Origin of the sequence: Mesorhizobium sp. M1406 (genome assembly GCF_040317555.1) — a bacterium.
Lineage (GTDB): Bacteria > Pseudomonadota > Alphaproteobacteria > Rhizobiales > Rhizobiaceae > Mesorhizobium.
The window spans coordinates 57,672-115,342 of record NZ_JAMYKW010000012.1 but is presented as its reverse complement, the minus strand read 5'-3'; the positions used below and the strand labels follow the sequence as shown (position 1 = coordinate 115,342).

The window sequence follows — 57,671 nt, the reverse complement described above, 5'->3', positions numbered from 1 at the left end:
TTGGGCCGGTGAACATCCGCGTCAATTCGATCTCGCCGGGCACCATCAACACGCCGATGAACGACAGGCTGATCAAGGAGATCGGCGGCAACTTGGCCAAGGCCTGGGTCAAGATGCATCCGCTCGGCCGCATCGGCGAACCTTCCGAAGTGGCCGAGGCCGCCATCTATCTCGCCTCCGATGCCGCGGGCTTCACCACGGGCACCGATCTGCGTGTGGATGGCGGGCTGACCGCCGCACCGCGCTACGTTCCCGAACTGCTTTGAAAACACGAAACGAGACATGAAATGAACAAGGCCCTCGAAGGCGTCCGCATCCTCGATTTCAGCCATTTGCTGCAGGGGCCGTTCGCCACGCAGCTGCTCGGCGACATGGGCGCCGATGTCATCAAGGTCGAGCGCGCCGGCGCCGGCGACATGTTCCGCGGCATGACCTTCTTCGCAAAATGGGTGGGCGGCTCCGAGAGCCCGAATTTCCTCGCCTGGAACCGCAACAAACGCTCGATTGCCCTCAACCTGAAGAGCCGCAAGGTGCACGCCATCATCATGGAGATGGCCAAGAGCGCCGATGTGGTGGTGCAGAATTTCCGCCCCGGCGTGCTGGCCAAGCTCGACTATGGCTATGAGGACTTCAAGGCCGTCAATCCGCGCATCATCTATTGTTCGGGTTCCGGCTATGGTGAGGAAGGCCCCTATGTCGAGCGCCCCGGCCAGGACATGCTGATCCAGGGGCTTGCCGGGTTGATTGCCAACACCGGCCGCGGCGATCAGGCGCCGGTTCCGGCCGGCGCCGGACTCGCCGACCAGATCGGCGCCATGAACATGGTCTACGGCATCCTGTCGGCGCTTTATTATCGCGAGAAGACCGGCAAAGGCCAAAAGATCGAGGTCAATCTGCTGGCCGGCCTGCTGGCGCATCTCAATCAGGAATATGTCGCCGTGCTCAACCTCGGTGAGGATTTCGTGCGGCCCAATTCCGGAATCGGCCATCCCGGCATGCAGGCGCCGTTCGGCATCTACGAAGCGAAGGACGGCGGCTACATCTCGATCGCGATGAGCCCGTTCAAGACGCTTTACGAGGTGCTGGAGGCGCCGCAGCTTGCCGTCTATGACGATTTGAAAACCCTGTTCGACAAGCGCGACGAGGTGTTCGAGAAGGTCAACGCGGAGACGAAGAAATTCGCTACGCAGGATCTGCTGGCACGGCTGCTGGCGGCCGACATCTGGTGCGCCGAGGTGAAGGATATCCGCAGTGCGGCAGAGGACCCGCAGGTCAAGCATATGGGCATGATCACCAGTTATGATCATCCGCGCGGCGGCAAGGTGCGGGTGGTGGCACCCGCGGTCAAGATGAGCGAGACCCCCGCGACCATCGATCGGCCGGCGCCGCTGGTCGGCCAGCATGGCCGCGAGATCCTGGCCGAGTTCGGCGTCTCCAAGGAGGAAATCGCAGCATTGGAGGCGTCCGGCGACATGACCGTGGACGCGGCCTGACAATGCGCGTCTACCAGACACTCACGGTCGAAATCCTGGGCCGCGTCGCGGTCGTCACCTTCCGCCGCGCCGACCAGCTCAACGCCATGAACCGGATGATGCAAGGCGAGATCACCGACGCCTTCGAGGCCCTGTCAGGCGATGCGGGTGTAGGGGCGATCGTGGTGACCGGCGAAGGTCGCGGCTTCATGGCCGGCGCCGATATCAAGGAATACGCCGCGCAGACCGCCGCCGAGTTCGACACGTTCCAGGCTGCGGGCATGCGCATGTACGCGGCGATCGAGAACAACAGCAAGCCGGTGATCGCGGCGGTCAACGGCTTTGCCTTGGGCGGCGGCATGGAACTGGTGCTGTGTTGCGACATCGTGATCGCCAACCAGTTCGCGAAACTCGGTCTGCCGGAGATCAAGCTGGGGCTGGTTCCCGGCGGTGGCGGCACGCAACGCAGCGTCGCCAAGCTCGGCCGCAACCGTGCCAACCTTCTGCTGATGACCGGTGCCATCGTGCCGGCTTCCGAATTCATCGCTGCCGGCCTGGTCAACGAGGTCGTCGATGTCGACAGGCTGATGCCGCGCGCGCTTGAGCTGGCGCAGATGATCGCCGCCGAACCGGCCGAGGCGATCGAAGGGTTGAAGGCCCTGACGGCGCACGCCGTGTCTGGCAATCTGGCCGATGGCCTCGCCATGGAGCGCGACATGCTGGGTGACCTCTACCGAGGCGAGATCGGCCAGCAGCGCGTCAAGGCGTTTGCCGACAAGAGCGGAGCGCAGGTGAAAAAGGCCGGGCCGTGAGCGTCGATGATGACTATCGTGGGCTGGGTTGGGCGCATGGCGCGCTGACCGTGCAGCGGCTCGGCGCGATGCTGGCGTCCATCACGTTCCTCCTGGCGGACGGCCGGCAAATCTCGCCGATGCACATCGCACCCTGGTCGCACGAGCCGGGGGCGGAAGCCTTGCCGGGCATCCTGCGCCGGTTGCGCGGCGAGTGGCCCTGCGTGCCCTTCGGCTATTCAGTGCCCGCCGGTGGATGGCCCGAGGGCTGGACGCGCGTGATGGGGCCGCCGGAGCTTGACGAAGAAGTCCATGGCCACAGCTCCAACCATGACTGGGCTTGGCGCGACAGCGAGAGCGGGTCGCTGTCGCTGGTACTGGACTATCCCAAAGGGAGTCCTGTCGAGCGTGTCGAACGGACGATTACGCCCGATCAATCGGCGCCGGCCATCGACATTGAATTCAAGATCGCGGTCCGCCGGGCCTGCCGCTTGCCGATCGGCCTGCACCCGGTATTCCGGCTGCCGTTCGAGACAGGCGCCGCCGCGCTCGAGCTCGGCGGTTTCGATGAAGGCCGCACCTATCCACACGACGTGGAACCGGGCGCAGCGCTGTTTGCAAGAACCAAAACCTTCTTCGAACTGAGCGCCGTGCCATCGCGCAGCGGGGGTGCGATCGATGCCTCGCTGCTTCCTCTGGCCGCCGACACGGAGGAGTTGCTGCAGATCGAGGGCGTCGACGGTGTGGCGGCGCTTGCCAACCACGAGGACGGCTACCGGGTAGAGCTCTCCTGGCAGAAGGAGCATTTCCCCAGCCTTCTGCTCTGGTACTCCAATCGCGGCCGCAAGGCGGCTCCCTGGAATGGGCGTCATGTCGCCATCGGCATCGAGCCGATCTGCTCAGCCTTCGGGCTCGGCCCGGCGACCGCGCTGGCTGACAACCCCATCGCCCAATCCGGCATTGCGACGGCACTGGAATTCTCAGCCGAAAAGCCGTTCGTGACCCGCTACCGCATCGAGGCGTCCGCGCTGTGAATGATCGTGCCGCAATGTCCCTGGTCAAGTCGAACCGGCCGCGCTTCACTGAGATCGAAGGGCTGGCCGCGATGGTCCGACAAGGCGACTCGCTTGGCGTCGGCGGTCACCATTTCGCTCGGTTGCCGATTGCATTGCTGCGCGCGATCGCCCATTCGGGCGTCAAGGATTTGCGTTACGTCTGCTGGGCCGGCGGCTTGCCGCTCGAACTGCTGCTCGAAGTGGGGGCGGTGGCGGAGATCGATGTCTGCTTTTCCAGCCTCGACATTTTCGGCCTGCCGCCGCGTTTCCGCGCTGCCGCCGAAACTGGTGCGATACCGGTTCGCGATTGGACAGCGCTGGCCATGATCCAGGCGTTACGGGCAGCGCAGCAGAACCTGCCGTCAATGCCGTTTCAGCTGCCCCTGGGTTCCGACATGCTGGCGCGCGTGCCGGGGGCGAGCGCCGGGCCTGATCCGATCGCCGGGACCGACACCGGTTTCATCCCGCCGCTGCGCCTCGATACGTTCGTCGTCCACGCCCAGCGCGCGGATGAAAGCGGCAATGTGCAGATCGTTGGGCCGCGCGCATTGGACTTCGCCATGGCGGGTGCCGCGCGCAAGGTGCTGGTCACGGTGGAGGAAATCGTCCCGGTTGGGGCGCTGCGGCGGGACGGGCGCCAAAGCATCCTCACTCGCAACCAGGTTTCGGCCATAGCGCTAGCGCCGGGTGGCGCCTGGCCGGCGTCCTGCCTGCCATTCTATGTCACCGATTATCAGGCGCTTGCGCAGGGATTGGCGGCCAGCGAAACGCTCTTGGCGGATAGTTTGCGGCTGCCCTCCGATGGCGTGCCGAAGCCGCTGCAAAAGGCCGCGAAGGTTCGCGCCAAAACGGCCCTCGCAATGCCGGCGCTCGCACATGGTGAGGAGAAAGCATCCATCGACGAGATCATTGCAGGCCGCATCGCCGCCGAACTCGACAATGAGAGTTTTGCCAGCGCCGGCGCTGTCTCGCCGCTGGCCAACGTCGCCTACCGCTTGGCCAAGGCAACGCACGCGCCCGACATGACCATCGCGACGATGAGCTGCGGCCATCTCGACATCGCGCCGAGCCCGATGATCCTGTCGCTGATCGAAAGCCTGGATTGCGAGACTGCGGTAGCGCATGCCGGCGGCGACGACACCTACTCGACCCACTATCAGGCAGGTGCCGTGACGCATGAGATCGTCGGCGCGGCACAAGTCGACCGGCGTGGTCGCGTCAACACCATCGCGCTGCGCAAACCGAGCGGCGGCCTGATCCGGTTGCCAGGGCAAGGCGGCATGGCCGATGTCGCCAACATGCACCGCGACTATTTGCTCTACATTCCACGTCATTCGGTCCAGTCGCTGGTGGACGAGGTGGAGATCGCGAGTTCCGCCCGCGGGCTGCTGACGCCGGCCGAGCGCGAGCCGATGGGCTATCGCACCGGCAAGGCGCTGGTGTTCACCGATCTCTGCGTCTTCCGGCTCGACCGGATATCCCGGGAATTGATCGTCATCGAGACCATGCCAGGCGTCATGCAGCAGCAAATCCGCGACGCCACCGGGTTTGCGGTGACCTTCGACGCCGATTGCCGAGAGGTCCCGTTGCCTTCCAGCGATGCGCTCGCTGTTCTGCGTAATCGCATCGACCCGCTCGGCCTGCGTCGTCTCGAATTTGTCAGCGCCAAGGAGCGCGGTGCGCTGATCGCCGAGATTCTCGCCGCCGACCGCGCGATGGTCGAGCGCTGCATCGTCGCACAGAGATCGTACATCGCAAGCTGAGGACCCCATGGTAAAGCCGTTGCTCGACATGTCCGCGGCGCGCGTTTTCTTCGACGGCATCTTCACCAGCCCTCGCGTCGCGCACCCGGAGGGCGTGGCTGTCCACCGTGACGGGTCGATCTGGTGCGGCACCGAAACCGGTGACCTCCTGCGGCTTGCCGCCGACGGCGGCTCGGTCGAACGCATGGGCGGCACGGATGGCTTCCTGCTTGGCATAGCCTTCGACAGCGCCGGCAACTGTTTTGCCTGCGACCTGAAGCATGCCGCGATCTTTCGCTGGGATGCCGCAACCGCGCGCATGGAACGCTTCGCGTCGTCCGGCATCCGCGTGCCGAATTATCCCATCGTCGACGAGGCGAGGGGCTGGCTCTACGTGTCGGACAGCGTCGGCGAGGACAATCGCTCCGGCATCTTCCGCTACGATCTCAAGACGGGCGAGGGCCGTCTGTGGTGCCAGGAGGCGATGTCCTTCGCCAACGGGATGGCCATGGCGCCGGAGGGGAGCGGGCTTTATGTGGTGGAAAGCAATGCGTCGTGTGTCAGCCACGTGCCGATCCTTGCCGACGGTGCGGCTGGGCCGCGACGGGTCGTTGTCGAAGGCGTGCATAACGTCCCGGATGGCCTAGCCTTCGCTCCGGACGGCTCGTTGTTCATTTCATGTTATGAGCCCAGCCGGATCTATTGCTGGCGCAAGGACCGGGGACTCGAGACACTGATCGAGGATTCGGCCGCGACGACGCTCGCGCATCCCACCAACATCGCATTCAAAGGCAACAAACTTTACGCCGCCAATCTCGGCCGCTGGCACATTACCGAGATCGATTTGACCTTGGTCGGTCGACCGACGCACGGCTTCAAATGCTCGTGGTGACATGTGCAAATTCGATCAGACCTTGTGGGTGGATTGTCGCCAGTACCGCGCGGTCTCCGCGTGCGGCTCGGCATGTTGGTCAGCCCTGCTCCGCGGTTTGAGCAGAAACAGGCCCAGCCAGCGCATTGATTAAATCAGTTATCCCGATATACAAGGTAATTTCGGATATAGATTTCGCACAGGGTTGGCAAATTCATGAGTCGCAATTTTCTTGTGATCGAACCCGAGAAGGACATTGCCGTCCTCAAGGGGCTGGCCTCTTTGGCACGCATCTCCATGCTGAAATTGCTGCATGAGAAGGGGCCGATGAATGTCAATGACATCGCCGCCGTGCTGTCGCTGCCGCAATCGACGGTCTCGACCAATATCCAGGTGCTCGAGGATGCTGGCCTGATCCGCACCGAGAACCAGAAGGCGAAGAAAGGCAGCCAGAAGATCTGTTATCCGACCGCCGAGGAAGTGCTCGTGGTCTTCAAGAGCGAATATCGCGCGGTCAGGAACAACGCGATCGAAGTGTCGATGCCGATCGGGCTTTACACCGGTTTCGAGGTGACGGCGCCCTGCGGCCTGTGTTCTCCGGATGGCATCATCGGTCTGCTCGATGTGCCGAACACGTTCCTCGATCCGGACCGTATGAAAGCCGGGCTGCTGTGGTTCACGCGCGGCTTTGTCGAATATCAGTTCCCCAACAACGCCAAGCTCGCCAACGCCGAGATCACCGAACTCGAAGTGGCAATGGAACTGTCCTCGGAGGTGCCGGGCACCAGCGCCGACTGGCCCTCCGACATCACGTTGACCATCAATGGCGTCGATGTCGGCACCTGGACGTCACCCGGCGATTTCGGCGACAAGCGTGGCGTTTTCACGCCCTCCTGGTGGAAGCTCAAGGGCTCGCAATATGGCAAGCTGAAGAACTGGCGAATTTCCACTGACGGCACCTATGTCGACGGCCTCAGGATTTCCGAAACCAGCCTCTCCGCGCTCGACCTCAAGAGCCATCATTCAATCCGCATCCGTATTGGCGTCAAGGACGACGCCAAGCGTCCCGGTGGGATCAATATTTTCGGCAAGGGGTTTGGAAATTACGACCAGGACATTCTGCTTAGGATCAAAACCGGTTGATATCATCAAACCGGGTTTTGAAATAACTAAGCAATTTCAATGGCATGAAATCACTTATTGCCGAAATCATAGTTCAATTGTCAGACTTTTGCCTATTTTGACTTGACGAAGGCTGCCAAGTCGCCTTTGATATCGGGTAAGGTGATTTAAATCATCATTTGTGATATTGTGGGAGGAATGTATGCAGGCAGCCGTTACGGCGCATCCGCGCTATGTCGTCTCGGAAATCGATCCGAGGCTGTATGGATCCTTTATCGAGCATCTGGGGCGGGCAGTTTACACCGGCATCTATGAGCCGGGCCACCCGACGGCGGATGCCAATGGCATGCGTCAAGACGTTATCGATCTGGTCAGGGAACTCAACGTTCCGATCGTCCGCTATCCCGGCGGCAATTTTGTGTCCGCTTACAATTGGGAGGACGGTGTCGGCCCCAAGGGAGAACGCCCGGTGCGCCTCGACCTCGCCTGGCATACGTCGGAAAGCAACGAAGTCGGCCTGCATGAATTTGCCAACTGGTGCGCATCCGCCAACACCGAGATGATGCTTGCCGTCAATCTCGGCTCGCGTGGCCTCGATGAAGCCCGCAACTTTCTCGAATACACCAATCATCCAGGCGGAAGTGAGTGGAGCGACAAGCGTATCGCCAACGGCCGCAAGGAGCCCTTCGACGTCAAGCTGTGGTGCCTTGGCAACGAAATGGACGGCCCCTGGCAGATCGGCCACAAGACCGCCGACGAGTACGGCCGCCTGGCCCATGAGACAGCCAAGGCCATGCGCGCCTTTTCCAAGTCGCTCGAACTGGTGGTCTGCGGTTCTTCGAATGCCAAGATGCCGACCTATCCCGAATGGGAAGCGACCGTACTCGACCACACCTACAACGAGGTCGACTACATCTCGCTGCACATGTATTTCGACAACGAAGCCAATGACGCGCCGAACTACCTCGCCATGAGCGAGAAACTCGACGACTACATCGCTTCGGTCGCCGGCGTCATCGACTACATCAAGGCCAAGAAGCGCTCCAGCAAGCAGGTCTACATCTCGTTCGACGAATGGAACGTCTGGTACCATTCCAAGGAACAGGACAAGAAGATCCTGGGCGGCAATGACGGCTGGCCCTTCGCCCCGCCGCTGCTCGAGGACATCTACAATTTCGAGGACGTGCTGCAGGTCGGCTTGATCCTCAACACCTTCATACGTCGTTCCGATGTGGTCAAGATCGCCTGCCTGGCGCAACTGGTCAACGTCATCGCACCGATCATGACCGTTCCCAACGGCCCGGCATGGCGTCAGACGATCTACTATCCCTATCTCTATGCCTCGATCTACGGCCGCGGCAATGCGCTGGATCTCAAGGTGGAATGCCCGACCTACAAGTCCACCGTCGCTGGCGACGTTTCCTATGTCGATGTGGCCGGCGTGCACGACACCAAAACAGGCCATGTCACCTTCTTCGCCGTCAACCGCCATTCGAGCGAGGCGATCGAAACCGTGATCGACATCACCGGTTTCGGCGCGGCTGATATCGTCGATCATCAAATGATGACGCACGCCGATCTGAAAGCCGTCAATTCAGCCGGGAATCCCGGCAATGTCGGCCCCCGGAAGGGAGTTGGCGCCTCGGTGACTGACGGCAGATTGAGCCTGTCGCTGCCGGCCTATTCCTACCAGATGATACGCCTGAAGCTCTGACCTCGGGCGTGTTGTCGGAAAGTGCATGCGCTGAGGAGGAGCGTCGAAGTGACGGCCGATATCGAAATCAGGAATGTGAGCAAGCACTTCGGTGCCATGTCGGTGCTGGAGGATCTGTCGCTCTCCATCAAGGCACGCGAATTCATCGTATTTCTCGGTCCATCCGGATGCGGGAAATCGACGCTTTTGCGAATGATCGCAGGTCTCGAAACTGTTGATAGCGGCGAAATCGCCATCAACAAGGAGCGCATCGATCATCTGCCGCCGGGCAAGCGCGGCATTGCCATGGTGTTCCAGTCGTATGCGCTCTATCCGCATATGACGGTGCGCGACAACATGGCCTTCGGGCTTGAGAATATCGGCATGTCGCGCGAGGTCATTGACGCGCGGATCAACGAAGCCGCCCGCATCCTCGAAATGCCGCATTTGCTCGAACGCAAACCGGGCCAGCTCTCGGGCGGCCAGCGCCAGCGTGTCGCCATCGGCCGTGCGATCGTGAAAGAACCGAAGGCCTTCCTGTTCGACGAGCCGCTCTCCAATCTCGATGCGGCCCTGCGCACCCGCACCCGCCTCGAACTTGCCCAGCTTCACCAGCGCCTGCAATCGACGATGATCTTCGTCACCCACGATCAGGTCGAGGCCATGACGCTCGCCGACCGCATCGTCGTCATGAACAATCGCAGGATCGAGCAGATCGGCTCTCCTATGGAAATCTACGAGCGCCCCGCGACCAAATTCGTCGCCGGCTTCGTCGGCGCACCGGCGATGAATTTTGTCGACGCGGCACTCGACAGATCGGGTGGCAACGCCACGGCCACGTTTTCGGACGGCATATCGGTTCGGACCGCGATTTCTTCCGACCTGTTGACCGACGATAGGTATAGCTTCGGCATCCGCTCGGAAGATGTCCGCATCGTTCCTGCCGGACAGGGCAATGCCGATGGCGTGGTCGATGTGCTCGAGCGGCTTGGCGAGCGCACCTTGATCTACATTAGTCTCGGCGATGGCCAGCAGATCGTCGGCTCGGATGTCGGCAACAGCCGCGTCGCTGTCGGCCACAAGGTAGGGCTCGCCTTCGACGGCCAGAAGTCGCATCTGTTCAACGCGGCCGGCCGCGCCTGGCACGCGAGGGAGGCTTGATATGGCCGACCGGATGACGATGCCGCGGACCGCGGCGCCGGCAGCGAGCGTCAGGGCTCCCAGCATCGATATCTATGCGCCGCAATGGCGAAACTTCGTTTTCGTCGCGCCGTTCCTGTTCTTCTTCACGACGCTGCTCATCTTTCCGCTCCTCTGGGGGATGTGGCTGAGCTTCCATAAGGCCGACACGTTCTCGTCCGGAAATTTTGTCGGTCTCGGCAATTATGTCAGGCTGTTTCACGACAAGGTCTTCCTGCAATCGGTCTGGAACACCTTCTACTTCGTGCTTCTGACAGTGCCGACGCTGGCGCTGATCGGCCTTTTTCTCGCGCTTTGCCTCAACCGCCGCACGCGTACCGCCGCTGTGCTGCGGACCCTCTTCTTTTCGTCCTCGGTGCTGTCGGTCACAATCGTCACACTGATCTGGCGCATCGTGTTCATTCCGAATGTCGGCCTTCTGTCGACGATCTACGGATGGTTCGGCGCAACCGCCCCGGCTTTCATTTCCGACCCCAGCCTCGCGATGATCGGTATCGCCATTGCCACTGTCTGGTGGTGCATCGGCTTGCCGATGATGCTGTTTCTCTCGGCCCTGCAGCAGATTCCGCAGGATATTTACGAAGCCGCAGCCCTGGACAATGCCAATCGCTGGCAGACGCTGCGCTCGATTACGCTGCCGTCGATCAAACGCACTTTCATCCTGGTGATCATTATCCAGATCGTGCTGCAATTTCAGCTGTTCGGCCAGGCTTGGCTGATGACGCGCGGCGGCCCGAACAATCTCACCAAGCCGATCGTGCTCTACATCTATGACACCGCATTCCGTCGTTGGGATCTGGGCATGGGCGCCGCGGCATCGGAAATCCTGTTCATTCTGATCCTGATCGCGGCCATGGCGCAGTACCTCGTCGCACGCAACAAGGCGGATCAGGCATGAGCGCGCCAGCCAATTCCATCAAGGGACGCGCATTTGGCGACCGCGTGTTGCTGGCCCTCGTCATCCTGCTTTCGATCGCCATGATCGCGCCGGTTCTGTGGGTCATCGGCCTGTCGCTCAAGGAAAATGCCGAGCTGATGGCCGATCCGAATTCGGTTTTTCGCGCACCCTACACGCTCAGGAACTACATCAACACCATCGGCACCTCTTCGGTATTTCTCTGGGTGCTCAACAGCATAATCGTCTCGGGCGGGCTGACACTCGGTACGCTGATCCTGTCGTCGCTCGCCGGCTACGGGTTTGCACGTCTGAACTTCCCCGGGAAAAACGTCCTGTTCGTGATCGTGCTCTTCGGTCTGGCGGTGCCGGAACAGGCCGTGCTCGTCGCCCGCCACCAGATCTTCAGCATGTTGAAGTTCCACAACACCTATCACGGGCTCATTCTCCCCGGCCTGTCGGCTTCGTTCGGCGTCTTCCTGATGACCCAATATTTCAAGGCCATCCCGAAGGAGCTGGACGAAGCCGCCATGCTGGACAATGCCAGCCGGTTCCGGACCTTCTGGAAGGTGCTGCTGCCGCTCACGGTGCCTGCGCAGGCAACCCTCGGCATCTTCACCTTCCTCGGCGCCTGGAACGATTACTTGTGGCCGCTGATCTCGGCAACCAGGAAGGACATGTACACGCTGACCGTCGGCATGGCTTCGACACAGACCAATTTCGCCCAGTCCGAAGGCATCGGCTTCCTGATGGCGCAGGCGGTGTTCGCCGGCGCGCCGATCCTGATCGTCTACCTCTTTTTCCAGAAATACATCGTCACCGCCGTCTCTGGCGCCGCGGTCCGATAGCGAAAATTGCAGGGCGGGGGAGTGCGCCGCAGCGATGGAAAGCATGACGCCAATCCAGTGTGGAGTGGCGGAAACTCAGTAGGAGGAACTGACATGAGAATGAAGAAAATACTGTTTGCCGCGGTCTCCGCGGGGGTAATGATGCTCGCAAGCCCAGGCTTTGCAGCGACGGAGCTGACGGTACAGCGCTTTTTCGGTGCCTGCGACGCCGATTTCGGCACCAACACCGATGTCGCCAAGGCTGTTGGCGAATGCGGCATCATCACCTCGCTGATCAACAAGTTCAACGCCGACAATCCCGACGTGCATGTCAGCGTCAGCACCGTGGAATGGCCGGGCTATGACCAGCTGACCGCGCAATTCGCTTCGGGCGATGCCCCGGACATCGTCACGATCCATGAATCCGCGCTGTCGGACTACCAGTCCAAGGGGCTGTTGATGCCGCTCGACGATCTCTTGAAGTCCGTCGGCGTCACACCTGAAGCTTTCACGGACGCAGCGCGCAACGGCGCCACTAAAGATGGCAAGATCTACGGCCTGCCGATCGACAGCTGGACGATGCTCTATCACATCAACATGGATCTCTTCAAACAGGCCGGCCTCGTCAATGCCGACGGCACGCCGATGCTTCCGAAGTCGCCCGAGGAATTGCTCGCCCAGGCCGAACAGTTCAAGCAGAAGACCGGCAAGCCCTACTTCGTTCAGAACCTGGCCAATGAGACGGCACTCTACACGCGCAACCTCTACACCTATCTCTTTCAACAGGATTCCGACTTCTTTGCCGATCCGAAGCATGTGAAGCTGAATACGCCGGAAGCCAAGAAGGTCGTCGAGATGTACAAGGCGATCTTCGACAAGGGCTACACCACCAAGGATCTCGATTACGGCGGCGCGATCAACGCTTTTCTTGCCGGTGACGGTGGCGTTCAGCTCAACGGCACATGGGTCGTCGGCGACAACAACGCCCAGTCCGAAACCAAGGGTACGGCGCTCAACAAGGGCGGCTACGCGGTTTACCCTTATCCGCAGCTTTTTGGCGGCGCCCATGCGCAATATGCCGATGGCCACACCTGGGCAGTCTCGCAGAAAGACCGCACGCCTGAACAGACCGCGGCCATCGGCAAGTTCCTGAAGTTCTTCGCCGACAACGATTTCGAATGGTCGCGCACCGGCCATCTGCCGGCATACAAGGCCATCATCACCTCGGACGCCTTCAAGGCACTGCCGCATCGCAACACGATCGCCGCTGTCGCCGATCTCGGCAGGCCGCTGCCGTCAGCCGTGCAGCGTCAGTTTGCGATCCAGGACATTGTCGGCGAAGAGATGAGCGCTGCGATCACTGGCCAGAAGGACGTCGATGCCGCGCTTGCCGACATGGAAAGCCGCGTCAACGAGTTGCTCGCCAACATTTAATTTAACCACAGGGTTCCCAGAGAACTCTCCCAACGCCCCGCGACTGGAGACAGTCGCGGGGCTTTTTGCCAAATGCAAGCAGCACTGCTTTTTGTCCAAGATGGTCAAACGTTGACTGCTCTATCCAGCACTTCCCTGCTGGTCGCCAAATAATTCCCCGTTTGGCAAGAGCAGGAATTCGTCCGCCCCGCGCGAAATGAGAGAATTGCCGCGAATGCTGGCTAGCGTCCCCAGACGACGGCATTCTCGTGCCGCTTGATGAGGCGGCTGCTACACGGGATTTCCGATCTTGGACGTTTGAGTAAATGCCCGAGGTCATGCCGCTGTGCTCGTGAATTCCAAGGGGGCGCTGTCGAGTGGTTGCCGGATTGACGGGACTTTTACGGTATGTTCGGCGGTATCTGTGCCGAACGAAAATAGATCGCCTTTCGAAATCAATTGGTTATCATGGATTGAAACGTCGAGTGTGAGTGAGAGGCCTGCGAGCAATAACGAATACTCGGCGGTATCCCCTCGGGCCGTGGCGTGGAATGACGTGCAATTCGGCGGGTCTGGGCGCCATCGATAGCTTGGGAACGAGGTGGAGAACTTGATGCGGAACATGATGCTGGGTTTCCTGGCTCTTGCCCTGGCCGCTTGCCAGTCGGCTCCCGCAGTGCCCCAATCCGCCACTATCGAGCCTGCGTCAGATGCTGTTGCCGTTCCTCCTCTACCCGCCTTGGATCCCGGCGCGGTTCCTCCTGACTCGGCAATCGTGGATCAATCCGTGACGATCACTCCCCCTGCGAAGGGCGTTCCGACAAAGTACGCTGCATTTTCGGGCATGTGGGCTGGACGATGGAGGGGACATCTGAAGCCAAAGTCGCTGTGCAGACGATTTCTCCGAATGACCAAGTGACAGTCACCTTTGCGTGGGGAAATCTGGGCGACAACAATCCGGGGGAGGCGGCCGGCGCTGGAAAAATATTGGGCAGGACATTGAAACTTGGGCGCCTACCGAATGGCGCGGACGTCAGTCTTGTGATGCTGCCGGAGGGAACCGTGGCCGGAACCGTTACGCTTGCCGACCAGACGTACACCGGCACGTTCACTAAGCAATGATCAAAGAAGCATCTAAATCTAACTGGTCGCTTGTGGCAAGCCGGCAAGCCGAATCCAGTCGAAGAAATCCAGAACCTGCGCGTTGGGTGTCGCCACAACCAGCCTCCCGCCACCCCGACTGATTCTCGGCCGAGGCTTTCTACAAATGCCGAGGTGATGCGGATATTCGCGAAGGCGCGGCAGGCCGATTAGTCACAGCTTTTGTTGTCTTGAGGGCCTGCAGCCGTTCGCCAAGTTCGGTCACCACTGCCAGGCAGGTTGGAGTTGCCCTGCAGCCTTCGGCATGAACATCCGGCACACCACTGCCCTTGGGGTCGCCAATGGCCGTGCCGACGGCAGGCGGCATAATACTTGGATCGGTTGGGAGTTGTCTGGTTTGATCGTGCCGAAATGAGTCTTGTCCATACATGTACAATACATAAAAGTGTAAATAAGATTCTTCTTATGAATAGAATGAAGATTTCCTTAACCCGTTTCTTAGCGGGCTCTTAACAGGCCATCACGGATGTGCTAGCGATTTTGCTTGCGGGGGTAGCGCGGCGATCGCCTCAACCCAGAAATGCGGCGGGGAATTTCATGGTGTCGGGCGCGCCACGCTTGGCAGTGTTGATCTTATGTGTGTCAGGTTTGAGCGGGCCGGAACTGGCGTGCCGTTTGCTCGAACCCTGAAGAACGTCGCTTTTGGCGAACCTGCATCAGGACGATTTCCAGTCCATCGCAGCTTGATGTCCGAATTGGAGTTCAGCTTGATGCCTGAATTGAAATGCACTTGAACGCGATGCCGCAGTCCCCCCCATCAGAGCCGCCGCGAACGACCCTCGCGGCGGTTCTGGCTTCGTTTCGCCGCGCCTTTTCCGGCATCGCGGTGATGAGCGGCGTGGTCAACATCCTGGCGCTGACCGGCTCGTTCTTCATGCTGCAGGTCTATGATCGCGTCATTCCCGGCCGCAGCGTGCCGACGCTCGTCGGGCTTGTGGTATTTGCCGGCACGCTGTTCGTCTTCCAGGGCGTGCTCGAACTCATCCGGTCGCGCCTGCTGGTGCGCATCGGCATGGCGCTCGACGCGCGCATGAGCGGCCAGGTCTATGCCGCCCTCATGCGCCTGCCTTTGCGCACCAAGCTGGCGGGCGATGGCTTGCAGTCGCTGCGCGATCTCGACCAGGTGCGGTCGTTTCTGTCGAGCGTCGGACCGACGGCTCTTTTCGACCTGCCGTGGATGCCGCTCTACCTCGGCATATGTTTCCTCTTCCATTTCTGGATCGGCATGACGGCACTGGCCGGCGCCGTCATTCTGTTCGGCCTGACCTTGTTTGCCGAGGCCCGCACGCGCGAGCCCGCCAAAAGAGCCAACAGCCAGGCGGCCGCGCGCAACACGCTGGCGGAGGCGACGCGCCGCAATGTCGAGGTTCTGCAGGCGATGGGTTTTGGCTCGCGCATCGCCGAGCGCTGGTCCGGCATCAACGCCGACTATCTCAGCACCAACGCGAAAGCCAGCGATCTGGCCGGCACGCTGGGAACGGTCTCGAAGATACTGCGCATGATGCTGCAATCGGGCATACTGGCGATCGGCGCCTGGCTCGTCATCCATCAGGAGGCGACGGGCGGCATCATGATCGCCAGCTCGATCATGCTGGGCCGGGCGCTGGCGCCGATCGAATTGGCGATCGCGCACTGGAAAGGCTTCGTCAATGCCCGCCAGGCCTGGGCCCGGCTGACCCAGTTGTTGGCACTGCTTCCCGAAACCGCAACCAGCGTAGACCTGCCGGCGCCGACCTCCGCTCTTAAGGTCGAAGCCATCAGCGTCACGCCGCCGGGGGAACGCCGCGTTGTCGTCCAGGACGCCAGCTTTGCGCTGGAGAAGGGCGCCGGGCTCGGCATCGTCGGCCCGAGCGCTTCGGGCAAGTCGTCGCTGGTGCGCGCGATTGCCGGGATATGGCTGCCCATGCGTGGGACCGTGAGGCTGGATGGAGCAACGCTCGACCAGTGGTCGCCGGAAGAGCTCGGCAGTCATATCGGCTATCTGCCGCAGGATGTGCAGCTGTTCGACGGCACCATCGCCGAAAACATCGCACGCTTCGAGCCTCGGGCCGCTTCGGACAAGATACTGGCGGCGGCCCGGGCGGCCGGTGTTCACGATCTCGTCGTGCATTTGCCGGAGGGCTACGAGACACGGATCGGCGAGGCCGGGTCGGCGCTGTCGGCTGGTCAGAGGCAGAGGGTGGCGCTCGCCCGGGCTCTCTATGGCGATCCCTTCCTCGTCATCCTCGACGAGCCGAATTCCAATCTCGATGCCGAGGGCGAAGCGGCGTTGACGGAAGCCATCCAGGGGGTTCGCGCGCGCGGCGGTATCGCCGTGGTCGTGGCGCACCGGCCGAGCGCGCTCGCAAGCCTCGATCAGGTTCTGGTGATGGCAAACGGCCGCGTCCAGGCCTTTGGACCGAAGAGCGAAGTCCTGAACAAGGTAACCCGTTCGAGCGGAGTTCCCTTGAAGGTCGTGTCCGGGCCTGAGGAGACTGCATCCTGATGGCGCAGGGCACGGCATCCACGATTGACCGCACCATTCGACGCTACCTGCTTGGCGGCGTTGCGGCCTGCATTCTTCTTGTCGGAGGCGCAGGAAGCCTGGCCGCCGTCACCGAGCTTTCGGGAGCCGTCATTGCTTCGGGAAAGCTGGTTGTCGATTCCAGTGTCAAGAAGGTCCAGCATCCAACCGGTGGCGTCGTCGGCGAAATCCTGGTGCGGGAAGGAGACGTCGTGCGAGCCGGCCAGGTTCTGGTTCGTCTGGACGAGACCGTGACCCGGGCCAATCTGGCGATCGTCACCAAGGGGCTTGACGAATTCGACGCGCGCCTGGCCCGGCTCGAAGCCGAGCGCGACGGCCACGACAGCATCGTCTTTCCGTCCTCGCTGATCTCACGGCAGGATGACGCCGTCGTCGCGCGCGCCATGGCCGGCGAGGAGTCGCTGTTCGAATTTCGCCGGCAGGCACGCGCCGGCCAGAAGGCCCAGCTGGAAGAGCGCATCGCGCAGCTTTCCGAAGAGTCGTCCGGTCTGACGGAGCAGCGGGCGGCCAAGAGCCAGGAAATCAAGCTGATCGGCACCGAACTCGAAAGCATCCGTAAATTGTGGCTCAAGAAGCTCATCTCGATCGACCGCATGACGGCGCTGGAGCGCGACGCGGTCCGCCTTGAAGGCGAACATGGACAACTGACTGCATCCATCGCCCAGGCCAAGGGCCGCGTTGCGGAAACCCGGCTGCAGATCATCCAGGTCGATCAGGATTTGCGCAGCGAGGTTGCCGGCGAGCTGCGTGACATCCAGGGAAAAATATCCGAATTCGTCGAGCGCAAGGTCTCGGCCGAAGACCAGCTCAAACGCATCGATATCCGCAGCCCGCAGGATGGCGTGGTCCACCAGCTCGGTGTGCACACGGTTGGCGGCGTTATCTCCCCGGGCGAGTTGGTCACGCTGATCGTCCCGGTGGCGGACGCGTTGACGGTCGAAGCGCGCGTGGCGCCCCAGGACATCGATCAACTGACGCCCGGACAGAGCGCGACCCTGCGGCTGTCGGCATTCAATCAGCGCGTAACGCCGGAACTGAATGGCACGGTCAGCAAGATCGCCGCGGACCTCAGCATCGACGAGCGAAGCGGCGTGGGTTTCTACACCGTGCATGTCATCCTGCCGCGCACGGAGCTCACCAGGCTGAAAGGGCTGACCCTGGCGCCTGGAATGCCGGTCGAAGTGTTCTTTTCGACCGGCAGCCGCACCATGCTTTCCTACCTCGTAAAGCCGCTGGCCGATCAGATCCAGCGGGCTTTCAGGGAAGAGTGACGGTGGGTAGGGGTGGCTCAGGGCGAGGGCATCGGAGAAGTGGCATCGACGCCTGTTGCTATGCCGCAGGTCAGTCTGGACCGATGTCCATGCCGACGAATTGTTCTCCCCGACGTTCTCGTTCCCGGCGGTTCGGCATAGAATCGCCGTGCGTCCTGTCTTTTGCCATCCCACGACGAAGCCTTCCGACTTCACTGGATGAAGATACGCGAGTGCGTCGGACCCGGATGCAGTTTGACACTCATTGCGGATGGTTCGGCTCTGAGGTAATTTAGACCCAATCGGATGGAAAGGTGCCTGCTGTGGCGACCGCTTTTCACTCTGTTGTCGTCTCGGCGGATTGTGAGTTCTTCAACGGACCTTGATACCGCAACCTGGGGGCTTGTGGTCGTCGGGTAGCGACGGTTGAGGCAGTTGCCATGCTCCGGCTTTGCGGGTTTATCGCGGTCTTCCTCGTAGCGGCCTTTACGACCTTCGACGCGTCGGCCGATCGACGGGTCGCCCTGGTGATCGGCAATTCTCAGTACCGCGAAATCCCCGCTCTCAAGAATCCCGACAAGGATGCCGACGACGTATCCAAGACGTTCCGGCTGGCCGGCTTCGAAGTGTTCGTCGCCAAGGATCTCACAAAGCTGCGGTTCGAGGAGCAGTTCCGCAACTACCTCGCGGCGGCGGACGGCGCTGATCTGTCCGTCGTCTACTATTCGGGTCATGGCTTTCAGATCGGTGGCGAGAATTTCCTGATCCCCGTCGATGCCTCGCTGAAGAATGCGGCCGACATAGAGGTCCAGGCGGTCAAGCTGGACGATGTGCTGCAGCAGTTGCGCTCGAAATCGAAGATCCAGGTGATCATCCTCGATGCCTGTCGCAACAATCCGTTTCCGCGCAAGGATTATTGGCTGAGGGACCAGCTGATCACGGCGGGCAACACCGGCCTTGCGCAGGTCAAAAGCTCCTTGAACACGCTGATTGCTTTTGCCACCGAGCCCGGGGCGGTCGCCTATGATGGAGCGGGAGACCTCAGCCCGTTTTCATCCGCATTCTCTAGGCGCGCATTGGCTCCGAACCAGGAGATACGCACGGTCATGGCCGCGGTGCGCCGCGATGTGGTCGAGGCCACCGACGGCAAGCAGGTTCCGTGGGAAAACTCCTCCCTTATCGACGAGGTTGTCCTGATGCGCCGCGCCAGCCGGCCTTCGCTGCCGCCGGTTCTGGAGAAGGTCGTGCCGTCGGGTGTCGGGCCTGTTGCCCTGGACCTGCCGGAACCGGTCGATGTCGATGGCGGATCAATCACCGTCAGCATCGAAAGGCCGCCCGCGCTTGGACGCCTGCTGCTGGACGGCAAGGCTGTCGCGGTGGGCGAACAGATCCAGGGCAAGGACCTGCCACGCTTGACGATGGATGTGCCCAAGGGAGCCGGTGCGCCCGAAGAAGTGGACATGCTGGCCTACGCCACGCATGACAACTGGGGTGGCGTAGCCCAGGGCATCCTGGTGTTTCGCGTCAAGAGTGGCGAAGGCGCCCAGGGCGAACAGATTGTGGCCTCGCTCGAGACCGAGCAGAAAGAGCAGGTGCTGGAGCGAGGCATCCATATCACCGGTGCCGCCGAGGCGATCGAAAATCGTGAGATCAGCGTCCCGGTCGGTGTCGGCCCGGTTCCGCTGAAACTGGATTTCCCGACCAAGGACCCCGCGGTCAGCCTGAAACTCGCGAGTTATCCGGCAACGGGAACGCTGTCCCTGCCGGATCGTGCCCTGTCGCCGGAATCGAGCCTGATGGCGGACGAGGTCGACCAACTGCGTTATGAACCCCAGATTGGTGCCGCCGAGCCGGTCGAGGTCGGCTTTGAGATACGGGCCGACAGCAGTTCCTCGAAGCCCGCCACCATGAAGCTGTCGCCAAGCGTCGATCCTTGCGACCAGGCTGCCGGCGAGCCTCTCGATCTGCAAGGCGTGGTCCCCGGCCTGCTGCCGAACGAAATCGGCACCAGCGCTGTGGAGGCCTGCGAGGTTGCGGTGAAGGCTTATCCGGATGTGCCGCGCTTCCGCTACGAACTCGGTCGTGCGCTGCTTGCGTCCGGCAAGGTCAAGGAAGCGAGGACAGCCATCGAGGATGCCGCCAAAAAGGGGCATGTGCGCGCCGTCTTCGAACTCGGATACATGTTTGCGACCGGAACCGGTATGGACATCGACCGCACGCAGGCCAACGCGCTTTACGCGGCGGCGTCCGACAAGGGCGATCCCTACGGCATGACGTCGTGGGGCCGTGCCTTGTTCAATGGCTATGGCGTCAAGCCCGATACCGCCAAGGGCCTGGATTTGCTGCTCAAAGCGGCGGCGATGGGGCACACCTATGCCATGAACGATCTCGCCGCGATCTTCACGGAAGGCCGCAACGGTGTGCCCGCGAATCCGGCCCGCGCCGTTGCCTTTTTGAAGGCAGGCGTGGAGCGGCAGGACATGTATTCGATGAACCTGCTTGGCCGCAATTACCTGGCCGGGGTGGGCGTCGACAAGGATCCCGGGCAGGCGCAAGGGCTTTTCCAGAAGGCTATGGATCTAGGCCAGCCCTACGCTCCGGCCAGCCTTGCGCGCATGTACCGGGACGGTGTTGGTGTCGAGCAAAACCTCGACGAAGCGCAAAGACTGTTCGAGCTGGCCACGGCACGCGGCGATCAGTCCGGCGCATATGATCGCGCAGCGCTCGAAATGCAGAAGGGCGACAAGGCCGACCAGACGATAGCGGTGCGCTATCTGGCCTTCGCGGTCGCGCTTGATCTTCGCAAGGAATTGCCGGGCGCCCAGACGACGCTGACGAAATTCGCGATGAAGACGAAAACGGCGGCGCTCAAGCAATTGCGCGGCGAGCTCAAGTCGAAGATCCCGGCGAACGGCTCGCTTGACGACCAACTGGTCCACGCGGCCAGAGCGGTCTGGGAGCAAGCCAATCCGCGTCGGGACTTGTTTTGATCAGGAGGAGGCAATCGTGGGCTGGGCAGTGAAGCGGGCATTGATCGCGACGGTTCTTTCCGGTGCCATCGCGGCGCTAACGGGCTGCACGTCCGTCACGCTCAAGGCCGAACCGACGCTGACGACGACGAAGCACAGGCCGAAGCTCATTCGCACGACGACCACGCCAAAGATCATCAAGCAGAAGAAGGTCGTCGCCAAGAAACTCGTCAAACCGACCGAGGAAGCCACTGTCCCTCCGCCTGTCGTTCCCGCCATGGGTGGAGGCGGCAGCGGCGGCAGCGGCGGCAGCAGCGGCGGCGGTTGGGGAGGTTGACCAAGCATCGAGTGCTGGCGGTAGCTACGACCATGTTCTGGTCATAGCAGTGCTGACTTCCACACTGTTTCACAATGCCCAGGTCCTGCGGTTGAGAGCAGCATGCCACGATGTGGCAGACACCAGTCCTTGCCGGTTCTCCAGCATTCCCAGGACTCCGGGAGCGCTCGCCAAGCAATCGCAAGTGCTCTATGCTCCTGCTTGGTGTCGGTATCGACACGGTTGTCCTGGGCAGGGGCGTTCCATGTACGAAGTCGTCGCATTCTGGTGGAAGACAACATCGAAAGGCCCCGCGTCACGAGGTCTTGGCCTGATCCTCGCGCTTTCCGGCTTGCTGCTGCTCGGATCGCAAGCCGCCAGCGCCGCGCCGAACTGGACGCTCGATCCCACAGCTTCAGTCATCACCTACCAGTCGGTCAAGAAGAACACGATCGTCGAGACAAACAAGATCAGGAACATCACCGGCACGCTCAGCTCGGCGGGTGATGCCAAGGTCACGTTCGACCTCAATTCGGTCGACACCGGTGTCGACCTGCGCAATGTCCGCATGCGCTTCCTGTTCTTCGAGACATTCAAGTACCCGACGGCCGAGCTGACGGCGAAGGTGGATCCCGCCGCATTCGCCGATCTCGCGACAAAGCGCAGGGTGAAGTCGACGCTGCCTTTCCGTCTCAATCTGCACGGCGTCGACAAGGATCTCGAGGCCAGCATCGTCGTCACCATGATCAGCGATAACATGGTGTCGGTCGCTTCGGAGGCTCCGGTCGCTGTCCATGTGGAGGATTTCGGCTTGTTGCCCAACGTCGACAAGCTCCAGCAGGCGGCCAATGTGACCAACATCGTGCCAACCGCGTCGGTGTCGTTCGATTTCGTCTTCACCGCCGACGGCAGCAAGCCGGCCGCCACGGCGACTTCGGCCGAAGTGGGGCCCGTTACCACCGACGCCGCCAAGGCGAACTTCAGCGACGAGGAATGCCTGAACAGGTTCGCCGTGCTTTCGCGCACCGGCGCCATCTACTTCCGGCCGGCCAGCGCGCGGCTCGATGCGAAGAGCCGGCCGCTGCTTGAAGAGGTTGAAGGTGTCGTCGGCAAATGCCCGAGCCTCAAGGTCGAGGTTTCCGGTTATACCGATTCCGATGGATCGCCGGAGGCGAACAAGCAACTGTCGGAGCGGAGGGCCCAGGCGGTTGCCGACGCCATTGTTGCCGCGGGCATTCCTCGCAGCCAGATCACAGCGACCGGCTATGGCGAGGAGCGGCCGGTTGCCGCCAACGATACGTCCAAGAACAAGGCGCTCAATCGGCGGATCGAGTTTTCCGCTACCAAGCTCTGAGGTTCCGGTGAGCTGCGATCGGATCGCCCGTTGCGGCGGCCTCTTTCGCGCCGCCGGCCTTGCGGCGCTCGCCTTGCTTTTGACTTTGACGGCCGCCAGTGCCCAGCGCCGCGTCGCACTTGTCCTCGGCAACTCCCAGTACGAGCACGCGCCGCCGCTCGCCAACCCGGTGCGCGACGCCCAGGCCATGGCCGAGCGGTTGAAGAAGCTCGACTTCGAGGTGGTTTCGGGCTTCGACCTGACCAAGCCGCGGACGCAGGCGACGATCGCCCAATTCGCAAAACAGGTGCGTGGTGCCGATATAGCGCTGTTCTTCTACGCCGGTCACGGCTTGCAGGTTTCGGGCAAGAACTATCTGCTTCCGGTCGACGCCGCGTTGGAGGACGAGACCTCCCTCGACTTCGAGGCCGTGCCGGTTGATTTCATTCTGCTCCAGATGTCGCGCGAGACCAGCATAAGGCTAGTGTTTCTCGACGCATGCCGCGACAATCCCCTCGCCGAGGTGTTGGCCAGGACCGCGGGCGTCAACGGTGCAAGCAGCGGCCTTGCGGAGATTCCTATCGAGAATGATGGCGCCGGCACCCTCGTCGCTTTCGCCGCCAGGCCCAATCAACTGGCGTTTGACGGGTCGGGCGAACATTCGCCTTTCACCTCGGCGCTGCTCCGGCATATCGGCGCATCCAATGTCACCATTACCGAGGCGATGAACAGAGTTGCCAGCGACGTCTTCAATGCAACCGCCGGCAAGCAGAGTCCCTGGATCAACCTTTCGCTGACCAGGGAAGTGGTCCTGCACAAGGTTGATCTCGATGCACCGTTGATCGTGGGCGAGGCGACTGCGCCTCAGACCGAAGGCGGATCCGACGCGCGCAACACCGGCGCGGCAGGTGCGTCAGGTCAGAGCGACGATCAGCTTGCGCTGGACGTGTTGCGTCGGAAAATCCCCAAGCTGGCATCGGATGCACCGATCCTTTTCGACCATCCGATCGATTTCGGCGATCCGGCAATCGACGGCAAGAGCATTGCCCAGCTGATCAAGGGCAAGCCCCTGTTCAGCCCGGTCGAGGGATTGGACAAGTCGGTTTGGGAGGGCAAGCACTGCGACGGCTGCCATGAATGGAACGAGGCCCGGCTGTGCGATCAGGCGAAAAATTTCGCCGCCAACGATGTCTCTGTTTTGCGCCTGCAACATCCGCTGGGAACACGCTTCAAGGTGGCGCTCGCCAAATGGGCCCAGGGTGGCTGCAAGTAGGCCAGTAAGGGTGATGGCATCGCCCATCCGGTTCTATCGGGTGATCTATTATGCATTCGCTGATTGGCGCAGCGCCTCGATCTCGGCCATCTGGATGCCCATTTCGACAAACGCGGAAAGAACGGCAAAGCGGTCCGCCAGTGCGACACGCGCCAGCCCGGCAAGAACACCGGCATTGACCGCATGGGCGGCAGGAAATGGCTGCAAGGCCGATACCATCGTCGGCGCCATGGCCGAGCCATTGTCACGCCATCCCGCGGCCAAAGCGATCCAGCCGACCGGGGTCGTTGGCGGTGTCGCCGCGGCTGTGCTGATTGTCGCCCGATGATGTGGACTGTCCGGTTCACCCACCCAGTCACGAACATGCGCAAGCAATTCGTGATCGGCCTCATGGAGCAGGTCCGTCAGGTGGCTCAGGCATTCATGCGCCCACCAGACTGCGGCCCGCTCGGGAAGCAGGTAGGCACAGAAGGTAATCGCTTCCTCGGGAACGCGCCCGGCGAGGAGGTCGCGGCAAAACGCGACCGAGTGCTGTTCGGTTGGAAGGGTTCCCATGTCCCGGGCAACAGCGGGACAAGCCATGAAGAGATCCCGTGCCGTCTTGAATCGGAGCCCGTTGGCCATGACCGCTACGCTTCCATCGAGGAGCTTTGGCCACTCAAGCCCCAGGCGCGGTGCGGGTCAAGTCTCAACCGGTGACGCTGCAACAACTGCCGGCGCCGCCGTATCCCCTGGCGTTTATCGACAGACAATTGCCCCGGAGTTTGGTATGATCACGACCATCGAAATCGGATGCTCAAACAGGAGTAACCGCTATGCAGTGGGGCAGTTCAGCCTTTGTGTTGGCGGTCGTGTTTTTCTCGACCCACGCTTACGCCGACCCGGTTCAGAAATCAGAAGACATCGTGAAGTTTTTTGCTGGTGCCGCCGACCTCGGCAAGTCGCGTGGAATTTGTGTAGGCACCGAGGAGGAGTGCAAAAGCAAGAGCAAGGCGAAAGACGCGCCGGCAGAAAAATCCAGCCTCGATATGCTGATCAATTTCGGGCTGGATTCGGCTGAACTCGACGCGACAGCGCGTAGTGAACTCGACCAGTTCGCCACGGCCCTGAAGGATCAGCGGCTAAGCACCTTCAGTTTCGTCGTCGAGGGTTACACCGACGCCACCGGCACGGTGCATTACAACGAAGGCCTGTCGCAACGACGAGCGCAATCGGTGGCAGCCTACCTGACGGCCAGCGGTATCGAAGCCACCCGCATCAACCCGATCGGCATGGGCGAAAAAAATCCGCGCAGCCCTAACCCGTACGATCCGGCCAACCGCCGCGTGGAAATGCGGATAAAGACGCAATAGCGCGCCAGCTGCTGAGTACCGCCAGAAACCGTGCCCAATAGGCCTTGGTACGCCGGTGGTCAGTTCTTGAGCACGCCGCCCACAGCCACACCGGTGCCGAAGATCAGCGCCTTGGTCAGGAAGTCGTTATTGTCCTGCGGCGGCGGCGGATCATCCTGCCGCACCACGGTGTCGCGGTTGCGCTGCCTCTGAACGACCTGCTGTTGCTTGCGGGGTTTCTGTGCCACCGGTCTCTGCGTGCGGACCTTCTTTACCACCTGCTGCTTCGGCTGCGTCGCGCGGGCCTGATCGGCAGCATATCTGGCGCGCACCGCTTCCATCATCGGATCTGTCTGGATCACGAGGAACGACAGTTGCTCGCGCGTCAGATAGGTGGTCTGCGGCAAACCGTTCTTTGCTTGCCAGATGCCGATCGCCTGACGGGTCTGCGGGCCTATGTTTCCGTCGATGCGGCCAAGCTCGTTGCCCAACGCTTCGATGCGCAATTGCAGATCGATACGTCCTTGGCGATCAAGGCCGATCGCACCTTCCGTCAACTCGGTACCCGGAGTTTGTTTTATCTCGTCCGAAACGCCCACCGAGGTGCGCACGGCAGAGCCGGAACTGGCGTTCGCCTGGTCCGTATCGAGCGCAGCGACCTGCCGGTTTTGAGCTTTCGGGTCGTTCAATTCGTCGATGTTCAGCCGTGCCACGGTGGCGAAGCGGCCGTTGGGAAACTGGTCGAGATAGGCCTCGTAGAACGGAATTGAATTGCGCTTAGAAGCCTCATCCCAAAGGCGCTGCTCGACTTCCCAGGAGGGAGGATCACTGGCAACAGGGGCGGGTGTCGATGCCGCCGCGGCGTTCGACGCGTCGGCCACTGGATTTGTAGCAGGCGCCGCTGCCGAGGCGGGCTTTCCCAGGAAAACCTCGCGTCCCAGCGATGCGTTGTGCCACGGCCTCTGGCGACCTTGCGTGGTTTCGGTCACCTCGCCGCGCACGCGCGTCAGCGCGCTCTGGATTTCCACGCCGGGTTCGGTCAGATGCCTGGCAAGCGCCGTTGAGTAAGGACTGTCGACCCCGTTGCCGTCGAATGCGATGGCGCCCGGATCCGTTGCATAGGCAATCAGCAGGCCGCCGGTTCCAATGCCGTCCGATTTTGCTTCGACTGGCGCCAGGCCGGTGCCCAACGAGGTGGAGCGGCTTTTCGGCAGCGAGGCCGCCAGTGTCCTTGCCAGCGGATTGTCGCGGCAGGCATCGAGTATGATGACGCCAATTGCCGGGTCCGGCGGCAACGCGGCCATGAAATCGTCGATCTGGATCGTACGGGTCTTGAGATAGGCTGGCGTGGTCAATTCGGCGTCGACCGGTATCAAGTAGTTCTTGCCGTCGACCTGCATGCCGTGACCGGCATAGAAAATGACCGCGAGGTCCGCCTCGTAGGATTGTTCGGTGAACCGGCTGATGAGGCTATGCATGCCTGCATTGTCCTGATCGACCCCCTCGATCACCTCGAACCCGGCATTGCGCAGCGTCGATGCGATCAGGTGGGCATCGTTGGCGGGGTTGGGCAAGGTAACAGCATGAACGTATTTGCTGTTGCCGATCACCAGCGCGACGCGTTTGGCGCCAGGCGTGGCAGCCTGGGCGCCGAACGCGGCAAGGAAAAACAGGATAATCCCGCTTAGAAAGACAGCGAACGCTTTCATGGACCAACCCTCCGCCCATCAGGGCGCACCATTGATGTCTGCGCATGCTAAATTTCGTCAGCGACAAGGTCGCTTATGCCAAAAATGACTCTTGGGCATATGTGCCCTGGCCACCGTTTTGGTTCACAAAGCCCAAAAAAGTTGCCTATATTAACACTTGGCAACGGGAGCACCAATAGTCTGAGAGGCCCATGCCGCGACGGCGCGGCTCAGATCGTATTCTGAATTGAACTTATGAGGGCTGTGACGGCCTGCTTGTATTTTTCGAACTCAGGCGATGTCTGGCGGATTTCCGTTGTCGTTGTCCGAGGACTGGCGTCAGTCGTGACCCGAGCAATTTTTTGGCCCATTTTCCTTTCGGCCCAATCGACGACATAGCCGGCGGTCTTGCCCGTGAGAAAGGGGTTGGCTTGAATGACGGCGGACCCGAGCACGGCGCTCAGTTGCGCCGCACCCGACGCCGACAGCACCTGATGCGCGCCTTCCATACCCAGGAAATGGCAGAGATAGAGCCGGCCGGCTGTGATCTGATGGCCGCGTGCCCGAAGATAGGCTTCGCCTTCCCGCGCCAGATTTCGCACCATCTCGCGCGAGATCGTGGCGTCGTAGCGTAGAGCGAGCAGGTCGGCCGTCGACAGCGTTCGTGCAAGTTCAGGGCGGTAGGTGTTCATCATCCGGATCCAGGTCTTTGTTATGAATTGGCCGGCGCCGGTTGCTGAAGAATTTGGGTTCTTGGCGCGGGCGCTGCCACCGCTTTCGACATGAACGATACGGTCGGTCAGCGTTTCGACGGCGGTATCGTTCGTTGCGACCGCGACGGCCGTCACCGTGCCCAGCGGATCGATCGCCTCGCCGTTCAGATAGAGTTCGAAATGCAGATGCGGCCCGGTCGACAGGCCGGTGGTGCCTATATAGCCAATGATGTCACCGGCCTTCACCTTCGTGCCGACACCGCTTGCGATTGCGAATTTCTGCATATGCGCGTAGCGCGTCTCGCGCCCGTTGGCATGCGCAATCTTCACCAAATTGCCGTAACCGCCGCCGTCGCCCTGGAAGGTGATCTCGCCTTCGAAGGCGGCTGCGATCGGCGTACCGACGGGGGCCGCCCAATCGACGCCCTTGTGGATGCGAACCACGCCCAGAATTGGGTGCTTGCGTGGGCCGAAGGTGGATGTCATGACCCCGTTGACCGGCGTGACCATGCCATTGGTGACCGTCAGCGAGCGAACCTGATCATCGCCCGTAACGCATGCAAACTGACCGTCACTCTGCTGGAAGACAAAGCATTCGAGGCTCCTTTCAGTACCCTGCACACCGACATACAGCACGCGTCCGTCGGTCTCGCTTTTGCCGCGCGGCATTTGTGAATAGATCAGGACGAGGCGCTGGTCCTCGCTGGCGAAGGCGTCCAGATCCTGTCCTCTCGACAGGTACATGATCGCTTCGCCGATTACGCCGGTCGGAACCTTGTTGCGTGCCGCCGTCGAATAGATTGCGTCGAGGAGGCGATACTGCCGCTTGTGCGTGCCTTCCTGCGGCGCGCCCGAATAGTTGAACAGATCTTCCCGGACCCAAGGATCGACACCCGATACGAAAACGCCCGCTGCATTGCGCGTCAGCGTGCCGACAAAGACGTTCTTGGCGTATATCGACACCTGCATGAGCGACATCGATGTCGTCTCGCGCGTCGGCCTGAAACCGCGCATGGCGACGACATAACCCGGTTCCAGGCCTTCCCGGTTGAAAAGCGCCTTCATCGCTTCCCCCGCCAGCTTGGCGTCGTCGGCCGAAAAATGGGCATCGAGCGCGACACTATCCAAACTGCGGTCGTTGAGGATTTTCACGAACGTGTCTTCTGTTGCCTCGAACCGCTGGTATTCATTCGCGACGGTTGCGACACTCGTGTTGTTTTCGATCTGTGTTTTCTGGAATGCGGGAAGGGCTGCCTCGCCTGCATCGATTGTTTCACCCCAGCCTGCTTCGGGATCGTCGGTGCCCATCTGCTGTCCCGGGACAGACGGGGTCTCGTTGGGAGCAGGCGAGGGCTGAAGATCGTTCTGCAGGTCCCCCGCCGGTGGCTGAAGATCGTCCTGCGGATCGTCGGACGGGGATGGGGCGGTCTGCCGTTGTGCCTGGAAGAATGCGAAGTCCTCCTGCGTCGACGGTATCGTCGTCATGAATTTTTCGCTGGCGCTGAGCATCACATCCGACAGGATTTCGATCCGCGGAGAAACCCCGGCCTGATCGAGATCCGCCGGCCTCGCGATCGAATGGCCTTTCGACGTGGTGTCGGCATCGGGGGCAAGGGTGATCCACATCGGGTCCCCGGCAAGGTCTATGATGGCAGGCACATAGACCGAGGCATCGGCCGGCACGTCGTCCACCCCTTCGACTGCGTGCAGTTCTTCGTCTTCGTCGCCGAACGACCAATAGTCCGCTGTGAGGTAGAAGCCGACGGCGATCGACAGCAGGACAATCGCGGCAAGACCGGCAAGCAGCCGGCGCCAGAGCTTGCGTCTGCGAAGCGCAAGGCGCGCCTGCTTTTTCTGCCTGAAGCTCGTGTCGATACTGTGCGTCACGGGCTGCTTCCGGTCAGGAAGAACGTCCACCGCACCTGTTCGAGCGTGTCGACTTCGAGGAATTGCGCGGCGATATGGCCGCGCTGCCAGCATTCGTCGATGCCGCGGATGGAGAAACGTCGCCGTTCGATGCACATGTCGGTCGACCCTGTCAGGATCGCGTGGCCGAAGACGTCAGTTGCGTAGATGTAGATGTAGCGGTTCGTCAGTTCCTCCCGGATGACGTTCACGCATTGATTTGCGCCGATGGTCCACCAGCCGTCGGTCTGGTCCGCATTGTCGATCTTCTGGCCGACCGCGAGATTGACGACGTCGAGAGTCTGATTGCAGACCGTGAATTCGGCGCGCGCTTCGCCGGATGACAGCACGGCCAGCAGCGCGGCGCCCGAGATGACCGCAAGCTTCATGCGGCCCCCGAGCGCAAGCACGGCTCGGACCGGGTCACGCCACCTTACAGGCAAGTCGGCGGACGAGTGGGGCAAACACGAGCGGAGTTCCATCGGGCGCCCATGCTATCCGCCGAGTCGGAAATACTTGGCAGTGGCTGAAAACTGAGATCCGTTGGTCTCGATTTCCTCGAGAATTTTGGGCAGCAGCACCGAGGCTGGCGTCGGCGTGGAGAACGCAGCCGCCTGAATATCCTGCGGCCCCGTGATCACCATTATGATCTGCGGCACGGCCTTTCCGGCGGCCTTGTCGGCGGCGCCGAGACCAATCGGGATGCTGAAGGTAGCCTTGTCCGATTGTGCGACGATGCGGTCGTCTAGACTGAACGCCATGCCTTTGTGATCGATCAGCAGCACACTGGAAATGAGGCCGCCACGCGTTACCAGCGTACCGCTGATCGGCGTACCGTTCGGCACCGATGTCCGGTCGAGAACAAGCCGCGGCTTGTCGGCCGCGGTCTGCCCCAGAAAGCGCAGAAAATTGGTGACCTCGCATTGGCTCGGCTCAATGAGGCGGACGCTGATGTCCGGCTCGACATGGAATTTTGCCTGGAAATCGCCCAGCATCTGTTCGAACGGCTGGACCGCCGTTCCAAATCCTTCGATCGCCGCGGCGTTGTCGGTTGCCGACGTCATGGTCGCGTAGAAACAGTCGCCACCGCTGAAGTCGCGAACCCAGGAGACTCGTTGCGCGATGTCGTCGACGACCGGGGGGATCGCTGGTTTGGGCACATTCAATGCGACGACAGGGTTCGGCTGTTTGGTTTCCGGCGACATTGCCTTTTGGTTCTCGGCGTTCGCGGTATCCGTCTGGTTTGCAGTGGGTTTGGGCGTCGGCGCGGTCACCTTGGGCACCGCCGGCTGGCTGATCCGTGGTTCGGGCTTTGGGCTCTCCACAACCGCTGGCTGGGCCGGCGGTGTCTTTTCGGACGGCTGCTGGGCGTCCGTTGCCGATGACTTCGGAGGTTCCTCGGTTTGCGCCGGGACAGTGGACTTCGCCGGCTCCGGCGTTTGCACAGCCTTGGCATCTGCCTGGCTTCCAGCCGGCGGCGGATTCGCCTCTGTTTGCGGTTGCGCTTCCATTGCCGGCGGCTTCGCGGGCTCCTCGGTCTTCGAAGGGACTTCGGCGGGCTTGGCCGGTTGCGGCTTTTGAGCCGCCGCGGCGTCTGGCTGATCTTCAGCCGGCGGTACGCTGGCCTCCGGCTGCGCGGGCGGAACTGCCTTTGCAGGTTCAGGGGCGTTCGCGACTTTGTGCGTGGGGTCTGGCTTCGACGTTTCCGGTACAGGCTTTGTCGGTTCGGGCGCGGAAAGCGACGTCTTGCCGACAGTTGGCGTAGCAGGCGTCATGAAGCCGCTCAGATACAGGCTCGCGCTTGAAGCGACAGCCAGCGTCGCCAAGGCAGCGATCGCGATGGTTCGGGTCTTCGTGGATTTTCCGGACACATCCGCCGTGACCGCGCGTGGAGGATCGGCGACCGGCGAGGGCCGCGGGTCGGACAAATGCGCGGGCCGGACATGCGGGACGAAGCGCTGCTCGCCCGGGCCTGTTGCCGTCGGCGCCTTGTGTCCCGCGACATTGGACGGCTGCGGCTGGCCCTGGGGATCAGGAGCAAGGGTTTGCCCGGCTGGCGGCAAAGCCGGCCGGTCCCGGGGTGTCCTGGACGTCGGCGGCATCGTTCCTTCGTCTTCGCCACGTGTCATTCTGGCGATGTCCGCCATGCTGACTGGCCGGTCTCGCGGATCCGGTTGCAGCATGGATTCAACAATGCCACGAAAATCGTCGTCGATGTCGGAGAGATCAGGCACGACCCGGCGCTTTTCGATGATCTCGAACTGCGATCCGCTCATGTCGATCGGTTTGCCGCGCAGAGCGGCGGCCAGCACCAGCCCAAGGCTGTAGATGTCGGACTGTTCACTGACGTCGCCGCTGTACAGGCCGAGCTGTTCGGGCGAAACGTAGTTGTACTTTCCTGCGAACTTTCCGCCGATCAGCGTCTCCCCGCCTACGGTCGCTGATCGCGCAATGCCGAAATCGATGATCTTTGCGCGGTCGACCCGGCCCCCTGGCAGGATGATATTGTCCGGCGAGAGATCGCGATGGATTGCTCCCGCCTGATGTACGGCGCTCAGGCCGGATGCGAGGCGATGGCAGAGCTTGCACACCTCTTCCGTCGGCATCGGCCCACGCCGCATGATGTCGAACAGCGACTCGCCGTCGACGAATTCCATGGCAAGGTAGGGACGGCCGATCCCCGGATCGATCGTGAAGACGTGGTATCGCACGACCGCATCATGCGACAGGTGGTTGAGGATCGAGGCCTCCTTGCGGAACAAGGACAGGATCGTCTGGTCGCGGGCAAACTCGGGCAGAACGATCTTGATCGCGACGTGGTCTCCGGTCTGGATGTTGTGGCCACGGTAGACCTCGCCCATGCCGCCGAATGCGATCCGCTCGTCAAGTTCATAGATGCCGCTGAGCTGCGTGCCTACGGCGGTGTCGGCCACCTGCGGCGATATTCGCGTCTTGTCGTCGGCGCTCATTAGCCTTGGCCCTCCGCACTGGACAAATCAGGGTGGAGCGATTGTCCGTTGCGCTCGTTGCCGATCTTCACCAGCACAATGGTGACATTGTCCGTTCCGCCCCGCGTCAGCACCGTTTCCAGCAGATTTTCGCACGCCGCCTGAGGTGTCGCCGATACTACAGCGGCCTCGATCTCCGCGTCGGTGACATGCGCTGTCAGCCCATCAGTGCTCAACACAAAAATGTCCCCCGGCATCAGTTCGCCTTGCTGGAAATCGATGACGAATTCGTCGCTGACGCCGACCGCATGCGTGATGACATTGCGGCGTGGCCAGGTGAGCGCCTCGGCTGCGGTGATCATGCCTCGATCGAGGAGTTCCTGGACTTCGGTGTGGTCTTTCGAAATCTGCGAGATCGAGGCGTTGCGGATCAGATAAACCCGGCTATCACCCGCCCACAGGCAGGCAAACCGTCCGTCCATCGCCAACAGGGCGGCTACGGTGGAACCGATGGTTATGCCGCGAGATTCCGATATGCCGCGGATCTCGGCATTGGCCCGGCTCAGCCTGTCCTCGAAACGCGCCCGCAAATCCGGCGCGGAGCTTGCGATGCCGATCGTCGCCAGGTGGTCGACAATGCAGGCCGAGGCGACCTCTCCGGCCTCATGCCCGCCCATTCCGTCGGCCACCACCCAGAGGCCGGTTCGTGGCTCGAGCAGATAGCTGTCCTCATTGTGCTCGCGGACACAGCCTTTGTGGCTCACGCCGAAGCTTTCAACGGGAAGGGCGACATCGTTCAATTTGCCACCAAGCGCTTCTCAAGCGCCCTCTACGGCACACCACCAGGCGCCCGCTCAAGCCACTTTGCCACAGGCTCGAACATTAGAGTACCGAAATTAAGGTCTGGCGCTCGAGGCACATGCAGGGTCTCATCGCCCTGAAAGGCTCGAAGTCCATCTCAAAACGCCTTCGGACAGCTGAATCCGGAAAGTGCGGGAAGGAAGAAGGGGTTGGGGCCGGAACCAGTCTGGATCGTATAGGTGACGTCGCGCCCGCCGATCACGAACCGCGCTTCAACATTGTTGTCGTTGCCAGTGATGGTCGCCTTGTCCAGCAGCCGCTTCAGCGCCCACGGCCCTTCGAACTTGATGGTGGATTCGCGGCCTGGCATTTCCGGCGTCAGATTGAGGCTGGCGGACCCGGAGGCCGTGCCTCTCGGCCAGGTCACCGTGCTTGGCGCGTTGCCCGCCTGGTTGCTCTGGACGGTCTGGCCGTCGACATCGAGCACCGCCGCATCGGCATCGCCATGCAGTGAGAACGGCGTGAAGGTCACGCTCACCGAGGGCACCGAACCGCCCTGGGGAAAAAAGGCTCCGCGGATTTCGGCGGCCAACTGGAAGTTTTTCAACGTCGATTTCGACAGGTCGCGCCCGAAGCGCGCATCCTGTTTCCAGTTCCAGTCCTGACCGGTCATGTCGATCAGCGATGCGAGATTTTGCGCGAAGAACCGATCCATCAGCCCGCCAGGGGCGAACAATTTCGCGAAATCCGCAATCGCGATGTCCTCGCTACCATTGCCCGCGAAAGGATAACGGCCGTTGACCGCCGCCTCGCAGGGCTGTGTGACCGTCTGGTCGAGCATCCGGTTCAAATTCGCCACCGAGGTCTCGGCGACGTTGCCTTCAAACTCGTCCGCCGTGGCGTTGACCATCCGGCCGAATTGTTTGGGCAAACGCGAGACATTGGCGCGAAGGGTGGCGATCTGGAGCTGCAGATTTGCGTTGACGCGTTCGGTCTGGGAGGGAACGTCGGTCGCCAGTTGCAGGCTCTGGTAGATATCGCGGAAATTCTGGGTCAAGGCATCGATCGGGCGGTGCCCGGCAGGTCCGCCCACCAAGACCTGGAACGATCTGAACTGCGCTTCGATGTTGGCTCCCGGGTTCTGGTTTTGCGCTGCTGCGGATCCTGTGCCGGCACGGCTTTGCGATTTTCCGGTGGCGATTTGAATGCCGATGCGAGCCAGGCCTCTGGCCATGTTCGCGGCGTCCTGCGACTGGCTTTGAACCGCGCCGTCTTCAAGCCCGGTGCCTGAATCCTTGCTGGAAGCAGCGTCCCGCGTCAGCGCCGTTTCGTCGGCGATCGCGGTAAACAGCTGTTCGATCGGCGAGGTTGGCGAGGCGACGGCGGAAAGCGCGATGTAGTGCGGCTTGTCCTTCAGCATCGCTTTGAACTTCAACCCGTCGAGAACACCGTTCCACGCCGTTGCGAACTCCTTCCCGTAGCGATCGAGAAGTTCGGGGCCGAGCTTGGGCAACTCCTGATCGATGCCGCCTTGCTCGCCCCCACCACCGAGGACCCACTGGTCGTCGACGAGCGTCTGGGCAATGCGGGAGAGTTGCACGAGATAGAAATTATTGAAGCCGGCGTAGGTATAGATGCCGGGAACACGAAGGCCCGACAGATCGCCGCCATCGACACGCTCGAACAGCAGCCGCGCTTCCGGGCCGCTTTTCAGGGAAACAGAAAAATCATCCAATGCTGCCGCGTATACTGCGGATTTGACCAAAGCGGAGGCACGGTCGGCCAGGCTCATGCGCCCGAGCGACCGTTGAGCGGCTTCGACGAGCGGCCGGTTGAGTTCGAAAACCGGATCGTAGGCATCGTCCAACGCAAGCATGGCGCGCAGGTGCTTTTCGAGCTGCTCGCGTCCTTCGCGGTTGTTTTCACCTGGATACCGGTTCTGCTCCCAATCCTGCTTCATCCAGGAAATGACCAATGCGTCGTCGACCTTCGGCGCCTTGCCGCCAAGCATCAGATAGATTTTCAACGGCTCGTAGAGCGCGGCGGGATCAGCCATCTTGGCCTGGATAGTCCGCTCGGCCTGGATCAGCAGGCGCGATCGGAGCATTCGTTCCAGCGCTTGTCGGTAAGCCGTCTTGGATGCCGAAAGAAGTCTGTCCCGCTGGCTGAGGCCGAACGTCTCCTCGATCGGTGTCGGCAGGTCACCAGTTTCGAATCCAGCCGGCAGATTGCGCAACTGGTCGAGCGGGCCAATGACGTTTTCGAGGTCGACATCGGTCACCTCGGTACTTTTGAGCAGCGCGTCCGCCGTCGTGCGGTACTGGCTCATGGCCTGCATGGTGGAGGCGATCAACGACCTGTTGGCTGTGAAGCTCAGGGCCAGGGTGCCGAGGGCCGCCGCCGCGATCAACGCGATGGCGCAAAGCGCCCCGAATCTGGCGATCGCCGCACGTCTTACTGCCGATTTATCATACGAAACCCATCCGGATTCGGCAAAAATGACGCCCGTCAGCAGATCATGCAAAAAGAAGCTTTTGCCGGTTCCGGAAAGGTGGGCGCGGGCATTGCCGCCGAAGCTGCGGCCGATCGCGCCCAACACCTGATCGATTGGCGTTCCCTCTTGCGTGCCTGAAGAGAAATAGAGTCCACGCAGGCTGACATTCACCTGGCTGCGGGTCGGATCGAACAGGCTGGCGATGAAATTCGAAATTCGGCCTTTCAGCGCACCAAATTGTGCCGGAAAGCCAAAGACGGATATGCGCGCGACCGGATCAGCCTCTTCCTGAAGACGGTCAGGCATCTCCTCTACCAGGCGTCTTGCCAGTGCCTCGAATTCGGCCGGCGCCTCGGCGGCCATGTTCTTGTTGCGATCCGTGGTCTGGAACGTGGCGCCCCATACCTTGCGCCGGCGGGGCTCGTCGAAGCCGCCGAAGTAATCCATGAACCCGGAAACCAGGTCGGCCTTGGTGAACAGCAGATACACCGGAAACTGGATTTTCAGCGTCTCGTGGATTTCCCGCAGGCGACTGCGTATCTCGACGACGTGAGCGTCAAGCTGCTGATCGTCGGAGCTGATGAGATCGGCAAGGCTGATGGCCAGGATGACGCCGTTTATCGGTTGCCGTGTGCGATATCTCTTGAGCAGCGACAAGAAGGCGAGCCAGCTCTTCTTGTCACTCTCGGCATTGGAATCCTGGGTCGTGTAGCGTCCCGCGGTATCGATCAGCACGGCCTGGTCGGTAAACCACCAGTCGCAGGCGCGTGTTCCGCCAACGCCGGCAACTGGCTGGGCACTACCCGAACCGGCCAGCGGAAAATTCAGACCCGAATTGACCAGCGCCGTAGTCTTGCCCGCGCCGGGCGGGCCGATGACGATGTACCAGGGTATCTCATAGAGGAAGTTGCGCTTGCCGCTCGACCGTTTGAGCGCAGCGATCGCTTCGTTCATGCGGACTTCGAGCACCCGCGAGTCGTCATCGCGGTCGTCGTTGTGTGCGACCACGGTTTCGAGTTCTTTTTGCGCTTTTCTCGCTTGCCAGAAACGCAGGCCGTGGAAAAGCGCGAGCGCTGCCACGATCACACCAATGATAGTCGCACGCAGCCAGGCAGGTCCGAGAGGACGGGCATCGGCGAAGCGGATCAAGGGTCCGGCAAACCACACCGCCGCCGCGAGGCCGGCCAGCGCGATCATGCTGAAGATCCGCGGCAGCCAACGCGTCATGGCCACTTCCAACTGTCCGTGTTCACAATGTTTCCTCCTTGGCGATCATCACATCGACACGGCGGTTCTTGGCGCGGCCTTCCGGCGTGGCATTGTCGGCGATTGGCTCGTCCTCGCCCTTGCCGTCGACCGTCAGTCGCGAAGGATCGCTGAACTTCGGCGCCATCATTGTTTCGACAGCCTTCGCCCTGGCGACGGAAAGGTCGAAGTTGGATTTGAACGGGCTCGATTTTCGTGGCTTCACATTGTCCGTATGGCCGATGATCCTGATTGGTCCGGGCTCGGGTTCCAGGGCCGCGGCGATATCAGCAGCAATGGGCTGGAACTCTGGCTTCGCCTCGGCCCTGCCGGACTGGAACAGCAGGAGATTGTTGATTTCCACCACGATGAAGTCGCCCTTCGTGCCGACGGTCAGCCCGCCGCCTTCGACTTCCTTGGCCAGTGCCGAACGGATGCGATCGATCTGCGTGGTTGTGGCGGCGGGTGGGATGACTTTCGCCGGCTCCGCCAATGGCGCCACGCTGGCGCGCTCGATGGAGATCGGTGTCGATGGGTTGAGCGCCAGTAATTCACCGGCTGCGGCGTCGCCTTCATTGGTGATGAAGACCCGCAGTGCGAAGAATGCGGCAGTCAGCAGCGCCGATGCCGCTGCCCCCACGACCCAGAGCGGCAGGCGGGTCGACGACTGCGTCATGGTCGCCGCCAGGCCCTGCCAGTGCGGAGAGATGTCTTCGCCGGCACGCGCCCTGAAGTAGCGAAGCGTCTCGTAGACGTCGCGTCGAACGCGCTCGAGATTGTTGTCTTCGTGCGTCACCTCCCGGTACTGGCCCTCGAACCCCAGCGACAGGCAGGCATGCATCAGTTCGAGCAGATCATGGTGCGCCTCCGGGCTGGCCAGTATCTTGTTCAGCGCTTCGAAAAAGCCCGTGCCGCTGGGTTCGACATGAAAGAACCGCGACAGCATGCTGTGCCGCGTCCAAGCGTCTTTTGGTGGCCAAGGCAGGTTGCCGATCAGATCGTCCGCGGTTTCGCAGAGGACGAATTTTGCAATCCGCGCATCCTCTTCGGCGACACCTGATTTCTCCAGTGTCCTGTCGAATCTATCAATCGCCTCGGTAACATGTTCCGCCAACGGCTCCGCTTGTCTCTCGACGGGAATAAGCCTGAGTTGGCCGAACAGCATCAGCAACGGTGCGGCTGCCGCAAGGATCGGGTTTACCGCGGAATATCTGACACTGTCCGTGACATTGAGCAGGGTTTCCTGCCGCAGGGCTGAAGTCGGCGCCGCTGCCGAAGCGCCTCCTGCCGCAACGGAAGGAGCTCCTTGATAAATCACGGTCCCGGACGTCCAGCCCGGCGGTGTATGCCGGCCGACGCCGGGATCGAACACGGTCGAATCCTTGGTCTGCGAGGCCTGCCCGCCATCCGCGACGGGCTCCTGAGGGATAGGCGCCGGTTTTCGCTCACGCCGTGGAGGGGCGCGAATAACGGTCTTGCCCGCCGGGCCGAAAGGATCGTCCTTCGAACTCATTGCAGATCGTCCATCCACGCGCGGCGCCCGCGTCTGCGCCAAACGGGCGCAAAGCGGTTCGCGGTCAGGTAAAGCAAATGCAAGCCCTGCGGGCCAAGGCAGTGTCCGGAGGAAGGTCGGCTACAACTTACTATCCCGCCGTAAGATGACATTTGCCGCAGACCCCCAGCTCGATCAGCCTTACCCGCTTAGCGAATTGTCGTATGCGATCGTAATCTCAGAACCTGTCGATTGGAACCTATGCCGAGCGCGTAAGAGATTTTCTTCGCCGGCTACAGCGCCACGGCTCCCTTGAAACGGTCTATTTTTGCTTGTCGGCTTTGGCATAGGCCTCGCTGAAATAGGCCAGGAATATGTCCAGCATGCCGTTCTCGTGTGCTTCCTCCATGGTGCGCCAGGTCGCGACAAAAGCGTCCCAGGCCTGGCTTTTCTTCGACGAGAACGACGTCGGTGGGAGCTTTTTGCCGATCGCTTCGGGAGACAGGTCGTCAAGCAATCGCGACAGCGCGGCTTGCATGGCGGCATAGGTCGCGAATTCGTGCGTCTTGAGATCGCGGAAAGCATCTTCGATACTGTGCCTGGCATCGAGGTAGCCGGCTCTGCGCCGTGCGAACATGATTTCGAGGATGTCGTCGGTTCCCGGGACGAACTTCAGCGGATTGTTGTCGGCAGCGCTGATCATCGTTCGCTGTGTGCTCTTGGCCAGCATTTTCGCGGCCGCGCGTGCTTTCAGCAGCAAGGTCAGTTCCTCGACCACCGTCCGCAGGACCGCGCCGATTTCGGCGGCAACTTCATGTGGATCGCGCGATTGAAGCAATTCTGGCGAGATGCCGGCCGCGATCGCGATTTCCCGCAGCACTTCGTCTCTTGCCGAGGGGAGAGGCGGTTGCGATGAGAACGCCGGAACCCGCTGCCCGGATCGTTGCTCCGCCGGAGTGAAGAACGGCTCGGCGGCGAATTCAAGCGGCCGGCCTGTCGCGGCCGGCACTTCTCGTTGTGTCGAACCGTGGCGGACTTGAGGATGACCGGTCGTGGCGCGCTCGTCGTCGATCGATACGAAGATGACATAACGGCCGATCAGCACCCGGTCGCCATGGCTCAGCCGATGCGGGCCGGTCATGCGCTGGCTAGATCCGTTGATGTAGGTTCCGTTGCGCGAGACATCGTGCAGCCAGAACGCGCCTGCCTCGTATCGAACTTCGCAGTGCCGGCCCGAGATGAACTTGTCGGGGTCCGGCAAGGTCCAGTCACAAGCATCGCGTCCGATTTCGAAGCCGCGATCACGCGCCGCGTAGCCGGTCGGGTTATCAGCGGGCAAGGCGTCGATATTGTTGATTTGCAGACTGATGTACATCTAGGATCGCCGTCGAGCACTGATCGATACTCCACCATTCTAGCAGTTTGCAGGCACAACAGGACAGCAGCGTTTCGAGGCGGCGCATCGACAGGGCAAGGTTCAGCCACTGTGCGACCGCTTTGGTCAGCAGGACAACATGTGGTAGGCTCGACATAGCCTGGTGCGGCGGGTCCAAAAAGTTCCTGAGCGGATGGCGGGAACTTCAAATCCACCGCACCGGCGGCCGCGTCCAGGAGGGGCACGACCCATGCCGAACGAACGTGCCACGGTGGTTCAGACACCGGTTGGCGCCGAGCTGTTGACCTTCACGCATCTTGTCGGGCGCGATGAGATCAGCCGTTGCTTGGCCTATACGGTCGGATTCGTCAGTCCCAGCCCCGATATCGATTCCCTGAAGATGCTGGGGGGTGTGATTTCGGTAGAAGGTGAATCCGATCCGAAACGGTGGTTCAGCGGCCTCGTCTCGGAGTTTCGCCTGACCCGCATCGAAGACCGGCTGGCCTACTACGAGGCGGTCGTCAGGCCGTGGCTCTGGTTTCTCGGCAATACCACCGATTGCCGTATCTTCCAGAACAAGAGCGTCGTCGACATCGTCAAGGACATCTTCAAGAAATACAGCACGGCGGAATTCGATCTGCGTCTGCAGGGATCCTATCCCCAGCGCGAATACTGCGTGCAGTACGACGAGACCGATCTGGATTTCGTACAGCGGCTGCTGGAGCACGAAGGCATCCTGTATTTCTTCGAGCATGACGAGGGCAAACATACGCTTGTCCTGACCGATGCGATGAGCAAGCTGAAGCCGGCGCCGGGCTACGAGAAAGTGCCCTATCACTTTGAAGGACAGGGCTCCCGGCGCGATGTCGAATACATCACCGAATGGATACCGGGCAGTTCTGTGCGCCCAGGCGCCTATGCCCACACCGATTACGATTTCAAGAAGCCGGGCGCCGACCTGATGGCCAAGTCGGCCCAGCCGTTCAGTCACAAGCTGGCCGCCGGCGAGAATTATCGCCAGCCCGGCGCGCATCTCGAAGTGGGCCGGGGCGACAATCTGGCCGCGATCCGCCGCGAGGAAATCCAGGCCGTCCACCAGCGCATTGCCGCGGTCGGAACCGTGCGCGGCCTGTTTTCCGGCTGCACCTTCAAGCTGGATGGCTTTCCGCGCGAGGATCAGAACCAGGAGTATCTGGTGGTCAGCGCCGAATACAGGCTGTTCGATCCGGGATACAGAAGCCATACGGATGTCGACAGCGAGAACTTCAAGGTGATCCTCGGGGTGGCGCCGACCGCCTTGCCCTATCGTCCGCCGCGCATCACGCCACGGCCGATCATGCGCGGCCCGCAGACGGCAACGGTGGTCGGTCCGTCAGGCCAGGAAATATTCACCGACAAATACGCACGGGTGAAGGTGCAATTCCATTGGGACCGTCTGGGCAAGAAGGACGAGAACAGTTCCTGTTTCGTGCGGGTCTCACAGACCTGGGCCGGCAGCGGCTGGGGCTTCATCCAGATACCGCGCATTGGCCAGGAGGTGATCGTCGACTTCATCGAAGGCGACCCGGACCTGCCGATCATCACCGGCCGGGTCTACAATGCGTCGCAGATGCCGCCCTACGGCCTGCCGGCGAGTGCCACGCAATCCGGCTGGAAGTCGAACTCCTCGCTCGGTGGTGGCGGCTACAACGAGCTGATGTTCGAGGACAAGGCCGGCTCCGAACTGGTCAACTTCCAGGCGCAGAAGGACCACGACCTTCTGATCAAGCACGACCGCACCAAGCTGGTCCAGCACGACCAGTCCGACCGCATCGACCACGACGCCAAGCACTCCGTCGGCCACAACCTCGACGAGGACGTCGGCAACAACAAGACGGTCAAGGTTGGCGTCGACCAGACCACGAATATCGGCAACAACGACACCGAGACGGTGGGCGTCAATCGCTCGCTGACGGTAGGATCGAACGAGACGATCAGTATCGGTTCGAACTCCACCGAGACGATTGGCGCCAATCACACACAGACCGTCGCGATCGTCCAGACAGTGAGCGTTGGCGCGGCCCGGGTCGACAGCGTCGGGGCATCCGAAACCCGAACCGTGGGTGGCCCGCAGGCCAATACGATCGGCGCGACACGGTCGGTCACTGTGGGTGCTGCGCAGAGCCACGATATTGGGGCAGCGGACAGCTGGAATATTGGGGCAAACCAGTCGGTCCAGATTGGTGCCGATCAGAATTTCAAGATCGGCGGCGCTCATGCTTCGCAGATAGGCAAGGGGCGAGATGCCAAGATCGCCGAGGATGATGCAACCGATGTAGGCGGTTCGCGCGCGCTCAAGATCGCAAAGGGCAGCCTTGTTGAGGTCGGCGAAGATGGCGCGATCAAGGTAGGCAAGACCTTGGTCATCGAAGCGGGCGATGCCATTACCATCACGTGCGGTTCTGCGGCGATTGCGATGAAGAAGGATGGCACGATCTCCATCACCGGAAAGGATATTTCCGTGAACGGTTCAGGCAAGATCAATGTGAAAGCTTCGAGCGACATCATCATGAAGGGCTCGGAGATAAAGCAGAACTGAGGTTGACGATGGGACGGGTCAAGGAGCGGATCGAAGGCGTCGTGATCGGCATATTCCTGGGCTTTGGCGAAGACGCTCCGCTTGTCGTCTTTCCCGGAAACCCGAAGGAGACCGCGATTCCGGCTCGCAGTCTTGCCGAACTCACTTCGGATATGATCGGTGCCGAGGTAGCGTTGCTGTTTCAGGATGGCGATCCTGGGCGGCCACTCATTGTCGGTCGCATTGTCGAGCCGGCACGCCGGACTTCGGTACCGCAAATCGTCCGCGACGGGGAGCAGGTGCGGATCACCGGTGACGAACGCATTGAGCTTCGCTGCGGCAAGGCGACTATCATTATGGAGAAGGATGGTCGCATCACGATTCGCGGTACGTATGTGACAAGTCACGCCAGCGCGGCGAACCGCATTCGCGGCGGCTCGGTCAATTTGAACTGATGTCCGCGCCCGTTCTTCGCGAAATCGTCCGTCAGCACGCAGAGATGGCAGCGTTTCTGTGGACAATCTACGACTACAACCTGCTCAATCCGGGCAAGAATCCGGACATGGATGAGGAGCGCCTTGCCCGGCTCGTCGAGCGGCTGGAGGCGCATCTCGATGGGTTACGGGTGGCAGGCGATGTCGGACGCGAGATTGCGCGAGAACGCTATGCCGAGTACCCCGAACAGGGTGAATTGTTCGTCGTACGCATGCTGTCGGTCATTGAGACGCCGCGTATCGTGGATCTGGACCTTGAAAAAGTGAGGTCCTATCTGGCCGCGAAGCGAAATTAACGCATATCGCCCAAAAGTGCGGAGGGCAAACCGGAGCAGCCCGAACTGTAATTTCGGATTGTTAGGTATAGTCGGGGCCAAGCCAGTCCGAGCCGTCATATCTGATCGCGGAGTTTCCGCCTGCCAGTGTCAAGTACGACCCGTTGGCGGATAGCCGATAGACCGGAAAGCCGTCCTTAAGTTTCGATACCGTTGTGCCGTCAAATGTGAATACGCCTTGTCCGCCGCCGGCGATGTGGATGGATTTCCGGTAAAAGGCCATTTTGTAGAAATCTCGGCCACTTTGCGAGACATCTGTCCAGGCAAGATCGGAACCGCGAAACAGGGTTCCGGCACTACCGGAAACCAAGACGTCGGTGGAAGACAGCGCCAACAGGCCAACCAGAATGGCATTGGTCGGCAGCTGAATTTGCGACCACTGCTGGCCGTCATAATGCCAAAACAATGATCCCTCGCCCGACACGTAGAGGTCGTTCGGCGCCGTACCGGCGATGCACAGGATTGTATTTCCGAGAGCCGGGCTGAAGGTGGACCACCGCGTGCCGTCCCAATGGTAGACGACGCCCTCGGCTCCGCCGCAGTAAATAGTGTTGTCGTCAAATCCCCAGACGGTATTCAAAGGACGAGACGAGACCTGGCTTCCCACCCAATCGGTGCCCGAGCCCGCATGGACAGCGCCGTTGTCGTCGCAGACAAGGATGCGGCCGGACTTAGAGCGCCATATGTCCGTGAACCAGCAGGGCTTTTCGTAAATTCGTTCTGACTCATTGTCGTCGCTGGACACATCCGACTCCGAGATGACGAAGGAGTAGAAGCTCTCACCGTCGTAATATGCGACTGCGGAAAAGATGGTTCCATCATCCGCGACAACCACGCCGTTCACCGTCACGCTGTAGTCAGCCACGTTAATCTCCTTTAGCGTCTGCGAACGGTACTGGTGACCGTCGGCTTAAACTTGCCGGTAGCGGGCGCGCGCGCTTGAGTGCTGGGTTTCTTGCTTTCCGACCCGCTCATCATCGCCTGGAAATGGATGTCACATATCATCCTAAGGCATTCAATGGCAGGGTGCTCCTTGCCTCTCGGACCATCGGGGATGTTCTTGGCCTTTTTCATCGCTTCCATATTGGCTTCGCGCACTTCCTCGTAGGTCGGGTTCGTGCCCTTTGCACGCTGCGCTTTCGCCCATTCACCTTGCGCCGCCGTCTTGCGGCCGTGTTCCGTATTGGGATCGGTGGCGTCTTCCAGACAGACGCAGGGCGCGTCGTTCATAGTGTAGCTCGGCGTCGTGCCGATCGCCTGACCGCCGCGCGAATTCTGGAAACAGGCGTTCTGCAGGATATGGTCTGACTGTTGGTTCGACGCACATTCCTTGCTAGCATCGCCATAACGGTGCACCTTCATGCCGAGCTTTGCTAGGATAGAGGCGCAGGATGCTCTTCCGACCTTCAGTTTTCCAATCTTCGGCCAAGGCGGTGCGTTGCCGGTTGGAGAGGCATGATTGTTGGTGGATACGTCAGTCATACGGCTGACAGGTTCGCCATCAGCCTTCACGTCGCTTGACCAAGCGACTGCATATTCCTTTCCGGTATTGACCGACGTTATGACACCCTTTTTTGCCGCGCAGCCGGCCTCGGTGCCAGTGGTCTTGGTGTAGTAAGATTTGTTCTTCTGCGTGATGTTCTCGCCGCCGATCTTGACGGTGCCCGTGCCGTTGTCAGTGTCGGAATCAAGACCGAAGGACGGGTAGGGGATGGGTACGCCAGGCGGTGTTGCGGGGTTTTCCGGCGGTGTGAAGCAGACGTCCGGAAAAGCTGCTATCACCTTGTTGGACTGCGCCTTGCAGGCAACTTCGAGGCTGTTCGCGTAGACCGTCATCAGGCGGCCCTCACAGCAAGAATTGCCGCGCCGCAAGCACCCGCATCATTGGATGCCTCGATCAGCACCGGGGTTCCTGCGGCGTAACCTTTGCGCGCCGCGGTGAACGCCATGCCAATCATCAGCGGAACGGCGGCAGCACCGATGTTGCCAAGAGATTCACCTGGCGACCAGAGATCTTGGAAGTCATGCCTGCCCCGCAGCAGGCGCAGACTTGCGAGCGCGGTCTGCTTGAACCAGTATTGCTCGCCGATCAGGTCGGCTATGCGATAGCCAAGCCGGTTCATCTCGATGTCGGTTTCTTTGAAGGCCATGCTGTAGGCGGAGGTCATGCCGTCGCCACGCAGCGGCAGATCCTTGACGTTGTAGATCGATGCCTGCTCGGACGACAAGCCAAGTCCGAAGAGGCGAAGGCCGCCGCGCTGCGACTGTGTGCAAAGAATAGCAGAGGCGGCCTCGCCTGGAATGAAGCCGTTTGGATTGTCTGCCGTAAGCAGGCGATTTTCGCCAAGATAGTAGGCAATCGCCGGGGCAGTCAGGTAGCTGTCGACGCCTGCGATCATGACATAGGGTACTTCGCCCGAGACGATCATTCTGCGTGCCTGGGCGAGTGCTACATGTCCGGAAGGACGGCCATGCGCGACGACACGAGAGTGCATACGAGGCTCGATTTCGACGATCTCGGCTATGCTGCGAAGCAGGCGCGCGCTGTCGCCAGTAGGATTTCCGGGGCGGTCCTTTTCCGCAAGGCAAAGGATGAGCGCGGTCTGGCCGCGCGCTTGCGGGATGCTTTCGAAAGCTTCGCAGATTGCGCCGGCGGCGAGGTGGGCCATGCGCTTCTCGCCGATCCAGCTGCGCGGCAGCGGCACCGGCGCGCCGATCAGTAAATCGGTGCCAGATCCGACGAAACGTGTCTCCTGGAAGCCGTCAAGCCTCGCACGCATCGCCGCACACGCGGATGGTGCGTCCAGACCGATTGCGGTCACCATGCCGATCGAGGCGATGTCAATGGCCGCGTTCATGCGTCTTCGACCTCATCTGTGGGCGCGGTTCCATCGGCGCGTATATAATCCCGGCCGGCAGCGCGAGCGCGCAGCATCGACTCCGTTGGCGGGCCAACCCAGCACTCGGTGAAGTCGAGGATCGTGCGGCAAATCCGCTGCGAGACGCGCCAGACCAGCGAGAAGCGACGGTTCTCGGGGTCGAACAAGACCGTGTCGGGCAGAAGGTCGGTCTCCAGAGCTTTTACTTCCCCTTTGAATAAGGCGATAGGCAGCGCACTTTTCGGCAAGCGGAAGCTCACGCGGCTTTCGGGCGTCAGGTTGACCAGCTGCACCTCTTCGCCGCCTCGCGGATTGTCGATCTGCTGATCAGGCGGCGCCATCTGGAAATAGCGCTCGTCGAAATCCGGCGGCAGGAACGGAAAAATATTGTCGATCCAGTTCTGGTCGTAAGTGCCGCCATATTCGATGCGTCCCGGCCAGCCGCGCCCCATTGGGCCAAAACTCATCGGCTTGTAGTCGCCGAATGGCGTGCGGATATCCTCGCCGACAGCTTGCGTATTTGGCAGCCGCAAGCCGGGAATGAGCCGTTGGTTCCTGGTCCGTGACCAGCCGGTTCCGACCGGGTTGTACTTGTAGCTGGCAGGAAGCTTGTCGTCTGGATCCAGTCTGTCGACGCCACCCCAGGCAACATCATAGGAGATGGGCAGTTTCAGGAAGGGTTGCGGCGACGTGGCGGTAAAGACCGGGCCGATGGAGCGCCATTCGCGGTGACCGACGACCTCGAAGAGTTTCGACCAATTGCCCACCTTGATGCCGACCGGCACGCGCTCGGCGGGGCGCCCGCCCGGTGCGTAGGCAAAGCCATTGGAAATCACGTCGCAACGCGACTTACGGAAGGCGAAGTCGGTTTCCCAGAGCGTGGCCGAATAGCCCGGCGCGCCGGTATACGTGTCGGCCATGACCAGCGGCACCTGCTCGGCCGACTTGTGCACAGGCCCGCCCGGCTCCGTAGGGAAATCAAAAGTGCCTTTGACGACCACGACGATCCACTCATGGCCGGCCTTGTCCATGCCCATGGTGAATTCGTGCGGATACCCCATCTGGTTCCATATCTGCATCAGCTGGTCTCCCAACTGGCGGCAAGGACCTGTTCCAGCGTCGCTTGCGGCGCTTGTGGATCGATGTCGAAAATGTCCGAACGGGCAGTCCACATCACCATGCCGCTGATGACCTCGTCGTCCACCTCGACAGGCGGCACCGGCAGTCCGCTCAATACTGTATCCAGTTCGTCCGGCGTCAGTTCGCCGTGCTGGGCGGCGATGGCCGCTTCTTCGATCCCGGCAAACCACGCCTCGGCATCGGCCAGCCGAACCGGGGCTTCAGCAAGCTGCGCGACGACGCTCAAAGGGAATTGCCTGCCAACTCTGTCGGCACTCTTCAAAATGATGCCTGCCGATGCGCCGAAGGAAGCCGGGCCGGCCAGGAAACGCAGCGCGGTTGTGCTTGGCCAAAATTCCGAGCCGACCAGCGGAACGATGTGCTGCGCCAGCCAGCGGTCCCAGCCGCGAATAAAGTCCCCCGGCAGCCGCCGCGCGACGAAATCGCCAGTGGCGGGCATCTTTCCGTAAAAGCCGGGCGCAGTCATATCTGCGGTGGACACGAGAATTTCTTGAACATTTGCAGATTGTAGGGGTTTTCGACGCTGGCGGCCTTGAGCTCGAAATCGGCGTACACGGCTTTGGTCCCCAGGCGCAGGCTGTAGACATCGGACAGCGAGGTCCCGGTGAAACGGCCGCTGCGCAGCATCCTCAGCCACGCCCAGCTGCCGGTCTCGTTGAGCATGATTTCAGGTGAGCCGTCGATGGGCTGGAAGGCGAGCGAGATGACCCCGGTGCCGTCCTTGCCGGGCCAGGTCATCGGTTGCGGCCGCGTCGCGTTGTTGAAGTAGACGAGGGTCTGGCCATCGAGATTGAGCGTCACGCGCGTGACGTTCGGAGACAGGTCTTTCGGTTCGAGCGTGAAGCTCATCACCGGGCCCGTGCCACCGGGAAAGAGATCGTCGCGGATCCGCCTGGCCTGCTCGAACGCGGCAAGCGCCGAAGGGTCGAGGCCAAAGTCGGCACGCCATTTCCATGGCTGGCTGGCCGTGTCTACATAGCTGATCAAATGGTCGTTGATGAAGGCATCGATCAGACCCGCCGGGCCGAACAGGCGGGCGAAATCGCGGACATTGACGTCCACGGCGCTTTCGGGACTGAACGGATAACGGTCGTTGAGCGCCGCTTGGCAGAAAGGCAGGATGTCGGCGCGCCAGATGGCATTGAGCTCCGAGGTGACCGCCTTTTGCGTCAACCCGCTGGTGTAGCCGGCGACACCGCCGAGCCAGTCGTCGATCGGATCGGGCAGGATCTGCGCTTGCCTGGCGACCGCCCCCGTCAGTTCGGCGAGGCCGCCCTGCTTCTTGATGGCGTCCTGGGGGTCGGGATTGGCAGTGACCGTCTGCAGCACGTTGGACAGCGCCGTCAGAGCCACCACCGCGGCGTCGAGCGCCGGTGGCTGGCCGTCGACCTCGGCGATTGCACCCTTGAGTGGCTTGAAGTGCTCGGCCACCAGATTGCCGGTAAGATCCACCTCGTCGGCTGAGCCCGCGCGTGGAAGCAGCTTTGCCCCCGTTTTCACGATCTTGCCAAGCTTGCCGAGCTTGCCGAGCAGTTTCGAGCCGCCCTTGGCCGCAGCCTTGTCGTCGGCCGGCGCTTCATCGGACCGGGTAAGGTCGGTCTCCTGAACGACCGCGGTGAGCAGGCGTTTCAGCGCTGAATCGGCGCTGGAGAGATCCTTCAGATTCTCACTGGCGACATTGAGATCGGTCAACGGCGCCAGCCTCATATCGCGCAGGAAGCTGTCCCACTGCGCGATATAGTCGTCGTAATAGAGCTTCAGGATATCCTCCGACAGTGCCGATACGGAGGTTTCGGAGTTCTCGGCGCAGCCGCCGGCGAAGACCGCCCGATCCAGCGCCGCTTGTGCCGCCACGTCCTCGATACGGTCTAGAACGGCGTCATGAAAGCCTGCATAGGTAAACGCCCCCGAAATGCCGACGCGAAGCGTCTTGTCGGAGCGACGCGCGAAAACCTTGGCGCCGTTGGGGCCGGCGAAATTCGCCGGGATCCATTCCTTGAGCCCAGCCACCGCCGGATCGGCCAGCAACTGCTTGTAGGCGCGCGCTGGCAGCGAAATCGTGCACACTGTTTTCAGCGCTTCGGCAACCAGGGCTTGGTCGGGCGCGATATAGCTTTCGTCGACCGCCATCCGGCGGATGGCGGCAAGCTGATGCTCTTCGGCGTCGGCGGTTGGAAATGGTGCCGCGGTAGCGAATTCGGGCAGGCTGTTCACCCACCAGTTCTGGGCGAAATCTGGATCCATCTGCGAAAGACCCGTCATCATGCGATAGGTCTTCAGAGCGCCGAGCATGAAATCCGGATCGCGGATCTGCCGCCACATGGTCGCCTCGAGCAGTGCGACCATCCGGGGCTCGAGAACATTGCGCAGAGCATGATCGTACGTGTCCGCCTGTGCCCGCACCAGTTCCGCCGAGGCCGATGGACCCAGCAGATCCTGGGGAGCGCCCGGCGGTGGTGTCCGGGCATTTACGACCGCGTCCATCGCCTCGAGCGCCCCGTCCATGGCGGGTTGCTCCACCGATGCCGGCTTTGCGGCAGCAGAGGTCAGCGGCGTTTGCAGGGCCTCGAACTGGCTCGCCTGGGCCGTAATTGCGTTGCGGTTGTCAAAATAGGACCAGGTGAACAGTCCGCCGGCCAGCAAGGCCGCCGCCGCGCATGCAGCCGCCGCACCCCGCCAGATCCAGGCGCGGCGGCGTTGCGCCAGCGGATCGAAGGTGCCGAGGCCTGCTTCCTTGAAGATGACTTCGGTGAGCAGGTTCTTCAGGAAGAAGCTGCGTTTCTCCACCCTTTGCACGGGCAGGGCCCGTCGTGGTGGGAGGCCGAAGGACGACGAAAGCGCCGCGGTCAGCCGGTCGATGGGTGCCCCTTCCTGTGTCGCCGATGTCAGATAGAGACCGCGCAGCCATGCGGCCTCTTCATACCGGCTTTCGCCGAACATTGCCTCGACCAGCACCTGGATCGGTTCGGACAGGCTGGACAACTGGGCGGGAAATCTGAAAATCTCGGCGCGGGCGGCGAGCTTGTCCTCGTCTTCCAGGCGCGGCACCAGCCGGCGCTCGAGTTCCGTCGCCAGAGTCGAAATTTCACGTTCGATGGTCTTGGCGTCCACACGTGCATCCAATGCGAAGGTCGTTCCCCATACCTGCTCGCGCGAAGCCGTCGACAAGCCGCCGAAGAAAGCCTCGAAACCCTTGATCAGATCGGCCTTGGTCAGCATCAGATAGACCGGAAGGCGGATTTCGAGCCGGTCGTTGAGTTCGGCCAATCGCCGGCGGATCTTGCGGCCGTGGGCCTTGATGGCGTCGTCGCCCTCCGAAAGCACGTCGATCGAAAGCGCGACGATCACGCCGTTGAGCGCGCGGCGGCCGCGATGCTTCTTCAAAAGGTCGAGGAAGCCCAGCCATTCCGCCGCGTCGACATCGGGCTGGCTCTCCTGCTGGACATAGCGGCCTGCGGTGTCGATCAGAACAGCGCTCTCGGAAAAGAACCAGTCGCAGTTGCGCGTGCCACCGACACCTTGCAGGTCGTCGGTGAGGTCGATCGGAAAATTCAGTCCGGACTGCCGCAAGGCCGTGGTCTTGCCGGTGGCCGGCGGCCCGACGATCACGTACCAAGGCATCTCGCGCAGAAACTTGCGCCCGCCGAGCTTCCGGCGCTTCAGTTCGGCCATCACCTCGGCGAACTTGGCACCCACGACGGCGACGTTCTCTTCGCCGGGGCTGAGCGGCTTTTCCACCGCCGGCGCGGCAATCTCCGCGACGAACATGCGGTTGGCGCGGATCGCCCGGCGCTGAGCGACGATCAGCCAGATCAGCCAGAAGATGACCAGCAGCGCGATGATGACGATGCGCACGTTCTCGGAGGCGAACGGTTCGTAGGGGCCGACCCTGACGATCGGACCGAACACCCAGATGACCAGGGAAAGCAGCGTGATGCCGATCAGCGTCCACAGCCAGCGCGATGTCAGAACCGCCCAGAGGAAGCGCAGGATGAACATCTCACAGCCTCTTTTCGACAAGTACCTCGACGCGGCGGTTCAAGGCTCGCCCCTGGCGCGTGCTGTCGTTGGCCACTGGATCGGTGGCCGCACGCCCCTCGGAATGGACGCGGTCCCCTGGCACTCCGTTTTGGACCAGCATATCCGCAATCGTCTGGGCGCGAGCCTCGGACAGCCGCTGGTTGGTCGACAGCGGATTGGTCTTCTGCAGAGGAACGCTGTCCGTGTGACCGACCACCGTGATGTTCCCGATCAGCTCCTGATTGGCGAGGATCACCTTGGCGATCGAACCGATCAGGGGTTCGAAGCCTTCGGTTAGTTGTGGCCGCGACGACTGGAACAGTTCTGGGTCGGAGGCCTGGATGATCAGCTTGGCCAGCGAGACGCTCTCGGTGCCGCTGAGGGCGGATTTGAGGCCGGCCGGGGCCCCGGCCTGAAATTCCGGCAGCAGCGCAAAATCGACTTTCTCCGGCGGCGGGGCATCGACCTTGGGCGACGTACGGCTGATGTCGCCTCGCGTAGGCGGCGGCAACGCGCGAACAAGTGCGGAAAGCTCGACCGCCTGGCTGCTCAGTCCCATCGACAGCCCGATATGGATTGCCGTGGCAACAACCGCCGCACCGAGCGCCATGACCCAGATCGGAACGGTGAAGCGCCGCGGCTCGTCGGAGGCGATCACGCCCTTCCAGTTTGGCGAGAGCGGCGCGCCTTCTGCGTCGGCATCGCGCAGGAAGCGGGCCGCCGCCACGCGTACGGCATTGAGCGAGCGGTCGCCTGACCGCCCAGGCACGCGATATTTGCCGCGAAAACCGAGCGCCATGCAATCATACTGCAGTTCAAGCAATTCGCGATCGCGGTTGGGATGCCGCTCCAGTTCGTCGAGGCGCGTGAAGAACTGCGTGCCGGCATCGACGTCGCCGCGCAGCATGACCACAAGCGGCTGCCGCGGCCAGGCGCTGGCTCCGCCCCATGGCGTGTTCAGGGCCAGATCGTCGAGCAACGCCGCCACGACCCAGGCTGCCTGGTCGGCCCGCTCCATCGAGGACCCCGTCGACATTGCCGTGTCGCGTGCCCGAACCAGCTCTTCGAGCAGCCGGGTGCGCAGCGCTTCCGGGTTCTCCGGCGGCAGCGCGCTTTCAAGCTCGGGAGCGAATTCGAGCAGGGGCGCGAACGCGTTGACAAGCGCGTTCGGGTGGGTGCGAGACCGCTTTACCGCCGCGCCCGGCAAGAGCGGCGCAATCGGCCGCGGCATCGGCGCGCCGGTCAATCGTATGCGAGTGCGTTCGTGATCCTCCGACAGTCCGAAAGGATCATCGCGGCTCATGATCTCACCTGTTCACCGAATAGCAGTCCACCTGCGGCTCGCTTGGCAAGACGCCCGAAACCCCGATGACGAAGCCGGGAGCATCAAGCAGCGACGCCCAATGCTCGCTTTTCTGGTCCAGCTCGAGGCATAGCCGATCGCCATCGTAGGGGATCTCGCGCGGTTGGGAATGAAGCGGTTTCAGCGGAATACCGGGCAAACGCGATTTCCACAGGCCCTCGAACTGGTCGGCCGAGCCGACCGTCGCCTGGTTGACGAATATCTTGCGCAGCGCGTCCTCCGACAGCTCCGAACCGACCCGGATGACGATCCGGCTGGCCACCAGCAGCTTCGGGTTGTCGATGCGGATTTTCCAGACATTGGTCGAATGCCGCATGACAGGCAGCGCACGCGATTTCGGTTCGATGTAACGCAGGCTGAGGATGAGCGAGCGCAACGCATCCGCCAGCGCCGAATAGGCGGGGCCGGGCGCCATATGATCGTAAGCGGGCAATTCGCCCAGCCGCCGCGCGCTCGATCCGTATGTCGCCATCGAACCGGCGAGCCCTGCAAGCTCCAGGTAAAGCTCGGCCGGATGGAAGACATCCTGCGCCAGCATGTGCGCGAGCCGCGGACGCGCCGCATTGGCGAGATTGAGCATCAGCAGATCTTCGACGCTGCGCCCAGGCCCACCCATGACCATTTTGCCATGCGCCTCGGCGATCTGGTCGAGGCCGGTGACGACTTCCAGAAGCAATTGCCGATACCAGGCCACCGCGCCGGTAACCAATGTCGGCGGCAGGAAGGTCTCGTCCAGAGAGACACCGCCGTCGGCTCGAACCCCCTTGAGGTCGGCTATCGGCAAGGCTGTGTAGCCGCCGACCGACTTGCCGGGCGCCAGCAGCAGCGCTTGCGGACGGGCAATTTCGATTTCTTCAGGATCTGATCCGCCCTGGACGGCGTCACGCACCGAAACGATCCGCCCATGATATCGTGCTCCTGAAGCGGCGGCATGTGCCGGATCGAAGCCGACACCGCCGGGAGGCTCCAGCGGCAAGGCGACCAGCACCGGTCCGGCGCCCGTGTCTGGGGTGACCGGCAGCGGCCGCGGCGCGTCCATCATGTCTGGAATGGAGAAGGGTGTCCCGTCCGGAAAGATGCCCCGCGCCGACAGGATCGAGATCTGGCCGGCCTCCAGCAATGCCTGATCCAGCGTCAGCTGCTGAAAGCCGAACGTATGCAGTTGCCCGGCCTGCAACGCGCCGCGCACCGTCGCCTCGAAAAAGCGATCCTGCTGCTGGAAATGCTGGGTCCGCAGGAAAAGACCTTCCGACCACAGCACCCTGTTTGCATCGCTCATGCCGCTACTCTCTGCATTGAGCTCCCCTTGCCCTGGCCGCTAGGCGGAAATGCCGCCGCTGCCAAGCGTGACGTTGACCGTGAATTGTGATCCCGGCGACACCGACTTGGCTGTCCGCCAGTTCCGGCCGCCGGGCTCGCGGATCAGCGCAACGAAGCCCAGCGCCGTCGCGTCCGGCTCGACCGTGATGGTCTTGGACGCGGTCTTTCCCGGTCCCACGGCGATCTGGTCCGATCCGATGAGGTCGCCTGCGAGTGCCGAGCCGGCATCCCCCTGCAGCGCGAAATAATCGGCGGAATTGAATTTCCCGGTACTGCGCAGCAGCATCACGAGGACCGTCACCGGCCGGTCGCCGCCACCTGGTCCAGGGTTCATGCCGGCCCCGCCGGTCAGTTTGACGGTGATCACGGATGGTTTCGGCGGTCCACTCTGGCAAGCCGTAAGCAGTCCGGTCGCGCCCAGGGCAACGACAAATTCGCGTCGATCGATCATGTCTCACTCCTCCTCATATGCATCCCGAAAATCAGCGCCGATTTCACCCAGGAAGCTTTTTTCCGCGCTCTCCGCGATTTCACGGTGGCGTTTCCGGTAAAGCTCCCACAGCTTGGCACCGCGTCCCCCCGAAAGCAGGGTGCCGATCGCGGAATTCGATTTCAGCTCTTCCTCGATCGCTGCCGGGTCAAAACGGTCGATCATCCGCCGCAGGGCGCCCTGTACGCCTCGCCAGGCGCGCACGTGATGTTGAGCGAGATCGCGAATCGCGTCGGCGATCGCCGCTTCGCCGGCGAGAAATCCGGGACTGCGCTCGGCGATAAGCGTGACGATGGCGTCGTCGACGGTCGGCAGAAACTTGAGCGGATTGACCTCGGAAGCGCCGACCATGGTTTGGGCGACGCGCGCGTTTCCCTTCTCCTCGGCCCGCTTGCGCAGAAGCTGCATCAGGCCTTCCATCATCAGCCGGTATTCGCGACCAAACTTCTCCATCTCCGCGATGCTGTCGCGCCCTGGGAAATCGGCTTCCTCGACACCCATGCCGTGCAGGAATGCGGAGCGAAGCGCCATGTCCCCCAGCTGCGCCGCCGCAGGCAGGCGGGCGGATTTGGGAGCGGCGCCTGCCCGCGCCGGAGACGGGACATCAGCCGCTTGTACTGGCAAGTCCCAGGGATTGGCGGATTGTGGTCGTTGGGCGATGCGCTCGCGCTGCCCGGCCGAGCCGACGCCATTTGCCGAACCGGTCGCCGCGGCTGGTCCGAAACCAAAATCATCGTTGAAATCGGACGGCTTTCCCTGAGCGAGTTGGGCTCCGCGGCTAAGGGACGGCATGGGGTCGAGGCTGAATGGGTCCGTCTGGCTCGCCGCGACGCCCGGTTCGAGATGAGGGCCGGTGTCTTTCGACACAGGCGTTGAAACCGGATCGAGGCTGAACGGGTCATCGAAAGCAGGCGAACTGCGCTGGCTGGAGGCAGCACGCTCGAACGCGCCCGCAACCGGCTGCTCGAACGGGTTCGGCAGATCGGCCGGACGTGGCCGTCGGGGCTCTTCTTCGACCTTGGCGGAAAAGAAGTCATCGCTGCTGATGCTCGCCGGCGCCTGGGATGCCGGCGGTGGGCGTTCCGGGATCGGCTGACCGGCTGCGGGTGTCCGGGCGGTTGGCGTCTGCAGGTCGACATGTACGACGTAGTCGCCCAGTCTCAGCCGCATGCCGCTTAGAAGGCGCGTCGACTTGCCGGCCCCCAGAGGGCTGTCGGAGTCGTTTATGAACAATCCGCTGCTCGACGTGTCGGTGACGAAATACCCATCTCGTCCGCCCGAAATCTTGCAATGAGCCCGCGAAACGAACATGTCGGGATCGTCGATCTGCCAGCCTGCATCCGTGCTGCGGCCGATCACCAGCTCACCCTCATCCAGCCGGGTTTGCCGTACCGCCTGGGTGCGTGGCCCTTGCTCCAGCGTCAGCAGCAGACTCATGCCGCGACCTCCGCCATTTCCGGCCGCCATCCGACGATTGTCCGCAGCCGCATGTCGTCAGCATCGCCCCTTTCAGCGGGCCGCGCAAGCCAGGCGGTCCGGCCGAGTTGTACCGCTCCGATACGCGGCGGCGGCACCGCTTCACGCGCAAGCACGATGCGCAGATCGACGTCGAGCGATTCCCCGACCATGTCGCGAACGGCTTGCTTGAACAGTTTGAGCCGCTGGCCGCCAGGCAGGAACGCCTTGAACTCCTCGTACCCCAACGGGCCCACACGCAGTTCGATCCTGCTTTGGCGGTTGAAAACACGTGGGCCGATCGTCGCCCCCCGGCCGAGCCCTGCATAGGCTTTGGCAAGGCGGGTCTGGAGCCCGGTTGGTATGGTCATCCAGGCGGCGATGAACTCCTTGATCTGAACCGGCACCTTGAACGCTTCCGCCAGGAACAGCGTCAGCCGTTCCGGGCCGTCGACCTGGCTGGCCAGCGAAGCCGCCTGGCGAAGCTTCACCGTATCGAGATCGGTGTTCTGGGTGCCGGGAAGTCCGATTCCGGCCATGGCTTCAAGCATGGCGCGAACGCGTCCACCGACCGCGCGCTCGACCTGTACCGCCGGATGCGCATCCGCCCACGCCCGATAATACAGGGCGATCATGCGGTGCTGCAGAATGTTGACGAAGTCCACGAATGTCGTGTCACTGGTCTGCTGCGCGTCAGCGCCAGTAAACCAGCGCTGGGACAGGCGATCGAGCACCCAGCGCGTCAAATGCAGCGGCATGGGGCCCTCAGGTCCCATCAGGCCGAGATTTGCGACCGTGACCCTGGCTGGAGCCTTGTCGTTCGCTTCGCGGAATTCAACCACGTCCCTGGCCGAAAAACTCAGACGCACGTGCTGTCCGAGCCTTGCCGGCTCGCGTGCCGGCGGGCCGGAATAGCCGAACAGCCCGCCCCGCCGTTCGAGCCGGCGCAACAGCTCGAAGAAGTCGAACGTCTCGGACAGCCCCTCGGCCCGGATCGGGTCGACCGTGTCTAGATCAGGTAGCGATTGCCGGGCGTCATCGGCCATGGCACATCCTCCTGCTTCTGCAGCAGCCGCGTGCGGGTTCGCACAAAGCCGTTTATTCCGGCATGACGGGCAAACAGCCGCGCCAGCAAGGCCGAAAGCAGCAATGTGCTTTGCCCTGCCAGAACCGACTGGTCCACGTGCAATGTCACTTCCGTGCCGCGTCCAAAGCACATTGGCCCGTCGATCTGCAGCCGTTCGATCACGGACCGCGAGTCTATGCGAACGATCGAATGCACGTTGCGGGCAAGGCTCGGATCTCCCCGGTCGGCATAAAGATCAAGCAGCGCATGCAACGGATCGACGCCGCGACCTTCCTTGGCGAGGCTGAGAAAGTTGAGCGCCAGCTGCGCCACGAGCCGCCAGGCGAGATTGTCGGCGCGGGATTCGCCCGCCGCGCCCGAAGGCAGCGCCGCGGGAATGGCCGGGCGAGGCGGACGCAGCGCGCCGAGAAGCCGCACCGTCTCGACCGGATCGCCGGCCTCCAGCGTCAAGGTAGGATTGTCGTCGAGGATCGGCAGATCGCGGTTGGTACAAAGTGCCACGATGTCGACACGCTTCAGCGGCCGGTTCGCCTGACTTTCCACCGGGCGGGAAATCGCCAGGAAAACATCGTCCCCTGTGTAAGAGGTGCGGGTCAGACCGTCGCGCCGCTCCTCTTCCGTCGCGCGGCGCG

General features: G+C 61.9%; 45 protein-coding genes (2 of these 45 cut by a window edge). 23 read left to right on the top strand and 22 right to left on the bottom strand.

From position 1 onward, the window contains the following. The 12 genes from NKH03_RS13325 to NKH03_RS13270 form a co-directional block, all read left to right on the top strand. Positions 1 to 266 carry the end of an SDR family NAD(P)-dependent oxidoreductase gene (locus NKH03_RS13325; protein ID WP_352968710.1) on the top strand. Its footprint begins 520 nt before the window's first position, so only the last 266 of its 786 coding nucleotides appear in the window; its start codon lies off the left edge, out of view; its stop codon occupies positions 264 to 266. 21 nt (positions 267 to 287) lie between these two features. Continuing rightward, positions 288 to 1,493: a CaiB/BaiF CoA transferase family protein gene (locus NKH03_RS13320; protein ID WP_352968709.1), complete on the top strand. Its 1,206-nt coding sequence runs from the start codon at positions 288 to 290 to the stop codon at positions 1,491 to 1,493. Between the two features lie 2 nt (positions 1,494 to 1,495). After that, entirely contained in the window at positions 1,496 to 2,284 is a 789-nt protein-coding gene (locus NKH03_RS13315) for an enoyl-CoA hydratase/isomerase family protein (RefSeq protein WP_352968708.1), read from the top strand. Beyond that, the gene (locus tag NKH03_RS13310; protein ID WP_352968707.1) at positions 2,281 to 3,297 is read left to right on the top strand and encodes a hypothetical protein; all 1,017 of its coding nucleotides are present in this window, start codon (positions 2,281 to 2,283) and stop codon (positions 3,295 to 3,297) included. Before NKH03_RS13315 ends, NKH03_RS13310 begins: the two co-directional genes overlap by 4 nt. Continuing rightward, positions 3,294 to 5,081 (top strand): CoA-transferase, encoded by a 1,788-nt coding sequence (locus NKH03_RS13305; protein ID WP_352968706.1) that lies wholly within the window; start codon positions 3,294 to 3,296, stop codon positions 5,079 to 5,081. Before NKH03_RS13310 ends, NKH03_RS13305 begins: the two co-directional genes overlap by 4 nt. Positions 5,082 to 5,088: 7 nt before the next feature. Then, a complete protein-coding gene (locus tag NKH03_RS13300; protein ID WP_352968705.1) occupies positions 5,089 to 5,952 on the top strand; it encodes an SMP-30/gluconolactonase/LRE family protein in 864 nt (287 codons plus the stop codon). Between the two features lie 195 nt (positions 5,953 to 6,147). Further along, positions 6,148 to 7,074, top strand: coding sequence for an ArsR/SmtB family transcription factor (locus NKH03_RS13295; protein WP_352879435.1), 927 nt, complete (start codon positions 6,148 to 6,150; stop codon positions 7,072 to 7,074). 181 nt (positions 7,075 to 7,255) lie between these two features. Beyond that, complete coding sequence (gene arfA, locus NKH03_RS13290; RefSeq protein WP_352968704.1) at positions 7,256 to 8,767, top strand: arabinosylfuranosidase ArfA; 1,512 nt, start codon at positions 7,256 to 7,258, stop codon at positions 8,765 to 8,767. Between the two features lie 48 nt (positions 8,768 to 8,815). After that, positions 8,816 to 9,907 (top strand): ABC transporter ATP-binding protein, encoded by a 1,092-nt coding sequence (locus NKH03_RS13285; protein WP_352968703.1) that lies wholly within the window; start codon positions 8,816 to 8,818, stop codon positions 9,905 to 9,907. 1 nt (position 9,908) lies between these two features. Next, complete coding sequence (locus NKH03_RS13280; RefSeq protein WP_502913513.1) at positions 9,909 to 10,844, top strand: carbohydrate ABC transporter permease; 936 nt, start codon at positions 9,909 to 9,911, stop codon at positions 10,842 to 10,844. Continuing rightward, positions 10,841 to 11,689, top strand: a complete 849-nt coding sequence (locus tag NKH03_RS13275) for a carbohydrate ABC transporter permease (RefSeq protein ID WP_352968702.1) — start codon at positions 10,841 to 10,843, stop codon at positions 11,687 to 11,689. Before NKH03_RS13280 ends, NKH03_RS13275 begins: the two co-directional genes overlap by 4 nt. A 99-nt stretch (positions 11,690 to 11,788) precedes the next feature. Continuing rightward, positions 11,789 to 13,102, top strand: coding sequence for an ABC transporter substrate-binding protein (locus tag NKH03_RS13270; protein ID WP_352879587.1), 1,314 nt, complete (start codon positions 11,789 to 11,791; stop codon positions 13,100 to 13,102). A gap of 315 nt (positions 13,103 to 13,417) precedes the next feature. Here the strand turns inward: NKH03_RS13270 and NKH03_RS13265 are convergent, their stop codons facing one another. Next, a complete protein-coding gene (locus tag NKH03_RS13265) occupies positions 13,418 to 13,705 on the bottom strand; it encodes a hypothetical protein (RefSeq protein ID WP_352968701.1) in 288 nt (95 codons plus the stop codon). 291 nt (positions 13,706 to 13,996) lie between these two features. Between NKH03_RS13265 and NKH03_RS13260 the strand changes: the two genes are divergently transcribed. The 7 genes from NKH03_RS13260 (at position 13,997) to NKH03_RS13230 (ending at position 23,907) form a co-directional block, all read left to right on the top strand. Continuing rightward, entirely contained in the window at positions 13,997 to 14,203 is a 207-nt protein-coding gene (locus tag NKH03_RS13260) for a hypothetical protein (protein WP_352968700.1), read from the top strand. A gap of 778 nt (positions 14,204 to 14,981) precedes the next feature. After that, positions 14,982 to 16,727: a type I secretion system permease/ATPase gene (locus NKH03_RS13255; RefSeq protein WP_352968699.1), complete on the top strand. Its 1,746-nt coding sequence runs from the start codon at positions 14,982 to 14,984 to the stop codon at positions 16,725 to 16,727. Beyond that, the gene (locus NKH03_RS13250; protein WP_352875738.1) at positions 16,727 to 18,037 is read left to right on the top strand and encodes an HlyD family type I secretion periplasmic adaptor subunit; all 1,311 of its coding nucleotides are present in this window, start codon (positions 16,727 to 16,729) and stop codon (positions 18,035 to 18,037) included. Before NKH03_RS13255 ends, NKH03_RS13250 begins: the two co-directional genes overlap by 1 nt. Before the next feature lie 419 nt (positions 18,038 to 18,456). Further along, positions 18,457 to 21,006 (top strand): caspase family protein, encoded by a 2,550-nt coding sequence (locus NKH03_RS13245; protein WP_352968698.1) that lies wholly within the window; start codon positions 18,457 to 18,459, stop codon positions 21,004 to 21,006. A 16-nt stretch (positions 21,007 to 21,022) separates the two neighbouring features. Then, positions 21,023 to 21,322 carry a hypothetical protein gene (locus NKH03_RS13240; RefSeq protein WP_352968697.1) on the top strand — a complete coding sequence of 100 codons (300 nt, stop codon included), beginning with the start codon at positions 21,023 to 21,025 and terminating at the stop codon, positions 21,320 to 21,322. Positions 21,323 to 21,566: 244 nt separating this feature from the next. Beyond that, positions 21,567 to 22,655, top strand: coding sequence for an OmpA family protein (locus NKH03_RS13235; protein ID WP_352968696.1), 1,089 nt, complete (start codon positions 21,567 to 21,569; stop codon positions 22,653 to 22,655). 7 nt (positions 22,656 to 22,662) lie between these two features. Beyond that, positions 22,663 to 23,907 (top strand): caspase family protein, encoded by a 1,245-nt coding sequence (locus NKH03_RS13230; RefSeq protein ID WP_352968695.1) that lies wholly within the window; start codon positions 22,663 to 22,665, stop codon positions 23,905 to 23,907. 48 nt (positions 23,908 to 23,955) lie between these two features. Here NKH03_RS13230 and NKH03_RS13225 read toward each other — a convergent pair whose 3' ends face one another. Continuing rightward, positions 23,956 to 24,489 carry a DUF6931 family protein gene (locus NKH03_RS13225; RefSeq protein WP_352968694.1) on the bottom strand — a complete coding sequence of 178 codons (534 nt, stop codon included), beginning with the start codon at positions 24,487 to 24,489 and terminating at the stop codon, positions 23,956 to 23,958. A 233-nt stretch (positions 24,490 to 24,722) separates the two neighbouring features. Between NKH03_RS13225 and NKH03_RS13220 the strand changes: the two genes are divergently transcribed. Further along, positions 24,723 to 25,259, top strand: a complete 537-nt coding sequence (locus NKH03_RS13220) for an OmpA family protein (protein WP_352875734.1) — start codon at positions 24,723 to 24,725, stop codon at positions 25,257 to 25,259. 59 nt (positions 25,260 to 25,318) lie between these two features. Here the strand turns inward: NKH03_RS13220 and NKH03_RS13215 are convergent, their stop codons facing one another. From NKH03_RS13215 to tagH (NKH03_RS13180), 8 genes are all read right to left on the bottom strand, one after another. Beyond that, positions 25,319 to 26,947, bottom strand: coding sequence for a caspase family protein (locus tag NKH03_RS13215; RefSeq protein WP_352875732.1), 1,629 nt, complete (start codon positions 26,945 to 26,947; stop codon positions 25,319 to 25,321). A gap of 209 nt (positions 26,948 to 27,156) precedes the next feature. After that, on the bottom strand, positions 27,157 to 29,526 hold the full coding sequence (locus NKH03_RS13210) for a M23 family metallopeptidase (RefSeq protein ID WP_352968693.1): 2,370 nt from the start codon (positions 29,524 to 29,526) through the stop codon (positions 27,157 to 27,159). Beyond that, positions 29,523 to 29,933 (bottom strand): DUF1036 domain-containing protein, encoded by a 411-nt coding sequence (locus NKH03_RS13205; protein ID WP_352968692.1) that lies wholly within the window; start codon positions 29,931 to 29,933, stop codon positions 29,523 to 29,525. The genes NKH03_RS13210 and NKH03_RS13205 overlap by 4 nt, the downstream gene beginning before the upstream one ends. A gap of 105 nt (positions 29,934 to 30,038) precedes the next feature. Beyond that, positions 30,039 to 32,513: a serine/threonine-protein kinase gene (locus NKH03_RS13200; protein WP_352968691.1), complete on the bottom strand. Its 2,475-nt coding sequence runs from the start codon at positions 32,511 to 32,513 to the stop codon at positions 30,039 to 30,041. Next, a complete protein-coding gene (locus NKH03_RS13195; RefSeq protein WP_352968690.1) occupies positions 32,513 to 33,292 on the bottom strand; it encodes a PP2C family protein-serine/threonine phosphatase in 780 nt (259 codons plus the stop codon). The genes NKH03_RS13200 and NKH03_RS13195 overlap by 1 nt, the downstream gene beginning before the upstream one ends. Before the next feature lie 158 nt (positions 33,293 to 33,450). After that, positions 33,451 to 37,014, bottom strand: a complete 3,564-nt coding sequence (gene tssM, locus NKH03_RS13190; protein ID WP_352968689.1) for a type VI secretion system membrane subunit TssM — start codon at positions 37,012 to 37,014, stop codon at positions 33,451 to 33,453. 22 nt (positions 37,015 to 37,036) lie between these two features. Then, entirely contained in the window at positions 37,037 to 38,545 is a 1,509-nt protein-coding gene (gene tssL, locus NKH03_RS13185) for a type VI secretion system protein TssL, long form (protein ID WP_352968688.1), read from the bottom strand. A 301-nt stretch (positions 38,546 to 38,846) separates the two neighbouring features. Continuing rightward, positions 38,847 to 39,899 carry a type VI secretion system-associated FHA domain protein TagH gene (gene tagH / locus NKH03_RS13180; RefSeq protein ID WP_352968687.1) on the bottom strand — a complete coding sequence of 351 codons (1,053 nt, stop codon included), beginning with the start codon at positions 39,897 to 39,899 and terminating at the stop codon, positions 38,847 to 38,849. Between the two features lie 250 nt (positions 39,900 to 40,149). On the opposite strand from tagH (NKH03_RS13180), the gene NKH03_RS13175 reads away from it, so the two are divergent. The 3 genes from NKH03_RS13175 to NKH03_RS13165 are packed head-to-tail and all read left to right on the top strand — an operon-like array spanning position 40,150 to position 43,246. Next, positions 40,150 to 42,477, top strand: a complete 2,328-nt coding sequence (locus NKH03_RS13175) for a type VI secretion system Vgr family protein (protein ID WP_352968686.1) — start codon at positions 40,150 to 40,152, stop codon at positions 42,475 to 42,477. Between the two features lie 8 nt (positions 42,478 to 42,485). Further along, entirely contained in the window at positions 42,486 to 42,911 is a 426-nt protein-coding gene (locus tag NKH03_RS13170) for a DUF6484 domain-containing protein (RefSeq protein WP_352968685.1), read from the top strand. Further along, the gene (locus tag NKH03_RS13165) at positions 42,908 to 43,246 is read left to right on the top strand and encodes a hypothetical protein (protein WP_352968744.1); all 339 of its coding nucleotides are present in this window, start codon (positions 42,908 to 42,910) and stop codon (positions 43,244 to 43,246) included. Before NKH03_RS13170 ends, NKH03_RS13165 begins: the two co-directional genes overlap by 4 nt. A gap of 61 nt (positions 43,247 to 43,307) precedes the next feature. Here the strand turns inward: NKH03_RS13165 and NKH03_RS13160 are convergent, their stop codons facing one another. The 12 genes in view from NKH03_RS13160 to tssF are tightly spaced (at most 39 nt apart) and all read right to left on the bottom strand, a layout consistent with a single transcriptional unit that may run on beyond the window. Continuing rightward, on the bottom strand, positions 43,308 to 44,150 hold the full coding sequence (locus NKH03_RS13160; protein ID WP_352968684.1) for a WD40/YVTN/BNR-like repeat-containing protein: 843 nt from the start codon (positions 44,148 to 44,150) through the stop codon (positions 43,308 to 43,310). 11 nt (positions 44,151 to 44,161) lie between these two features. Then, complete coding sequence (locus NKH03_RS13155) at positions 44,162 to 45,121, bottom strand: DUF4150 domain-containing protein (protein ID WP_352968683.1); 960 nt, start codon at positions 45,119 to 45,121, stop codon at positions 44,162 to 44,164. Beyond that, positions 45,121 to 46,143: a 3-oxoacyl-ACP synthase gene (locus NKH03_RS13150; RefSeq protein ID WP_352968682.1), complete on the bottom strand. Its 1,023-nt coding sequence runs from the start codon at positions 46,141 to 46,143 to the stop codon at positions 45,121 to 45,123. The genes NKH03_RS13155 and NKH03_RS13150 overlap by 1 nt, the downstream gene beginning before the upstream one ends. Next, on the bottom strand, positions 46,140 to 47,243 hold the full coding sequence (locus tag NKH03_RS13145; protein ID WP_352968681.1) for a DUF2169 family type VI secretion system accessory protein: 1,104 nt from the start codon (positions 47,241 to 47,243) through the stop codon (positions 46,140 to 46,142). The genes NKH03_RS13150 and NKH03_RS13145 overlap by 4 nt, the downstream gene beginning before the upstream one ends. After that, a complete protein-coding gene (gene tagF, locus NKH03_RS13140) occupies positions 47,243 to 47,770 on the bottom strand; it encodes a type VI secretion system-associated protein TagF (RefSeq protein WP_352968680.1) in 528 nt (175 codons plus the stop codon). The genes NKH03_RS13145 and tagF overlap by 1 nt, the downstream gene beginning before the upstream one ends. Continuing rightward, a complete protein-coding gene (gene tssM / locus NKH03_RS13135; protein WP_352968679.1) occupies positions 47,767 to 51,303 on the bottom strand; it encodes a type VI secretion system membrane subunit TssM in 3,537 nt (1,178 codons plus the stop codon). The genes tagF and tssM (NKH03_RS13135) overlap by 4 nt, the downstream gene beginning before the upstream one ends. Position 51,304: 1 nt before the next feature. Then, on the bottom strand, positions 51,305 to 52,627 hold the full coding sequence (icmH, locus tag NKH03_RS13130; RefSeq protein WP_352968678.1) for a type IVB secretion system protein IcmH/DotU: 1,323 nt from the start codon (positions 52,625 to 52,627) through the stop codon (positions 51,305 to 51,307). A gap of 4 nt (positions 52,628 to 52,631) precedes the next feature. Further along, entirely contained in the window at positions 52,632 to 53,966 is a 1,335-nt protein-coding gene (tssK, locus tag NKH03_RS13125; RefSeq protein WP_292658778.1) for a type VI secretion system baseplate subunit TssK, read from the bottom strand. Positions 53,967 to 54,005: 39 nt separating this feature from the next. Beyond that, positions 54,006 to 54,458 (bottom strand): type VI secretion system lipoprotein TssJ, encoded by a 453-nt coding sequence (gene tssJ / locus NKH03_RS13120; RefSeq protein WP_352968677.1) that lies wholly within the window; start codon positions 54,456 to 54,458, stop codon positions 54,006 to 54,008. Positions 54,459 to 54,461: 3 nt separating this feature from the next. Next, entirely contained in the window at positions 54,462 to 55,934 is a 1,473-nt protein-coding gene (tagH, locus tag NKH03_RS13115; RefSeq protein WP_352968676.1) for a type VI secretion system-associated FHA domain protein TagH, read from the bottom strand. Continuing rightward, positions 55,931 to 56,998 (bottom strand): type VI secretion system baseplate subunit TssG, encoded by a 1,068-nt coding sequence (gene tssG, locus NKH03_RS13110; protein ID WP_352968675.1) that lies wholly within the window; start codon positions 56,996 to 56,998, stop codon positions 55,931 to 55,933. Before tssG ends, tagH (NKH03_RS13115) begins: the two co-directional genes overlap by 4 nt. Next, a protein-coding gene (tssF, locus tag NKH03_RS13105) for a type VI secretion system baseplate subunit TssF (protein ID WP_352968674.1) crosses the window boundary here: on the bottom strand, positions 56,962 to 57,671 show its 3' portion. The gene runs 1,165 nt beyond the window's last position; 710 of the gene's 1,875 nt are visible here — the last part of the coding sequence; its start codon lies beyond the right edge, outside the window; it ends in the stop codon at positions 56,962 to 56,964. The genes tssG and tssF overlap by 37 nt, the downstream gene beginning before the upstream one ends.

Bases quoted from the DNA above. Each gene is read 5' to 3' on its own strand.
- NKH03_RS13320 (WP_352968709.1), top strand. From the start codon at position 288: ATGAACAAGGCCCTCGAAGGCGTCCGCATCCTCGATTTCAGCCATTTG.
- NKH03_RS13315 (WP_352968708.1), top strand. From the start codon at position 1,496: ATGCGCGTCTACCAGACACTCACGGTCGAAATCCTGGGCCGCGTCGCG.
- NKH03_RS13300 (WP_352968705.1), top strand. From the start codon at position 5,089: ATGGTAAAGCCGTTGCTCGACATGTCCGCGGCGCGCGTTTTCTTCGAC.
- NKH03_RS13295 (WP_352879435.1), top strand. From the start codon at position 6,148: ATGAGTCGCAATTTTCTTGTGATCGAACCCGAGAAGGACATTGCCGTC.
- arfA (WP_352968704.1), top strand. From the start codon at position 7,256: ATGCAGGCAGCCGTTACGGCGCATCCGCGCTATGTCGTCTCGGAAATC.
- NKH03_RS13280 (WP_502913513.1), top strand. From the start codon at position 9,909: ATGGCCGACCGGATGACGATGCCGCGGACCGCGGCGCCGGCAGCGAGC.
- NKH03_RS13275 (WP_352968702.1), top strand. From the start codon at position 10,841: ATGAGCGCGCCAGCCAATTCCATCAAGGGACGCGCATTTGGCGACCGC.
- NKH03_RS13270 (WP_352879587.1), top strand. From the start codon at position 11,789: ATGAAGAAAATACTGTTTGCCGCGGTCTCCGCGGGGGTAATGATGCTC.
- NKH03_RS13265 (WP_352968701.1), bottom strand. From the start codon at position 13,705: ATGTTCCGCATCAAGTTCTCCACCTCGTTCCCAAGCTATCGATGGCGC.
- NKH03_RS13255 (WP_352968699.1), top strand. From the start codon at position 14,982: ATGCCGCAGTCCCCCCCATCAGAGCCGCCGCGAACGACCCTCGCGGCG.
- NKH03_RS13250 (WP_352875738.1), top strand. From the start codon at position 16,727: ATGGCGCAGGGCACGGCATCCACGATTGACCGCACCATTCGACGCTAC.
- NKH03_RS13245 (WP_352968698.1), top strand. From the start codon at position 18,457: ATGCTCCGGCTTTGCGGGTTTATCGCGGTCTTCCTCGTAGCGGCCTTT.
- NKH03_RS13235 (WP_352968696.1), top strand. From the start codon at position 21,567: ATGTACGAAGTCGTCGCATTCTGGTGGAAGACAACATCGAAAGGCCCC.
- NKH03_RS13225 (WP_352968694.1), bottom strand. From the start codon at position 24,489: ATGGCTTGTCCCGCTGTTGCCCGGGACATGGGAACCCTTCCAACCGAA.
- NKH03_RS13220 (WP_352875734.1), top strand. From the start codon at position 24,723: ATGCAGTGGGGCAGTTCAGCCTTTGTGTTGGCGGTCGTGTTTTTCTCG.
- NKH03_RS13215 (WP_352875732.1), bottom strand. From the start codon at position 26,947: ATGAAAGCGTTCGCTGTCTTTCTAAGCGGGATTATCCTGTTTTTCCTT.
- NKH03_RS13205 (WP_352968692.1), bottom strand. From the start codon at position 29,933: ATGAAGCTTGCGGTCATCTCGGGCGCCGCGCTGCTGGCCGTGCTGTCA.
- NKH03_RS13200 (WP_352968691.1), bottom strand. From the start codon at position 32,513: ATGAGCGCCGACGACAAGACGCGAATATCGCCGCAGGTGGCCGACACC.
- tssM (WP_352968689.1), bottom strand. From the start codon at position 37,014: ATGACGCGTTGGCTGCCGCGGATCTTCAGCATGATCGCGCTGGCCGGC.
- tssL (WP_352968688.1), bottom strand. From the start codon at position 38,545: ATGAGTTCGAAGGACGATCCTTTCGGCCCGGCGGGCAAGACCGTTATT.
- tagH (WP_352968687.1), bottom strand. From the start codon at position 39,899: ATGTACATCAGTCTGCAAATCAACAATATCGACGCCTTGCCCGCTGAT.
- NKH03_RS13175 (WP_352968686.1), top strand. From the start codon at position 40,150: ATGCCGAACGAACGTGCCACGGTGGTTCAGACACCGGTTGGCGCCGAG.
- NKH03_RS13170 (WP_352968685.1), top strand. From the start codon at position 42,486: ATGGGACGGGTCAAGGAGCGGATCGAAGGCGTCGTGATCGGCATATTC.
- NKH03_RS13155 (WP_352968683.1), bottom strand. From the start codon at position 45,121: ATGACGGTCTACGCGAACAGCCTCGAAGTTGCCTGCAAGGCGCAGTCC.
- NKH03_RS13150 (WP_352968682.1), bottom strand. From the start codon at position 46,143: ATGAACGCGGCCATTGACATCGCCTCGATCGGCATGGTGACCGCAATC.
- NKH03_RS13145 (WP_352968681.1), bottom strand. From the start codon at position 47,243: ATGCAGATATGGAACCAGATGGGGTATCCGCACGAATTCACCATGGGC.
- tagF (WP_352968680.1), bottom strand. From the start codon at position 47,770: ATGACTGCGCCCGGCTTTTACGGAAAGATGCCCGCCACTGGCGATTTC.
- tssM (WP_352968679.1), bottom strand. From the start codon at position 51,303: ATGTTCATCCTGCGCTTCCTCTGGGCGGTTCTGACATCGCGCTGGCTG.
- icmH (WP_352968678.1), bottom strand. From the start codon at position 52,627: ATGAGCCGCGATGATCCTTTCGGACTGTCGGAGGATCACGAACGCACT.
- tssK (WP_292658778.1), bottom strand. From the start codon at position 53,966: ATGAGCGATGCAAACAGGGTGCTGTGGTCGGAAGGTCTTTTCCTGCGG.
- tssJ (WP_352968677.1), bottom strand. From the start codon at position 54,458: ATGATCGATCGACGCGAATTTGTCGTTGCCCTGGGCGCGACCGGACTG.
- tagH (WP_352968676.1), bottom strand. From the start codon at position 55,934: ATGAGTCTGCTGCTGACGCTGGAGCAAGGGCCACGCACCCAGGCGGTA.
- tssG (WP_352968675.1), bottom strand. From the start codon at position 56,998: ATGGCCGATGACGCCCGGCAATCGCTACCTGATCTAGACACGGTCGAC.